This is a genomic window from Microbacterium ginsengisoli (assembly GCF_000956535.1).
Lineage (GTDB): Bacteria > Actinomycetota > Actinomycetes > Actinomycetales > Microbacteriaceae > Microbacterium > Microbacterium ginsengisoli.
The window spans coordinates 1-55,047 of record NZ_JYIY01000079.1 but is presented as its reverse complement, the minus strand read 5'-3'; the positions used below and the strand labels follow the sequence as shown (position 1 = coordinate 55,047).

The window sequence follows — 55,047 nt, the reverse complement described above, 5'->3', positions numbered from 1 at the left end:
TACGACGTGGTGGGGCGAGCGGATCTGCGTGCCGCGATCGCCGCGAACTACAGCGCCCGCGGCCTGCCGACGGTGGCCGATCAGATCATCGTGACGACGGGCGCGCAGAGCGCGATCGCGCTCCTCGCGACCGTTCTGGTCACGCGCGGCGACCGTGTCGTGTTCGAGACGCCGACCTATCCGCATGCGGCGGAGGCGTTCCGCCGCGCGGGCGGTCGGCTCGTCGGCATCCCGGTGTCGACGGGCGGCGGATGGGACCTCGACAGAGCTGGACAGGCCTTCGCCCGCACCGTGCCCGTGGCCGCATACCTGATGCCCGACTTCCAGAACCCGACCGGCCGATCGATGACGATCGTCGAGCGCGACGAGATCGCTCGCGCGGCGGTGCGGGCGGGCACCACCGTGGTCGTGGACGACACGACTGCAGACCTCTCTGTGGAGCCCTTCGACCGTGCACCGCTGTTCGGTCTCGACGTTCCCGGCCTCGACATCGTTCGCGTCGGGTCGCTCGGCAAGACCGTCTGGGGAGGGTTGCGCATCGGTTGGATCCGCGCGGAGACCTCGCTCATCCGCCGACTCATCGCCGCGCGATTCGCCGCCGAGCTCGGCACCCCCGACCTCGACCAGGCGATCGCCGCCCGGGTGATGGATCGGTACGACGAGGTGGTCGCCCAGCGGGCCCACGTGCTGCGTGCGGGTCGCGACACGGTCGTCGACGGCGTCGGGTCTCTGCTGCCGGAGTGGTCGGTACCCGATGTGAAGGGCGGAGTGGCGCTCTGGATCGACCTCGGTGCACCGCTGAGCGGCAACGTGGTGCTGGCGGCCCGTGCGCGCGGGATGCTTCTCTCGCCCGGCCCGCGATTCTCGGTGGACGGTGGACACGACACATATCTGCGCGTGCCGTTCACCGCCACCGTCGACGTGCTCGAGCGCGCGGTGGGCGTGCTCGCGGAGTGCTGGCGCGACGTGCGCGCGATGTCGCCGGTGATAGGCTTGGACCGACTCGATGCGGTGATCTGACCGCTCAGCCGGCACGCGCGACATCCGTCGCGAGAGCGCGGTCGCGGAAGCGGCCCATCTCGACGAACCCGGCGCCGGCCCGATAGCGCAGGGTCACCCAGAGGTCGTCGTGCCCGTCACGCACGCGGCGCACGTGCCCCGCAATCGTGCCGTCGGCACGCAGCACGCGCCAGAGGTCTGCCGCGGCGCGCGCGATGCCGTCATCCTGTCGTGGTGTCGTCGTCATGATGCCTCCGTGGTTCGAACATAGCTTCGACCACGGACATCGGCGCCGGGAACAGGGGAGACGAGGGTGCTGTTGTATGCGATGGCACCCTCGGGTGCGAGAGAGTGGAGAGATGATGCAGACATTCGTGTTGGCCGGCGGTTGCTTCTGGTGCCTCGACGCGGCATATCGCTCGCTGCGGGGCGTGAGCTCGGTCGTCTCCGGTTACACCGGCGGGCGGCGGCCCCATCCGACGTATGAGCAGGTGTGCACGGGAGCCACGGGACACGCCGAGGCTGTGGCCGTCACGTTCGACCCCGATGTGGTGCCCGCCGACGTGATCCTGGATGCGTTCTTCACGATGCACGACCCTCGTCAGCTCAATCGGCAGGGCAACGACATCGGCACGCAGTATCGCAGCGCGATGTTCCCCGCCGACGACGCGCAGCGCGAGCTGTTCGAGGCGGCTCGTGATCGGGCGTCGGAGTGGTGGGACGGCGGGATCGTCACGACGATCGAGCCGCTCGGGGAGTTCTACCCAGCGGAGGACTACCACCAGGACTTCTTCGCGAAGAACCCGACGCAGGGCTACTGCCTGGCGGTCGCCGTTCCGAAGGTGAACAAGGTACGCGCGCGCTTCGCGGAGTACGTCGAGGCCTGAACGCGGCTTCCTCCCCAGCGCACACAACGGGCGCGGTTCCCCCTGGCCTCGGGGTCAGGCGGATGCCGCGCCCGTCCCCGTATGAGGCTGGTCCCGGTCGCGACGTCCGGCGGGCACCCGGGCGTCGCGACCGGTGCGGGGACGGTCTCCGCACCGGGAAGGAGCACCTCATGTCTGAGCACATCACCGTCATCGGAAACGTGGCCGGCATCCCCGAACGCCGTACGGTCGCCGATGGCCTCACTGTCACCACGCTGCGGTTGGCGGCAACCGATCGGCGCTACGACCGACAGCGGCAGGCGTGGATCGACGGCGACACGAACTGGTACACGGTGTCGGCGTTCCGCGCGCTGGGAGATCATGCCCACGGGTCGCTGCAGAAGGGTGACCGCGTCATCGTCCACGGGCGGCTGCGCCTGCGGGAATGGGACAACGGCACGCGAAAGGGCGTGTCACCGGAGATCGAAGCCGATGCGATCGGCCACGACCTGCGCTGGGGTACGACCAGTTTCATGCGCGACCATGTCGCCGCGGCCGTCGAGGGCGCGCCGGATGACTCCGAGTCCTCCTGGGCCCTGCCGGGCGACGAGAGCGCCGGGGCTCCGAGCCGAGAGCCTGTCGGCGACAACGTCGCGACGCCGTTCTGAGTTCGGCCCCGGTTAGACTCCCGCTGTGACCCGGTTCCGCTCCTCCGTGCAACTGATCCCCGCCGGTTGCGCGGCGGGGGCGCTCGCTCTTCTCGCGGGGTGCACCTCCACACCGGCTCCATCTCCGACTCCGTCCGTCGCGGTGTCGTCGGCGACGCCGACGTCCACCCCGACGGCATCGGGACCAGTGGCGTTCGTCCCGGGCGGCACGGCTCAGCAGAACCTGCCGATCTTCGCCCAGACGGTGGCGAGCGTATGGAGCGGTCCGGATCAGGTTCACGGCAGGGCTTACATCGACGCGTTGGTCGCCGACGGCTTCTCGAAGGCCGACATGCAGGTCACGAACGATGAGACCACGATCGGACGCGCGGTCGAGAGCCTGCAGTTCTCCGTTCGTCTCGGCGACGAATGTCTGATCGGACAGGTGGGCCCGACTATCGCGAGTCCGGTGACAGAGGTCGCCCCGGGCCTCGTTTCCGGCGGCTGCCTGATCGGACAGACCCGTCCGATCAACTGGTAGCCCGTCAGCACCGTCCGACACGGCGACTCTCGCCCCCGTAGACTGGGGCGGCTATGGCTGAATACATCTACCAGATGGTCCGCGCCCGCAAGGCCGTCGGAGAGAAGCTCATTCTCGACGACGTCACGATGGCGTTCCTCCCCGGCGCGAAGATCGGCATGGTCGGTCCCAACGGTGCCGGCAAGTCGACGATCCTCAAGATCATGGCCGGTCTCGACCACCCCTCGAACGGCGACGCGAAGCTCAGCCCCGGGTTCACCGTCGGCATCCTCATGCAGGAGCCCGAGCTCGACGAGAGCAAGACGGTGCTCGAGAACATCCAGGACGGCATCGCCATCAAGGCGAAGCTCGACCGCTTCAACGAGATCTCCGCCCTCATGGCAGACCCCGACGCCGACTTCGACGCTCTGCTCGCCGAGATGGGCGTCCTGCAGGAGGAGATCGATGCGGCCGACGCGTGGGACCTCGACTCGCAGCTCGAGCAGGCGATGGATGCACTGCGCACCCCGCCCGGAGATGCGGCGATCGCTCCTCTCTCGGGCGGTGAGAAGCGACGCGTCGCGCTGACGAAGCTGCTACTGCAGAAGCCCGACCTGCTCCTGCTCGATGAGCCCACCAACCACCTCGACGCCGAGAGCGTGCTCTGGCTCGAGCAGCACCTGCAGAAGTACCCCGGTGCGGTGATCGCGATCACCCACGACCGGTACTTCCTCGACAACGTCGCAGAGTGGATCGCCGAAGTCGACCGCGGCCGGCTCATCGGCTACGAGGGCAACTACTCGACCTACCTCGAGAAGAAGGCCGAACGACTCGACGTGCAGGGCAAGAAGGATGCCAAGCTCGCCAAGCGCCTGGCCGAAGAGCTCGACTGGGTTCGCTCGAACGCGAAGGGCCGCCAGGCGAAGTCGAAGGCCCGCCTCGCCCGCTATGAGGAGATGGCCGCGGAGGCCGAGCGCACCCGCAAGCTCGACTTCGAGGAGATCCAGATCCCGCCGGGGCCGCGCCTGGGCAGTGTCGTGATCGAGGCGAAGAAGCTCCAGAAGGGCTTCGACGGCCGGTCGCTCATCGACGGGCTGAGCTTCAGTCTCCCGCCGAACGGCATCGTCGGCGTCATCGGCCCGAACGGCGTCGGAAAGACGACGCTGTTCAAGACGATCGTCGGTCTCGAGCCGCTCGACGGCGGAGATCTGAAGATCGGCGAGACGGTCAAGATCAGCTACGTCGACCAGTCCCGTGCGGGCATCGACCCGGAGAAGACGCTCTGGGAGGTCGTCTCCGACGGACTCGACATCATCACCGTCGGCAAGACCGAGATCCCGTCGCGCGCCTACGTCTCGAAGTTCGGTTTCAAGGGGCCGGACCAGCAGAAGAAGTCCGGCGTGCTCTCCGGTGGTGAGCGCAACCGCCTGAACCTCGCGCTCACCCTCAAGCAGGGCGGCAACCTGCTGCTGCTCGACGAGCCGACGAACGACCTCGACGTCGAGACGCTGCAGTCGCTCGAGAACGCACTGCTCGAGTTCCCGGGATGCGCCGTCGTGATCACCCACGACCGGTGGTTCCTCGACCGCATCGCGACGCACATCCTCGCCTACGAGGGCACCGATGAGGACCCAGACCGGTGGTACTGGTTCGAGGGCAACTTCGAGGCCTACGAGCAGAACAAGATCGAGCGGCTCGGCGCCGATGCGGCCAACCCCCACCGCTCCACCTACCGCAAGCTCACGCGTGACTGACGAGCCGTCCGGGGCCGCGCATCGGCGCGTCCACATCCCCATCCATCTGCGATGGGGAGACCTCGACGCGTACAACCACGTCAACAACACGGCGATGCTGAAGCTCCTCGAGGAGGCGCGCGTGCGCGCCTTCTGGCTGCCCGGCGACGGAGAGGACGCCCCTCCCACCGCGGTGCTGCCGGCGTCCGTCGACGACGGGGGGCCGATGACGCTCATCGCGCGGCAGGAGATCGAGTACCTGCTGCCCGTGCCCTACCAGCGCAACCCGCTCGACGTGCAGCTGTGGTTCGGCACGGTCGGCGGATCGAGCGTCGAGGTCTGCTACGAGGTGTTCAGCCCCGCGACGGGCGGGGAGCAGAAGCTGTACGCGAAGTCATCCGCGGTGATCGTGCTCGTCGACCCGGTGAGCGGGCGACCCGTGCGCCTGCCCGAGACCCTTCGTGCCGCGTGGGAGCCGTACGCAGGCCCCTCGATCAGCTACGCGCACCGTCGCTGACGGGAAGTCGCACCATGACCTCCTGCGCCGTCGAGGCGAGCAGGTCGCCGTCGCGGGTGTAGATGCGGCCGGTCGCCAGCCCCCGTCCGCCGCGGGCGTTCGGAGACTCCTGCGCGTAGAGCACCCAGTCGTCGACACGTCCGTCACGATGCCACCACATGGCGTGGTCGAGACTCGCGACCTTCATCCCCGGCGTCGCCCACGCGATGCCGTGCGCACGCAGGATCGACTCCTGGATGCTCAGGTCGCTGAGATACGCGAGCGCGGCCCGGTGCAGCAGCGGATCGTCGCCGATCGGCCGCCGCAGTCGCGCCCACACCGCCTGGTGGGGCACGTGCGCGCCGTCGACCCGCAGGTAGACGGGCCCCTCGACGTAACGCAGCTCGATGGGGCGATCGGTCAGGCGCAGCCCGCTGAACGATGTCACGCGCGTGAGCGCTGTCTCCTGGTCACCGAGCTCCTCGGGGGACGGCACGTTCCCGTCGAAGGACGCCGCGTGCTCGAGCCCGTCATCCGGCACCTGGAACGACGCGATCATCGAGAGGATCGGGGCGCCGCCCTGGTACGCCTGGGTGCGGCGGGTCGAGAACGACCGGCCGTCGTGGATGCGGTCGACCGAGAGCGTGATGTCCTGCGACGCGTCACCGGGCCGGAGGAAGTAGCCGTGCATCGAGTGGATGACACGGTCGTCCCCGACAGTGCGGGAGGCGGCGAGCATCGACTGCGCGAGCACCTGCCCGCCGAAGATGCGACCACTCGGCATGAAGTGCGACGACGCCGTGAAGATGTCCTCGGTCGTGCGCGCGCCCGTGTCGGTGAGGTCGAAGACCCCGAGCAGCCCCGCCACCGGGTCTTCACGCCACCGTGCGATCGCTTCGCTCTCGGACATGCCGCTCCTCCCGAGGCCTCCGCGGGCCGCTTGGTAGTTTAGAGCGGATGTCTCCCCGCCTCGTCTTCCCGGACGCCCATGCCGCGGCGGACGCCCTCACCTTCGCGCGTCGCGCGGCGACCCTCGACACCGACGCGGCCGTGCGTCTGCAGGCTGCCGGGGGACGCCTCGTGATGTCGACGGCGGTGCTGGCACCGCGCACCCTGCTCGACGCGGCCCCGACGGTGCTGGCCCTGCGCATCCTCCCGGTGGACGCCGAGTTGGAGTGTGACTTGGTGGTCGAGGCGACCGGGCTCGCCGCGGCATCCGTCGACACCGAGGTCTCACTGCCCGCGTCCGCCGTGCGCGCCGCGTGGGCGGGCATCGCGCCGCCCCAGGGCGGGTGGGAGCGGGTCGCATCCGTGTCTGCGTCAACGGTCGCGCGCATCGCCCAGGGCGGGATGACCGCCGTCGCCGAGGCGCTGCCCCAGAACCCGGGGGAGGACGTCGTACGCTCGACCCGCGCGACGATCTGGTCGGTCGGCGACGCCGAACTCGACGGAATGCCGCGGGGCGTCGCCTTCGCGGCCTTCGCCCTCGGTTTCATCGGGGGCGACGAACAGGCGGTGGTGTTCGAGGCGGACGGCTGGCGCCGGGTGAGCCTGACGCGCGGGCACGTGCTGCTGCGGGTTCCGCGGCGGCCGTCGATGACCGCCGTGCGCCGCACCGGTAGCTGACGGCTCGTCACACCGCGCGGGATGCCGCCCGCCCCGCGGCACGCCCCGAGAAGAGGCATCCACCGACGAACGTGCCCTCGAGCGCACGGTACCCGTGCACACCGCCGCCGCCGAACCCCGCAGCTTCACCCGCGGCGTAGAGGCCCGGGATCGGCGTCCCGTCCGCGCCCAGGGCGCGCGAGTCGAGATCGGTCTCGATGCCACCGAGGGACTTGCGGGTGAGCACGTGCAGCTTCACGGCGATGAGCGGACCCGACCGGGGATCGAGGATCGGGTGCGGCGTGGCGGTGCGGATGAGCCGGTCGCCGCGGAACGACCGCGCAGAGCGCAGCATCGCGACCTGCGCGTCCTTCGTGAACGGGTTCGCCAGCTCGCGGTCGCGCGCGATGACCTCCGCGCGTGCGGCCTCGGCATCCAGCGCGTCGCCGCCGGGCAGGGCCCGCATGCCGGCCAGCAGGTCGTCGAGGGTGTCGCGCACCACGAAGTCGGCGCCGTGGTCGAGGAAGGCCTGCACGGGTGCGGCGGCGCCCTTGCCGAGGCGCGACCGCACGAGCAGCCCGATGTCCTTGCCCGTCAGATCGGGGTTCTGCTCGCTCCCCGAGAGCGTGAATTCCTTCTCGATGATCTTCTGGGAGAGCACGAACCAGGAGTGATCGTGGCCGGTCGTGCGCAGGTGAGCGAGCGTGCCGAGCGTGTCGAAGCCCGGGAAGAGCGGCGTGGGGAGCCGGTGACCGGTCGCGTCGAGCCAGATCGACGAGGGACCGGGCAGGATGCGGATGCCGTGGCCCGGCCAGATCGGGTTCCAGTTCTGGATGCCCTCCACGTAGTGCCACATGCGGTCGCGGTTGATGAGGCGCGCCCCCGCGGCTCCGGCCGTGTCGATCATTCGTCCGTCGACGTAGGCGGGCACGCCCGTCACCATCGTCGACGGCGGCGTACCGAGCCGGTCGGGCCACATGCGACGCACCGCGTCGTGATTGCCGCCGATGCCGCCGGACGACACGATCGTCGCCGTCGCCCGCACCTCGAACGCGCCCGCGACCTCGCGGGTCGAGGCGACGCCGCGCGCGGCATCCGAATCGGTGAGGATGTCACCCCGCGCTCCGACCACCGCACCCGACTCGGTGATCAGCTCGGCGACGCGGCGGCGGGAAAGGATCGTCACCAGCCCGTCCGCCTCGGCGGCGAGCACCGCGCGCTCGAACGGGGCGACGACGCCGGGTCCCGTGCCCCACGTGATGTGGAAGCGGGGCACGGAATTGCCCGGGCCGAGCGCCGTGTAGCCGCCCCGCTCCGCCCAGCCGACCACGGGGAAGATGCGCACGCCGAGATCGTGCAGCCACGCGCGCTTCTCGCCGGCGGCGAAGTCGAGGTAGGCCTCCGCCCATCGCCGGGGCCACGCGTCGTCGTCGCGGTCGAAGCCCGCCGTGGCGAACCAGTCCTGTCGGGCGAGGTCCAGACTGTCGCGGATGCCCAGCCGTCGCTGTTCGGGCGAGTCGACGAGGAACAGGCCGCCGAACGACCACCACGCCTGACCGCCGAGGTTCGTGCGCGGCTCCTGGTCGACGATCACCACCCGCTTCCCGCGTCGCACCGCTTCGGCGGTGGCGACGAGTCCCGCGAGCCCCCATCCGATCACGAGGACATCGGCAGAGGGGGTCACGGGTGCGGTCATCACGACTCCTTCGTCGGTGCTCCGGGGGTAGGCTCGAACGTGTTCACCATCGCGAACGCGGCCCGTTGGAGATAGTCCCACAGTGTGGCCTCGAGCAGGGGCGGCAGGTCGAGATCGTCGACGCCGTCGCGCATGTGGGCCAGCCACCGGTCGCGGGCGTCCGCGTTCACGTGGAACGGCATGTGCCGCATCCGCAGGCGGGGGTGCCCGCGCTGCTCGCTGTAGGTCGAGGGTCCGCCCCAGTACTGCTCGAGGAACAGCAGCAGACGCTCCTTGGCGGGCTCCAGATCCTCCTCGGGGTACATCGGCCGCAGCACGTCGTCCTCGGCGACGCCGCGGTAGAACGTGTCGACGAGCCGGGCGAACGCCGGTCGTCCGCCCATCTGCTCGTACAGGGACGGGGCGTCGGGGGAGGGCTCGCTCATGGTGTCTCGTCCTTCTCGCCCGTGCTCTCGTCCTTCGGAGCGGGGCGCGTGCGCGGCTTCTTCTCGGCGGGGCGCCGTGTCGCGGGATCCGTCGGGGACGGCTTCGTGATCGGACCCTTCGGTTCCGGTGCCTCATCGGATGCCTCGGCGGCCGTGCGCTTCGCCTTCCAGACCGGTCGCTCGACCACCGGATTCGGCCGCGTGCGGGGAGGGTTGGCGCCGCGCACACGACCGGCGCCTTCGAGCCCCGACAGCATGATCGAGTTGAGCTGCGGGAGTCGGATGCCCATCTCGTCGACCGCGCGCTTGAGGCGCATCCTTAGCTCGCGCGCGACGTCGTCCTTCGCGTTCGACCGCGTCTTCATGACGAGCCGGATGACGAGTGCGTCGCCGGTGATCGACTCGAGACCCCAGATCTCCGGCTGCTCGATGATGCGGGTGCGCCACTTCGGATCCTTCGCGAGCGCGCGGGCCGCCTCGAGCATGTGCTTCTCGACCTCCGCGACGTCGGCGTCGACAGGGACGGCCAGGTCGATGATCACGCGGGACCAGCCCTGCGACATGTTGCCGATGCGCGTGATCTCGCCGTTGCGCACGTACCAGAGGGTGCCGTTCACGTCGCGCACGTGGGTGATGCGCACGCTCACGTACTCGACGACTCCGGTCGCCAGCCCGAGGTCGACGACGTCGCCGATGCCCACCTGATCCTCGGCGACGAGGAAGATGCCGTTGAGCACGTCCTTGACGATGTTCTGGGCGCCGAAACCGAGGCCGGCACCGAGTGCCGCGGTCAGCAGGGTGAGCGACCCGAGGGCCGTCGGCGCGAGGATGTTGACGATCAGCAGCGCGGCGACGATCACGACCGTGACGTTCACGATGTTCGACAGGATCGACCCGAGTGTGCGGGTGCGCTGCACGAGCCTCACGGCCGCGAGCGGCGATCTGTCGAGGGCCTGGGTGTCGTCGACGTGCGCCTTCTCCTTCGCGCCGTTGACGATGCGCGTGACGATCCGGCGGATCAGCCGTCGCAGCACCCACACCACCACGATCGAGACGACCACGACGATGACGACGGCGAGCAGGTTCCAGCCTGCGGCGATCAGCCAGGTCACGATGGCGGTGCCCAGCCCCGCCCAGTCGATGCCGCCCTCAGCGGCCGGAGTGTCGGCGAGATTCCACATCAGGTCCAGCCTAACGACGGATGCCCCGGCCGCACCTGGGTGGGTCGGGGCATCCGTCTGTCAGATCACTCCGCGTCGCGTGCCTGCACGCGCAGCGCCCGCTCGACACCCGCGAGGTTCTCGTTCACGAGGCGGCGCAGCGCCGCGGGCGCGTCGGCGTTCGCCGTGAGCCAGGCCTGCGTCGCGTCGCGCAGCGCGGCGTTCGCGAGCGGCGCCGGGTAGAGGCCCGCGATGAGGTACTCGGCGATCTTGTAGGTGCGCGAGCCCCAGATCGGCAGCAGGTTCTCGAAGTAGGGCGCGACGAACTCGTCGAGCAGGTCGCGACCCGCCGGGTGCACGAAGCCGAGCGCGGCGGAGCGCACGATCGTGTTCGGAAGGTCGGCCTTGCCGACGAGCGAGTCCCACGCGAGCTGCTTCGACGCCGCGTCGGGCAGTGCCGCCTTGGCCTGTGCGGCGAGCTCGGCACCCTTTGCGGTGTTGTCCGCGGCGAGTGCGTCGTCGATGTCGGCCGCGGTGACCAGCCCACCCGCGGCGAGCGAGACGAGGAGGGCCCACGAGAGGTCCGCATCGATCTCGAGGCCGTCGAGCGCGATCACGCCGTCGCGCAGCGCCCGCACGGTCTCGTGCTGGGTGCGGGTGGCCGCGGCGGAGGCGAACGCGGTGGTGAACTGCAGCTGGCTGTCGCTGCCGGCGGCAGCGCCCTGCGCGAGCTCCCACAGCGTGTCGGCGACCCGCACGCGGGTGGCCTCACGGGTCGCGGGGGCGACGTACGCGGTCGCCGCGAGCAGCAGCTGCGCCAGCGTCGTGCGGATCGTGGTCGACTCCGTCTCGGTGCCGATGTTGCCGAGCACGAGGTCGACGTAGTCGGATGCCGCGGCCTCCGCGTCGCGCGTCTGGTCCCAGGCCGCGCCCCACACGAGGGAGCGGGCGAGCGGGTCGCTGATGTCGGCGAGGTGGGCGATCGCGGTCTTCAGCGAGCGCTCGTCGAGGCGGATCTTCGCGTAGGCGAGGTCCTCGTCGTTGAGCAGCACGAGGTCGGGGCGCGCGCGACCGGCGAGCTGGGGCACCTCGGTGAGGTCGCCGTCCACGTCGAGCTCGACGTGGTGCACGCGCACGAGGGCGCCGCCCTTGTGCTGGTAGAAGCCCACACCCAGACGGTGGGGGCGGATGGTCGGGTAGTCGGCGGGGGCGGTCTGCGCGATCGCGAAGCGGGTGATCACTCCCGACTCGTCCTCCTCGATGACGGGACTGAGGGTGTTCACGCCCGCGGTCTCCAGCCACTTCTTCGACCATTCGGTCAGCTCGCGGCCGCTGGTGGCCTCGAGCTCGACCAGCAGGTCGCGCAGCTCCGTGTTCGACCACTGGTGCTTCCGGAAGTACGCGCCGACGCCCGCGAAGAACGCATCGATGCCCACCCAGGCGGCGAGCTGCTTGAGCACCGAGCCGCCCTTGGCGTACGTGATCCCGTCGAAGTTGACCTGCACGTCCTCGAGGTCCGTGATCTCGGCGAACACGGGGTGGGTCGAGGGCAGCTGGTCCTGACGGTAGGCCCAGGTCTTCTCCATGGCGTTGAACGTGGTCCAGGCCTCGGTCCACTCGGTGGCCTCGGCGGTCGCGATCGTCGAGGCCCACTCGGCGAACGACTCGTTCAGCCAGAGGTCGTTCCACCACTTCATCGTCACGAGGTCGCCGAACCACATGTGGGCGAGCTCGTGCAGGATCGTCACGACGCGACGCTCCTTGATGGCATCGGTCACCTTGGAGCGGAAGACGTAGGTCTCGGTGAACGTCACCGCGCCCGCGTTCTCCATCGCGCCCGCGTTGAACTCCGGCACGAACAGCTGGTCGTACTTCGCGAACGGGTAGGGGACGCCGAACTTCTCCTCGTAGTACGCGAAGCCCTGACGGGTCTTCTCGAAGACGTAGTCGGCGTCGAGGAATCCCCACAGGCTCTTACGGGCGTACACGCCGAGCGGGATGACGCGGCCGGAGGCGCTCGTCAGCTCGGAGAACGTCGACTCGTACGGTCCCGCGATGAGCGCCGTGATGTAGGAGGAGATGCGCGGGGTCGGCTCGAACGTCCAGGTGGCGGCGTCGCCGTCGACGACCGGCTCGGGGGTGGGGGAGTTCGAGATGACCTTCCACGCCGCCGGCGCGGTGACGGTGAACTGGAACGTCGCCTTGAGGTCGGGCTGCTCGAACGCCGCGAACACGCGGCGCGAGTCGGGCACCTCGAACTGGGAGTACAGGTACACCTCGCCGTCGACGGGGTCGACGAAGCGATGCAGTCCCTCGCCGGTGTTGGTGTAGAGCGCGTCGGCATCGACGACGAGGGTGTTCTCGGCCTCGAGCCCGTCGAGCTGGATGCGCGAGTCAGCGAACACGGTCGCGGCGTCGAGCGCGCGTCCGTTGAGGGTGACCGAGTGCACCGTGCGGGCGATGAGGTCGATGAAGGTGGATGCCCCGGCCGTGGCCGTGAACGTGACGGTCGTCGTCGAGCGGAACACCTCCGGCCCGGTGGTCAGGTCGAGCACGACCGCGTAGGCGGTGGTGTCGACGATCGCGCGGCGCTCCTGCGCTTCGATGCGGGTGAGGTTCTCTCCAGGCACGTCGGTTCTCCCGTGGGTCGAGGGGGACGTCGCTCCTGACGCGGGTGGCGCCGGCGACAACCCCTCCACCCTACGCCGCGGCACTGACGCGGACCGAGCGATGACCGGGATGGCGGTGCGAGGATGGACGCGTGAGCATCACCTCCGACGAGACATCCGTGCCCTTCGCCTCCGCCGCCGCCGGCGGCGGCGCCGCCCACATCGAGGAGCCGGTGGCCTATGACGGGATCCTGCTCGCGGGATTCGGCGGGCCCGAGGGCCAGGACGACGTCATTCCGTTCCTGCGCAACGTCACGCGCGGACGCGGCATCCCCGACGAGAGGCTGGAAGAGGTCGCTCATCACTACCGGCACTTCGATGGCATCAGTCCGATCAATGCGCAGAACCGCGCGTTGAAGGCGGCGCTCGAGGCGGAGCTCGCCGCGCGCGGCATCCGCCTGCCGGTCTACTGGGGCAACCGCAACTGGACGCCGTATCTCGATGACGCTGTCACCGCTGCCGCCGAGGCCGGCCACACGACGCTCATCGCGGTGGCGACGAGCGCATACAGCTCGTTCTCGAGCTGCCGTCAGTACCGCGAGGATTTCGCGCGCGTGCTCACCGAGACCGGCCTCGCGGGCACTGTGACGATCGACAAGGTGCGCCAGTTCTTCGACCACCCCGGCTTCGTCGCACCGTTCGTCGATGGGGTGCGGGAGGCGATCGCGGGCTTCCTCGCCGACGGGGTTGCCCCCGAGAAGATCCGGGTGCTCTTCTCGACCCACTCCGTGCCGACCGCGGATGCCGAGCGTTCGGGTCCGCGCGACGTCGACTTCGGCGAGGGTGGCGCGTACGCGGCGCAGCATCGCGCGGTGGCCGAGGTCGTCATGGCAGATGTCGCACACGCGATCCCGTCGGCACAGGCCGTCAGGTGGGAGCTCGTCTTCCAGTCGCGTTCCGGACCGCCCACCCAGCCGTGGCTCGAGCCCGACGTGTGCGATGTGATCGAGTCGCTGCCCGCGCAGGGGGTGGAGGCCGTCGCGATCGTGCCGCTCGGCTTCGTGAGCGATCACATGGAGGTCAAGTGGGACCTCGACACCGAGGCTCTGGATGCCGCGGCCGCGGCGGGCCTGCGCGCGGTGCGCACCCGCACGCCGGGTGTCGATCCGGCCTACGTCGCGGGACTCGTCGACCTGGTGGTCGAGCGTCTCGAGGGCACTGCCGCCGCCGACCGCCCGCACCGCACCGATCTCGGCCCCTGGTTCGACGTGTGCCGTCCGGCGTGCTGCGAGAACGTCCGCGCCGGATTCAAGCCCGCCGCGGCGGGCATCGCTCCCTAGGATCGTCCTCATGCGCATCCACATCGCGACCGACCACGCCGGCCTCGACTTCTCCGTCCAGCTTCAGCAGCACCTCCGCGACGCCGGCCACGACGTCGTCGACCACGGACCGATCAGCTACGACCCGGTCGACGACTACCCGGCGTTCTGCATCCGTGCGGCACAGGCGGTCGTGCGTGACCAGGCGGCGGGCGTCGACACGCTCGGCATCGTGTTCGGCGGGTCCGGCAACGGCGAGCAGATCGCTGCGAACAAGGTCGCCGGCATCCGTGCCGCCCTCGTGTGGAACACCGCGACCGCCGAGCTCGCGCGCGAGCACAACGATGCGAACGTGATCTCGATCGGTGCACGTCAGCACACCTACGACGAGGTCGTCTCGCTCATCGACACGTTCATCGCGACGCCGTTCTCGGGCGAGGAGCGCCACGTGCGCCGCATCGCGCAGATCGCCGACTTCGAGCGCGACGGGTCGCTGCTGCCCGATCCCCGCGCGGGCCAGGGCGTCGCCGACGTCGTCGCCGACGCGTCGAGCTCGTTCGACCCGGAAGCGGGCTGATCGGCCGATGCCCGAAGGACACTCCGTCCATCGCATCGCCCGGCAGTTCGCGGTGAACGTGGTCGGCCGGCGGGTGGCGGCATCCAGCCCCCAGGGCCGTTTCGCCGAAGGCGCCGCGCTGCTCGACGGACGGTTCGCGACCCGTGTGCGGGCCGTCGGGAAGCAGATGTTCCTCGAGTTCGACGACGCGGTATGGCTGCGGGTGCATCTGGGCATGTACGGCGCGTGGGACTTCGCGGGTCAGATCAGCGTCGACGCGACGATCGCCTCAGCGAACGGACGCATGGGTCAGACGAACCAGCGGGGCACCGACGAGCAGATCCTGGATGCCGCGGGCGAGAACTCCCTCACGTCGATCGGAGCGCCGCGGCGCAGCCGGGTGCGGATGTCCGAGCAGACCACGGGCCTGGCGGGGGAGGACGAATGGCCGCCGCCGGTGGTCGGGCAGGTGCGCCTGCGGCTGCTGACCGACGTCACCTGCGCCGATCTGCGTGGTCCGACGGCCTGCGAGGTGCTCTCCGCCGACGAGGTCGCGCAGGTGATCGCGAAGCTGGGACCGGACCCGCTCGTCGACGACGTGCACGAGGGCGAGGAGCGCTTCGTCGCGGCCGTGCGCCGCAAGCCGACGCCCATCGGTCTGCTGCTCATGGACCAGTCCATCGTCAGCGGCATCGGCAACGTGTATCGGGCCGAGCTGCTCTTCCGTGCCCGCCTCGACCCGCACACCCCCGGTCGCGACGTGCCCGAGGAGACGGTGCGCGAGATCTGGCGCGACTGGGTGCGGCTGCTGCGGGTGGGGGTCGAGACCGGCCAGATGATGACCATGGACGACCTCGATCCCGAGGCCTACCGGCTGGCGCTCGCGAACCGCGACGACCGGCACTGGGTGTACCACCGCACCGGGCTCCCGTGCCGGCGCTGCGGAACCTCGGTGGTGCTGGAGGAGATGGGCGCGCGCAAGCTGTACTGGTGTCCGGGCTGTCAGACGTAGGAGGACCGTGATGCGTCAGAATCCGAGTTTCGCGATGACGGATGTCGCCGAGCTTCGCCGTGTGATCGAGGCGAACCCGTGGGCGACCCTCGTCTCCCACACGCCCGACGGCCTCATCGCCTCCCATTACGCGGTTCTGCTCGACCCTGAGCGGGACGACCTCACGATCGTGGGGCATGTCGGCAAGCCCGACGATGCGATCCACGGCCTCGGCGACAGCGAGCTGCTCGTGGTCTTCCAGGGGCCGCACGGCTACATCTCGCCGGGCTGGTACGACGGCTCGCCCGCGGTTCCGACGTGGAACTTCACCGCCGTGCACCTCGCCGGCGTGCCCGAGATCCTGTCGGGTGAGGAGAACCTGCGGGTGCTCGACGGTCTCGTGCAGCGGTTCGAGGCCCCGCTGCCCGATCCGAAGCTCATGTGGGCGCCGCCGAACGATCCGGAGTTCGTGCGGCGGCTCGAGCGCGGCACGGTCGGCTTCCGCCTCACCCCGACGCGGGTGGTCGCCAAGCGCAAGCTGAGCCAGAACCGCCCGGTCGAGACCGTCGAGCACGTGATCGCCGAACTCGAGGGTGCGGGGCCGTACGCGAACCCCGCACTCGCGGCGGAGATGCGCCGGGCGAACGCGGCCCGGGTGCGTCCGTGACGGCGGTCGGCGCGACGGTCGGCACGATCCGGGGCGTGTGGATCGCGGGCCCGGGGGCCGAGCTGCTGCCGTTCACCGGCGCCGCCGACGTGCTGATCGAGGGCGGACTGATCGCCGACATCGCCCCGGCGGGCGTGCTCGCCCCGCGCGGCGAGACGATCGACGCCGACGGCGCCTGGCTCGTGCCGGGGCTGTGGGATCACCACGTGCACGTCGTGCAGTGGGCTCTCGCCGCCGAGCGCGTCGACCTCGAAGGCACCGCGTCCGCGGCGGAGGCGGCCGCGCGCATGGGCGCCTCGGCGCCGCTTCCCGATGGCGCGCGGGTGGGGTCCGGCTTCCGTGACGCGTTCTGGGCCGATCGGCCGACCCTCGCCCTGATCGATGCGGTGACCGGCGACATCCCGACGTACCTCATCAACGCCGACGTGCACAGCGTGTGGCTGAACTCCGCGGCGCTGCGGCAAGAGGGCTTCACGGCCGACGACGGGATGCTGCGCGAGGAGCCGGCGTTCGAGATCTCGCGCCGCCTCAACGCGGCCGGGGCCGCACGTGCCGACGCGCTCGTGCTGCGGGCAGCCCAGGCGGCGGCGCGGCGCGGCGTGGTCGGCTGGGTCGACCTCGACATGGCGTGGAACGCCGAGGCGTGGGAGCGCCGTACGCGGGCGGGCTTCGACGTGCTGCGCACGGAGTTCGGCGTCTACCCGCCGCAGCTCGACCGGGCGATCGCCGAGGGGCTCGCGACCGGAGACGCAGTGGATGCCGCTGGTCTCGCCCGCGTCGGATCCCTCAAGGTCATCACCGACGGCTCTCTCGGCACCCGCACCGCGGCCTGCTCGCATCCGTACCCCGGCGGCGACGACCGGGGACTCCTCACCGTCGAACCGGCCCAGCTGCAGGGCTGGATGTCGCGCGCGGCGGGAGCGGGTCTCGCGTGCGCGATCCACGCGATCGGCGACCGTGCGAACAGCCACGCCCTCGACGCGTTCGCGGCGACGGGCGCGTGGGGGTCGATCGAGCACGCCCAGCTCGTCGCCCACGCCGACATCCCGCGCTTCGCGCGGCTGGGGGTGACGGCGAGTGTGCAGCCGGTGCACGCGCTCGACGACCGCGACCTCACAGATGCGCTCTGGGCCGGCCAGACCGCCCAGCCCTACCCGCTGCAGGCGCTGGTAGCGGCCGGCGCCAACGTCACCTTCGGGTCGGATGCCCCGGTCTCGCCCCTCGACCCGTGGGCGGCGATCTCCGCCGCGGTGTTCCGGACCCGCGGCGACCGCGAGCCGTGGGAGGCGCCCGAGCGGGTGTCCGCAGAGGTCGCTCTTGCGGCATCCACGCATCGGGGCAGTGCGGACCCCGATGTCATCGCCCCCGGCGCCGTGGCCGATCTGGCGCTCGTCGCGTCGGATCCGCTCGCTGCGGGCGAGCGGGAGCTGCGCGAGATGCCGGTGGTCGCGACACTGCTCGGCGGGCGGCTCACCCACCTCGCCTGAGCGCGCGGGCGGTTCGCATCGGCGTTCGCGGTCCGACCGGCTACGGTCGAGGGGTGCAGGATCGCTCGTCACGCTTCATCCCCCACGTGCAGGGCCTCCGGGCGATCGCGGTGGCGCTGGTGGTGCTCTACCACTTCTGGCCCGCGCGCATCACCGGCGGGTACATCGGCGTCGACGTCTTCTTCGTGATCTCGGGGTTCCTGATCACCGGGCACCTCATGCGCGAGCTCGAGCAGACCGGCCGCGTGAAGCTCCGTGAGTTCTGGGCGCGGCGTGCGCGACGGCTCCTGCCGGCGGCTCTGCTCGTGCTGCTGTTCTGCGCGATCGTGGTGTCATCGCCCTACCTGACGCCCATCTCGTCGATCCAGCGCGAGGTGAAGGAGATCGTGGCCTCGACGTTCTACGTCGAGAACTGGTACCTCGCGGCGACCTCCGCGGACTACCTCAACCACACGAGCGACCCGACGACCGTGCAGCACTACTGGTCGCTGTCGCTCGAGGAGCAGTTCTACGTGCTGTGGCCGCTGCTCATCCTCCTCGCGGCGTGGATCGGCGTGAAGCTCCTCCGTGGCCGCACGCGCCGCGCACTCGTGCGCACCCGCCGCTCGGTGGTGTTGATGGTCGTGCTCGTCACGATCGCCTCGTTGATCTTTGGCATCGTTCTCACCCTCGCCGACCCGGCCCCGGCCTACTTCGTGACGTTCGGACGCATGTGGGAATTCGGGCTCGGTGCCCTCATCGCGCTCGTCCCCGCGCTGCAGGTACGTCAACCGGTCGTGAGCTTCGTGCTCGGCTGGGGCGGGGTGATCGCGCTCGGGTGGGCGGCGTTCCGCTTCGACGGCCAGACGCTGTTCCCCGGCTACGCCGCGCTCGTGCCGGCTCTCGGCGCGGCGGCGATCATCGCGGCATCCAACACTCGACGGTGGTGGTACCCGACGCGCATTCTCGGCGTCCGTCCGATGCGGTTCGTCGGAGACATCTCGTACTCGCTCTACCTCTGGCACTGGCCGCTCATCATCATCGCCCCGTCGGTTCCGTTCTGGGGGCTGTCCATCTACCACCGCCTCGCATTGCTGGCGATCTGCGTGATCCTCGCCTGGCTCACCAAGCGCTTCGTCGAGGACCCGGCGCGCCGGTGGAAGGTGCTGACGGTGCGTCGGGGCGCGTTCTCGCTGTGGACATCCCTCGCCGCCATGGTCGTCGTCGGCGCGGTCGCCGTCGGCGGGTGGGCCATCAACGCCCCCGCCTACAACCAGGGCGTCGCCGCTCTCGCCCAGCTGCGCGACAATCCGCCGTCGTGCTTCGGGGCGCAGTCGGTGCTGGATGCCTCGTGCTCCCCGACGGCGAACCTGGGCACGATCCTGCCGGCCCCGGGTTTCGCGGGCGCCGATGCGCCGTCGGATGCCTCGTGCTTCCTCGAGCTGACCGACTCGGTGCCGGTAGTGTGCAACTTCGGATCGACCGACCCGTCGGCGCCGCGGATCGCACTCGTCGGCGACAGTCACGCGTACCAGTTGCTGCCGACGTTCCAGAAGATCGCCGCGGAGAAGGGGTGGCATCTCGTCACCTACCTCAAGGGCGCCTGCCCGTGGAGCACGACCCCGCTGTCGACCCCGGGAGCGTTCGGCGACGCGTGCACGACGTGGCGCGAGGCGGTGACGAAGGATCTCGCATCGTCCTCGTTCGCAGTCGTCTACACGGCATCACTCGCGTCGACCCCGTACGCGAAGGGCAGCTACCCATCGGTGCACGCGGCCGCGGTCGCCGGCTACCAGCAGGCGTGGCAGAGCCTCACGTCCCGTGGCATCCCGGTCATCACCGCCGTCGACAACCCGGCGTGGGAGACCGACCCGAACAAGTGCCTGCGCACACGCGCCGAGAGCGCCTGCACGGGGGCGCGCTCCGACCTGCTGGATCCGAACGATCCGGTGCGGGACGCGGCATCCGGTCAGAACCTTGTCACCCTGCTCGACTTCACCGATGTGTACTGCACCGCGACGACCTGCTCGCCGGTGATCGGCGGGGCGAACGTCTACCGCGACCAGGACCATCTGACGGTCACGTGGGTCGACACCCTGCAGCCCGAATACGAGGCGGCACTCGAGAAGGCGATCGCGGCGAAGTCCTCGTAGAGTCGCGGCATGAGCATTGCCGCCGACGCCGCCGTCCTCGCGCTCCCGGAGCGCGCCCCTCACCTTGCAGAGACGGCGTTCGTCGCCTCAGGCGCACGGATCGTCGGGGCGGTGACTCTCGGTGACCGGGCCAGCGTCTGGTACAACGCGGTGCTGCGCGCGGACAGCGCCCCGATCACCGTCGGGGATCGCAGCAACCTGCAGGACAACGTGTCGGTGCACGTCGACGCGGGCTCCCCGGTCGTCATCGGTGAGGACGTCTCGGTCGGCCACAACGCCGTCGTGCACGGCTGCACGATCGAGAACGGCAGTCTCATCGGCATGGGCGCCGTCGTGCTGTCGGGAGCGGTGATCGGTGCCGGATCGCTCGTCGCCGGGGGAGCGCTGGTGCTCGGCGGAACGATCGTGCCACCCGGTTCGCTCGTCGCCGGCGTGCCGGCGAAGGTGCGACGCGAGCTCAGCGACGAGGAGAAGGTCGGGCTGCTGCGCAACGCCGCCGTCTACCTCGAGCACTCCCGCACGCACGCCGAAGCGACGCCGATCTGAGGCGGAGAGAACGGCCGGTCAGGCCACTGATGGAGGGGGTGACGGGAATCGAACCCGCGCAATCAGTTTGGAAGACTGAGACTCTACCATTGAGCTACACCCCCGCAGCGGCCGGAGCCGCAGCATCCACGAGTCTATACATGGATGCCACGGCCGCCGCGAATCGACAGGGTGTCGGCTAGACTTCCAGGGGCCTTCGGCGCACCTCCGCGTGCGCACCCGCCCGGGGCGTAGCTCAGCTTGGTAGAGCGCCCGCTTTGGGAGCGGGAAGTCGCAGGTTCAAATCCTGTCGCCCCGACACGTCGGCCCATCCCACGAGACTTCGGTCAGCGCGCCACGCGCACATCAGAGGAGAAATGTAAGGCATGGTCACCAGCACCGTCGAGCAGCTCACGCCCACTCGCGTGAAGCTCCACATCACGGTTTCGCCCGACGAGCTCAAGCCGTCGATCGCGCACGCGTACGAGCACATCGCGCAGGACGTGCAGATCCCCGGTTTCCGCAAGGGCAAGGTCCCGGCCCCGATCATCGACCAGCGCATCGGTCGCGGCGCCGTGCTCGAGCACGCCGTCAACGAGGGTATCGACGGCTTCTACCGTGAGGCCGTCAGCGCCCACGACGTGAAGGTCATCGGCCGTCCGAGCGCCGACATCGTCGAGCTCCCCGAGATCGCCGACTTCTCCGGCGACCTGAAGGTCGAGGTCGAGGTCGACGTGCGTCCCGACGTCGAGATCCCCGCCTACGAGGGCATCACCATCACTGTTGATGCCGTCGCCACCGACGAGTCGGCGATCGACGAGGAGCTGGACCGGCTGCGTTCGCGCTTCGGCACGCTCGTCACCGTCGAGCGTCCCGCCAAGACCGGCGACTTCGTCGAGCTCGACCTGATCGCCACGATCGACGGCGCGAAGATCGACGAGGCCAAGGGCGTCTCCTACGAGGTCGGCTCGGGCGAGCTGCTCGAGGGCATCGACGAGGCGATCGAGTCGCTCACCGCCGGTGAGGACACCACGTTCCGCTCGAAGCTCGTCGGCGGCGACCACGCCGGCGAGGAGGCCGAGGTCTCCGTCTCCGTCACCGCGGTCAAGGAGCGCGAGCTTCCCGAGGCCGACGACGACTTCGCGCAGATCGCGAGCGAGTTCGACACGATCGCCGAGCTGCGCGAGTCGCTGAAGGACCGTGTCGACCAGCAGTCGACCTTCTCGCAGGGCGCCGCCGCGCGCGACAAGCTCGTCGAGACGCTGCTCGAGCAGGTCGAGATCCCGGTGCCGCCCCAGCTCATCGAGGAGGAGGTGCACAACCACCTCGAGGGCGAAGGCCGTCTCGAGGACGACGTGCACCGCGCCGAGGTGACCGAGTCGAGCGAGCGCCAGTTCCGCACCCAGGTGCTGCTCGACAAGCTGGTCGAGCAGCAGGAGGTGCAGGTCTCGCAGGACGAGCTGACCCAGTACATCGTGCAGTCGGCCGCCCAGTACGGCATGGCCCCGCAGGACTTCATCGAGGCACTCCAGCAGGGTGGCCAGCTGCCGCTGATGATCGGTGAGGTCGCCCGCAACAAGGCTCTCGCCGTGGCTCTCGGCCGCGTCAACGTGGTCGACACCGACGGCAAGCCCGTCGATCTGTCGGGCTTCGTCGCCGTCGCCGATGAGGTCGCCGCCGAGGAGGACGTCGTCGCCGAGGCCGAGGAGATCGCCGACGCCGCCGCCGAGGTCGAGGAGGCTCCCAAGAAGAAGCCTGCCCGCAAGCCCGCGGCCAAGAAGACCGCCGAGTAAGCAGACACGATCGAGAGGGGCGGATGCCGCGGCATCCGCCCCTCTCGCGTACCCGGAGCATGCGCATGACAGACGACGACTGGCAGGCCCGCGTGGATGCGGTGTGGGACGACGCGACCCTGTCGGAGACCGACGTCATCGCGGCGATCGACGCCCTCGCGTCCGAGCGAGGGGCGGATGACCCCGTCGCACTGTTCGAGCGTGCCGGGGCGCGGGACTCCGCCGGGCTCGAAGAGGAGGCGGAGCCGCTCTACCGCGCCGCCCTCGCCGGCGGCCTCGATGAGGAGCGCCGCACGCGCGCAACGATCCAGTACGCGAGCACGATCCGCAACCTCGGTCGCGTCGACGAGGCGCTCGCCCTGCTCGAGGCCGAATACGCGCGCAGCGCGGGGACGCCTCTCCACGATGCCGCCGCGGCGTTCTATGCGCTCGCGCTCGCGTCCGCGGGACGGGAGCGGGCCGCGGCATCCATCGCCCTCCAGGCCCTCGCGCCGCACCTGCCGCGGTACACCCGGTCGGTCACCGGATACGCCCGCGAACTGGCCGATCCCACGCCCTGATCTGCCGACGGCGAACACGGGCGGGGCGCCGAAACGCCGCCGGTAGTGTCGTTCTCACGCAACCGAAACAGGAGCACTCATGGCTGAACCCCTTGTCGCACAAAGCGTCTTCGACAGGCTGTTGAAGGACCGCATCATCTGGCTCGGCTCAGAGGTGCGCGACGAGAACGCCAACGAAATCTGCGCCAAGATCCTGCTGCTCGCGGCCGAGGACTCGCAGAAGGACATCTACCTCTACATCAACTCTCCCGGCGGCTCGATCACGGCCGGCATGGCGATCTACGACACGATGCAGTTCGTGCCGAACGACATCGTCACCGTCGGCATCGGCATGGCCGCGTCGATGGGTCAGCTGCTGCTCACCGCCGGCACCAAGGGCAAGCGCTACATCACCCCGAACGCCCGTGTGCTGCTCCACCAGCCGCACGGCGGCTTCGGCGGCACCGCGAGCGACATCCAGACGCAGGCGCAGCTCATCCTCGACATGAAGAAGCGCCTCGCCGAGATCACCGCCAGCCAGACCGGCAAGACCGTCGAGCAGGTCAACGCCGACGGTGACCGCGACCGCTGGTTCACCGCGCAGGAGGCGCTGGAATACGGGTTCGTCGACCACATCCGCGAATCGGCGACCGACGTCGTCGGCGGCGGCGGCACCGAGAACTGACCACCGGCACACACTTTCAGGAGCAGTCGAATGAACACCCCCATGCATGGCGTGCCGCAGGGCTTCCCGATGCCGTCGAGCCGCTACATCCTTCCCCAGTTCGAAGAGCGCACAGCCTACGGCTTCAAGCGCCAGGACCCCTACAACAAGCTGTTCGAAGACCGCGTGATCTTCCTCGGCGTGCAGGTCGACGACGCGTCGGCCGATGACGTCATGGCCCAGCTCCTCGTGCTCGAGAGCCAGGACCCCGACCGCGACATCATCATGTACATCAACTCGCCCGGCGGCTCGTTCACGGCCATGACCGCGATCTACGACACCATGCAGTACGTGTCGCCGCAGATCCAGACGGTCGTGCTCGGCCAGGCCGCGTCCGCGGCGTCGGTGCTGCTCGCGGCCGGCACGCCCGGCAAGCGTCTCGCCCTGCCGAACGCCCGCATCCTGATGCACCAGCCCGCCGTCGGCGAGTCGGGGCACGGCCAGGCGTCCGACATCGAGATCCAGGCGGCCGAGATCCTGCGCATGCGCACCTGGCTCGAGGAGACCATGGCGCGCCACACCAACCGCACGATCGAAGAGGTGCACAAGGACATCGACCGCGACAAGATCCTCTCCGCGCAGGAGGCGCTCGAGTACGGACTGGTCGACCAGGTGCTCACGACCCGCAAGCGCGTGCCGGCTGCACTCACGAGCTGAGCGGATGCCGCGAACGCCCCGTACCTCCCCGGTGCGGGGCGTTCGTGCTCACAGCGGCGGCGCGCCGCGAACCGGGGGACAATACGCGACGATGTCGGCCTGCTCGGTTAGGCTCGAATCGCATCGTCGCGAGGCCGAACAGGAGGGGCACCATGGCACGCATCGGAGAGAGTTCCGACCTCTTCAAGTGCTCGTTCTGCGGGAAGAGCCAGAAGCAGGTGCAGCAGCTGATCGCCGGCCCCGGCGTCTACATCTGCGACGAGTGCGTCGAGCTCTGCAACGAGATCATCGAAGAGCGCATGGCCGAGCAGGGCTCGGGCGAGGTGGCCGAGTTCGACCTGCCGAAGCCCCGGGAGATCTTCGCGTTCCTCGAGGAGTACGTCGTCGGACAGGAGACCGCCAAACGCGCCCTGTCGGTCGCCGTCTACAACCATTACAAGCGCGTGCGCGCCCAGCAGTCGATCCTCCCCGCCGAGCAGAAGGCCGACGAGGTCGACATCGCGAAGAGCAACATCCTCATGCTCGGTCCGACGGGCTGCGGCAAGACCTATCTGGCGCAGACGCTCGCGAAGCGCCTGAACGTGCCGTTCGCCGTCGCCGATGCCACCGCGCTCACCGAGGCGGGCTACGTCGGCGAAGACGTCGAGAACATCCTCCTCAAGCTGCTGCAGGCCGCCGACTTCGACACGAAGCGCGCCGAGACCGGCATCATCTACATCGACGAGGTCGACAAGATCGCCCGCAAGGCCGAGAACCCGTCGATCACCCGCGATGTCTCGGGTGAGGGTGTGCAGCAGGCGCTGCTGAAGATCCTCGAGGGCACGGTCGCCTCGGTTCCGCCGCAGGGCGGGCGCAAGCATCCGCACCAGGAGTTCATCCAGATCGACACGACGAACGTGCTGTTCATCGTGGCGGGCGCGTTCGCGGGGCTCGAAGACATCATCTCCTCGCGCATCGGCAAGCACGGTGTGGGCTTCGGCGCCCCGCTGCAGCGTAAGGACGAGGCGCCCGACTACTTCAGCGAGGTGCTTCCCGAAGACCTCCACAAGTTCGGGCTCATCCCGGAGTTCATCGGCCGTCTTCCCGTGGTCGCCTCGGTGTCCCCGCTCGACCGCGACGCGCTCATTGAGATCCTCACCGAGCCGAAGAACGCACTCGTGAAGCAGTACCAGCGGATGTTCGCGCTCGACGACGTCGAGCTCGGATTCGAGCGCGACGCGCTCGAGGCGATCGCCGAGCTGGCCGTCTCGCGAAAGACGGGCGCCCGCGGACTTCGCGCGATCCTCGAGGACGTGCTCGGCCCGATCATGTTCGAGATCCCGTCGTCCGACGACGTGGCGAAGGTGATCGTCACCCGTGCGGCCGTCGAAGAGGGCGCGGCCCCCACGGTCGTGCTGCGGCAGAAGCGCAAGACAGCCTGAGCGCAGGACGGTGGGGCGGGACATCCACCCGTAGGCTGACCGCATGCGTCAGCTCATCGTCACCTCGTTCGTGTCCGTCGACGGCGTCGTCGAGGCCCCCGGCGGCGAAGCGGGCTACCGCAACGCCGGCTGGACCTTCTCGTCGGTGGCGTTCGACCCCGCTGCATACGAGCTCAAGGGCCGCGAGCAGGAGGAGGCCGGAGCGATGCTCCTCGGCCGTCGAAGCTACGAGGCGTTCGCTCCGGTCTGGCCGACGATGACACAGGAGTTCGCCGGGTACAACGCCATGCCGCGCTACGTCGTCTCGACGACCCTCGCTGACGGCGACGACCGATGGCCGGCCACGGTGCTGCGCTCGCTCGACGACGTCGCTGCGCTCAAGCAGGGGGACGGCGCCCCCATCATCGTGCACGGCAGCGCGACCCTCGTTGCCTCGCTCGAAGACGCCGACCTTGTCGACCGCTACCACCTGCTCGTGTTCCCGGTGCTGCTGGGTGCGGGCCTGCGACTCTTCAGCGGCTCTGACCGCGACCTCACCAAGCTCGCCCTGGTCGAGCACGAGGCCTACGGCAACGGCATCCAGAAGCAGGTCTTCGACGTCATCCGGTGAGTCCGCGCCGCGCGAGCAGCGGCGCCACCTCGGCGTCGCGCCCGCGGAAGTCGCGGTACGCCTCGAGCGGATCCTTCGAGCCGCCGACGCCGAGCAGCCTGCTGCGGAACCGGTCGCCGTTCTCCCTCGTGAGTCCGCCGTTCTCGGTGAACCACTCGACCGTGTCGGCGTCGAGCACCTCGCTCCAGATGTAGGAGTAGTAGCCGGCGCTGTAGCCGCCGGAGAACACGTGGGCGAAGTAGGTCGAGGAGTAGCGCGTCGGCACCAGCGGGTTGTCGAGACCGATCTCGGCGAGGGCAGCCCGTTCGAATGCGGCCACGTCGGTGACCGCTGCGGCCTCCGCGGCTGACAGCGAGTGCCAGGCTTGGTCCAGCCAGGCGGCCGCGAGGTATTCGCTGGTGGCGAAGCCCTCGTTGAACGCCTGCGACCCCGTGAGGCGTGAGACGACATCGGCAGGCAGCGGCTCTCCCGTCTCGTGATGACGCGCGTAGCGTGCGAGCACCTCGGGCCAGTAGATCCACATCTCATTGACCTGGCTCGGGAACTCGACGAAGTCACGATAGACGGCCGTGCCCGCGAACGACGGATAGGTGACGCGCGCGAGGAGGCCATGCAGAGCGTGCCCGAACTCGTGGAAGAGCGTCGTGACCTCGTCGAGCGTCAGCAGCGTCGGCCCGTCGGCCGGCTTCACGACGTTGAGGTTGTTGACCACGACCGGTCCGGTGCCGCGCAGCGCTGACTCGGTGACGATCGAGTTCATCCACGCGCCGCCGCGCTTGGTGTCGCGCGTGTAGAGATCGAAGAGGAACAGGCCGAACGGTGAGCCGTCGGCATCCGACACCTCGAACACCCGCACGTCGGGGTGGTAGCCCGCGAGATCGGTACGTTCGGCGAAGCCCAGACCGTAGAGAGCGGATGCCGCGGCGAACACGCCCTCGGTGAGTACCCGCTCCGCCTCGAACCACGGCCGCAGTGCGGCGGTGTCGAGGTCGAGCGTCGCGGCCCGCACCTTCTCGGTGTAGTACGCCCAGTCGTGGGCCTCGATCTCGAACGGAGCCGCCTCGGTCTCGTTCACGATCTGCTGCAGCGCGTCGGCCTCGGCACGGGCGTTGCGCGCGGCCGGAGCGGCGAGGCGGAACAGCATCTCCCGCACCGCCTCCGGGGAACCGGCGGTCTGGTCGGACGTCACGTAGGCCGCGTGCGACGGGTAGCCGAGCAGCTCGGCACGCTGCGCGCGCAGCCGCACGATCTCGAGGAGCACGTCGCGGTTGTCGTGCTCGCCGCCACGGATACCGCGCGACCGGGAGGCGGCCAGCAGACGCTCGCGGGTGCGGCGGGAGGTGAGCCGTGACAGGTACGGATGACCGGTGAACAGCGTCAGCGACACCAGATATCCATCGAGCCCGCGGTCGGCGGCGGCCCGGGCGGCGGCGGCGAGGTCACTGTCGGCGAGACCGGCGAGGTCTGCGGCATCCGTCACGTGCAGGGCGAGCTCGTTGGTGTCGGCCAGCAGATGGCGCTCGAACGTGGTCGTCAAGACCGACAGGCGGGCGTTGAGATCGCGGAGGGTCTGCTTGGCGTCGTCGTCGAGCCCCGCGCCGGCGTGCGACATCACCGTGTAGCGCCGTTCGACGAGGTAGCGCTGCTCCGGGGTGAGGTCGAGGTCGTCGCGGGCCTCGTAGAGTGCGGCTACCCGTGCGAAGAGCGCGGGATCGAGGGTGATCGCGTCGGAGTGCGCCGAGTTCAGCGGGGCGACGGTCTCCTCGATCTCCTGGATCTCCGGCGTGCCGTCGGCGGAGCTCACCGTGTAGAACGTGCGCGAGACGCGGCCGAGCAGGTCGCCGCTGCGCTCGAGGGCCTCGAGCGTGTTCTCGAAGGTCGGCGGCTCGGGGTTCGCGGTGATGGCGGCGACCTCGGCGCGCTGCTGCGCGAATCCCGCGTCGAATGCCGGCAGGTAGTCCGCGACGGCGATCGCGGCGTCGTCCGGCAGCTCGTACGGCAGCACGGAACGATCGAGAAGGGGATGGCGGGACGTCGTGCTCATCCCGCCAGCCTACGCCGCGGCATCGCGTCGATTCAGAGGGTCGACACGCCGCGGAACGTGTGTCCGGCGGCGATCGACGCGCCCGAGACGGCGGCCGCGGGTTCCGAGGAGAGGTAGGCGACGAGGGCGGCGATCTGCTCCGGAGTCGAGGGCCCGGGACCGACCGCGGGCACCGGGTGGTCGTCGTCGAACACGTTGCCGGGGTTGACGACGTTGACGGTGATGCCGGTGCCGGCCATGCTGTCGGCGAGGGCCTTCGCCGCGAGGATCAGGGCGGCGTTGCGCACCGAGGCGACCACGCTCGTGGAGGCGCGGGCGAGCTGCCCGGCGATGCCGATGATGCGGCCGGACCCGCGGGCGCGCATGTGGGGGAGTACCGCGTTCGCGAGTCGCAGGAAGACGAGCGATTTGGCATCGACCGCGGCCGCGACGGCCGCGGGGGAGAACGCGTCCGCCGGGTCGAGGGTCTGCGCCGCGGGCGCGGCGGTGACCACCAGGATGTCGATGCGCCCGTGCCGGGCGATCACCTCGTCGACGCCGGCGACGACGGATGCCTCATCCTGGCCGTCGATCGTGACATCGCCACCCGATCGGCCGGCGGTGACGACCACGGCGCCCTCCGCGGCGAGGGTCGTGGCGATGTGACGCCCGAGGTAGCCGGTGCCGCCGACGACGAGGGCCACGCGGTCGGTGATGCCGAGATCCATTCCTCGATCGTACGTCGCGTGGTGTGCCGAGCGCGCTGCCCGAGTGTCCGGATGCGTAGTTGCAAAGAGACATTTGCAAAGTAGTACGTGCAAAGGTATCTTTGCGATATGACGAACGAGATCCCGCTCCCGACGACCCGCGAACAGCGGGTGCTCGACGGCGGCGCACTTCGGGCCCTCGCTCACCCGTTGCGGGTCGAGATCTACGATCTGATCTCGCAATACGGCCCGCAGACGGCGAGCACCCTCGCGGCGATGACGGGGGAGTCCTCCGGCGCCACCAGCTATCACCTGCGCGCACTCGCGAAGCATGACCTCATTCGAGAGGTCGAAGGTCAGGGAACCGCGCGCGAGCGCTGGTGGGAACGGCCTCGCGGCGGCGTGCAGATCGGCAGCCCCGAGGCGGTGAAGACCCCCGCGGGCCGCGCGGCGACACAGGTCGTGCTGACGGAGTTCCTCAACCGGCGTCACCAGCAGCTCATGGACTATGTGGGGGCGAGCCTGCGCGAGAACGGCGTGTGGGACGACAGCGCGATGATCACGACGGCGACCATCCACCTCACGGCGGTGCAGGCGGCCGACGTGGTCGCCCAGCTCCAGGCCGTCATCGACGGCGCCGTCGACCGATACAAGGACCAGCGCGGCGAGGGCGTCGTGCCCGTGACGGTGCACGCCGATGTGTTCGCCCTCCCCGAGAAGGGACGATGAGATGACCCTCCTGACGGCTCCCCCCGAAGCCCGCACCACCACCCGCTCCGCCGATGAGCGGCTGCTGCGGGTGCTCGCCCGCCTGCTCGAACGAGCCGCCGACGACATCCACCGCCGCCGCGCCTGCGCCGATGAGCGGGCGGCGCGTCTCGACGCCTACGTCGCACAGCGCAGCACCGGCACCGCAGCGCGTCAGCTCGGACTGCTGCCGCGGTCATGACCACCACAGCGATCAGGCCGGCGGCACCGCCGCTCGGCCGCCCGTTCCGCACGCTCTGGACAGCCACCGCCTTCAGCAACATCGCCGACGGCGTCGGTCGCACCGCGGTGCCGCTCATCGCCACCACCCTGACATCCGACCCGTTCGTCATCGCGATCCTCGGCGCTCTCGCGTTCGTGCCGTGGCTCGTGTTCGGCATTCCTGCCGGCGTCATCGTCGACCGCTTCGATCGGCGGCGCATCATGGCCGTCGCCAACACGCTACGGCTCGGTGCCGCGGTGTGGCTCGGGGCCCTCGTGGCATCCGGCGCGATCTCGGTGTGGACGCTGCTGATCGGCACCCTTGCGTTCGGCATCGGCGAGACCCTGTTCGAGAACGCCGTCAACGCCGCCGTTCCTGCGATCGTCCCTCGCGAGCGGTTCGACAGCGCCAACGGCTGGCTACAGGCATCCCAGGTGACGATCGACAACTTCATCGCCACGCCCATCGGAGGTCTGCTGTTCGGCCTGTCCATCGCCCTGCCGCTCTGGGTGGGCGCGATCGGCTATCTGGTTCCGATCGCCCTGGCCCTGTTGCTGCCGTCGCTGGCCGTCTCGCGCCAGGTCGACGAGCAGACGGATGCCGCGGCATCCATGTCCGTTCACGGCGCGCGCCCCGCGCTGCGCTACCTCTGGCAGCACCACTACCTGCGCGCGGTCGTGCTGTTCACGTCGCTCGTGGGAGCGCTCCTGAGCTTCGCCCAGGCGCCCACGATCCTCTACTTCCTCGAGGTGCAGCACGTCACGCCCGCCGCGATCGGCTTCGTCACGGCGGGGATCGGGCTCGGCGCTCTCGTGGGGTCGTTCGTCGCGGCGCCTCTGGTGCGTCTCCTCGGCCGCGGCCCGGTGCTGCTTTTCGCGAATGTCGTCGTCGCGGTGTCCCTCGTCGCGGTGGGTCTCGCTCCCGACGTCGTCACCGCGATCGCGTCCTACGCGGTCATGGCGTTCGCGGTGTCGGTGTGGAACGTGCCGTGGGGAGCGCTGCGGCAGCACCTCATCCCCGCGCACCTGTTCGGTCGCGCGCTCGGCATCGTCCGCACCGTCACATGGGGCGTCTTCCCGGTGGCGACGCTGCTCGGCGGGCTCGTGGCGCGATCCGACCTCCGGCTGCCGTTCACGATCGCGGGCGCCCTCACGCTTATCGTCGCCCTCAGCGCCTCACGGCTGCTCGTGCGGGGAACACCGCGCGCCTACGCGGCGGCGGATCAGGCGAACTCGTCGTCGGCGTCGTGACGCACCACGGGTGAGCCCGCGGCATCCACCGTCACGATCACTCCCGTGTCGAGTTCGGCGATCGGCCGACGCTCGAGCCAGGTGAGTGTCCATCGCGGACGCGGCTGACCGAGGGGGTCGGCGGGCAGCGCTCTCTCCACCGAGGCGATCGCGTCGTGCAGCACGGCGGGCACGGCCGACGGGGGCGTGTCGCCCGCCGTCCACCGCGTGCCGAGCTGCATCAGGCGTCCGCCGTCTCGAGCTCGATCGACTCGACTGTCAGCGCGTCGCCCTCGACGTAGTCGATCTCGGCGATGCGGCCGACGGCGCGGAGGTCCCCCTCGGCGGATCGCAGGAGCGCGATCTGTGCGGGGGTCGCCGCGATGACGAGACGGGTGACCGGCGTCTTCTGCGAGGCCTTGGCCTCGGTCTTCGCGCGGCGCACGCCGATGAGGGCGTCACCGACGGTCGTGAGCACGCGGGGGTCGCCCTCGAGCCCCAGCGGGGCGGGCCACGCGGCGTGATGCACAGACCCCTCCTCAAACCACGACCAGGTCTCCTCCGCCGCGAACGACAGCACCGGCGCGAGCAGTCGCACGAGCGTCGACAGCGCCAGGCGCAGGGCGAGCGCAGCGGACGCCTGACCCACGTCGGTCTGGTCGTAGGCGCGCTCCTTGACGAGCTCGAGGTAGTCGTCGCAGAACGTCCAGAAGAACGACTCGGTCAGCTCGAGCGCCCGGGCGTGGTCGTAGCCCTCGAACGCGCGCGTCGCCTCGGCGACGACCGTGTCGAGGGTCGCGAGCATGCTGCGATCGAGGTCGTGCGTCACCGCGGCGCCCTCCGGCACCGGGAAGGTCAGCACGAACTTCGCCGCGTTGAGCAGCTTGATCGCGAGGCGACGGCCGATCTTCACCTGCGTCGGGTTCTGCGGGTCGAACGCGGCATCGGTGCCGAGGCGGCTCGAGGCGGCCCAGTAGCGCACGGCGTCGGAGCCGTGGGCGTCGAGGATGTCCGCGGGCGTGACGACGTTGCCCTTCGACTTCGACATCTTCTTGCGGTCGGGGTCGACGATGAAGCCGGAGATCGCGGCATCCGACCAGGGCGCCCGGCCGTCCTGCAAGACGCTCCGCAGCATCGTCGAGAAGAGCCAGGTGCGGATGATGTCCTGACCCTGCGGGCGCAGATCGAACGGGGCGACGAGGCCCCAGAGCTCCTCGTCGCGCTCCCAGCCGCCGGCGAGCTGCGGGGTGAGGGACGACGTCGCCCAGGTGTCGAAGATGTCCTGCTCGCCGTCGAAGCCGCCCGGCACGCCGCGCTGCGAGGGCTCGTAGCCCGCGGGCACGTCGATCGTCGGATCGACGGGCAGCTGACCGAGGTCGGGGGTGATCACGCGCGCGTAGTCGCGATCGCCGTTCTCATCGAGGCCGTACCAGACCGGAATCGGCACCCCGAAGAACCGCTGGCGCGAGACGAGCCAGTCGCCGGTGAGGCCGCCGACCCAGTTCTCGTAGCGCACGCGCATGAAATCGGGATGCCACGTCATGCCGCGTCCCCGCTCGATGAGCGCGTCGCGCAGGTCGGCGTTCTTCGCGCCGTTGCGCAGGTACCACTGCCGGGTCGAGACGATCTCGAGGGGGCGGTCGCCCTTCTCGAAGAACTTCACCGGGTGGGTGATCGGCTTCGGGTCGCCGATGATCTCACCCGATTCCTGCAGCAGCTCGACGATGCGCTTCTTCGCGCTGAACACGGTCTTGCCGGCGAGCTCCGCGAAAGCGGCCTGCGCGGCATCCGTCGACAGCGCCTCGGGGGCGTCGGCGACGATGCGGCCGTCCTTGCCTATGATCGTGCGGTTCGGAAGGTTGAGTTCGCGCCACCAGATGATGTCGGTCACGTCGCCGAAGGTGCAGACCATCGCGATGCCCGAGCCTTTGTCGATCTGCGCGAGCGGGTGCGCGAGCACCGGAACCTCGACCCCGAACACGGGCGTGGTCACGGTGGTGCCGAAGAACGGCTGGTAGCGCTCGTCATCGGGGTGGGCGACGAGGGCGACGCAGGCGGCGAGAAGCTCGGGGCGGGTCGTCTCGATGTGGATGTCGCCGCCGCCGTCGGTGCGATGGAAGGCGAGGCGATGGTAGGCGCCAGGCTGCTCGCGGTCCTCGAGCTCGGCCTGCGCGATCGCCGAGCGGAAGTCGACGTCCCAGAGCGTCGGGGCGAGGTCCTGGTAGGCCTCGCCGCGGGAGTAGTTCTGCAGGAACGCGAGCTGGTTCGTGCGGATCGTCTCGTCGGAGATCGTGCGGTAGGTCTGACGCCAGTCCACGCTGAGACCCAGCTGCCGGAACAGCGACTCGAAGGTCTTCTCGTCCTCGACGGTCAGCCGCTCGCACAGCTCGATGAAGTTGCGTCGGCTGATCGGGATCTGGTCGGCCGCCTTGCTCGACTTGTTGTCGCCGCCCTCGAACGGGGGCGTGAAGTCGGGGTCATAGGGCAGCGTCGGATCGCAGCGCACGCCGTAGTAGTTCTGCACGCGGCGCTCGGTCGGCAGGCCGTTGTCGTCCCATCCGATCGGGTAGAACACAGTCTTGCCGCGCATCCGCTCGAACCGCACCTTGAGGTCGGTGTGGGTGTAGCTGAAGACGTGTCCGATGTGCAGGCTGCCCGAGGCGGTCGGCGGGGGAGTGTCGACGGAGTAGACGCCCGCGCGTCCCTTCGTCTTGGCCGCGTCACGGTCGAACAGGTAGGTGCCCGCGGTCTCCCACGCGGCATCCCACTTCGCTTCGAGGCCCTCGAGTGCGGGCTTGTCGGGAACTTCGGCCATGGGGGACTCCTCGAGCGATATATGCGGCACTGTGTGAGCGTGCCTGAGTGTGGACGACCCGATGAGTCTACCGAGGGGCGGATGCCGCGGCACCGCGCACGCGCTCAGCCGAGCGTGGGCTCCCACGGGCCGGCGACGCGCACGGCCTCGTCGTCGCCCGGCCAGGCGGGCGCGGTCGCGCCGAGGATGACGAGGCCGTCGCCGTCGCTCGCGAACTGGAACGCGGTGCCGACGGGGATCGCCACGGAGACGCCCGGCACGAGCGCCACGACATCGCTCTGCCCGTCGATCGAACGCCAGAGACGTCCGGATCCCGCCTGCACGAACCACACCTCTGACACCGTGCGATGCCGGTGCGCGATCGTCACCGCGTCGGCAGCGAGGATGAACTGCGCGGTGCTCACCTCGGGCACGCGCGCGAGCACCCGCACCGCCGAACCGTCGGGCGCGGTGGCCGCCGGCGCCGAGGCCGGGTCGACGGGCGCGGGGAGGGACGCGGCATCCATGCGGTCAGTATCGCGCGCGGGGCGCGACAGTCGCGGAGAGCGCCGGTAGACTTGTGCGACCAGCGCCGATCCGGCCATCACCGGGGAGCTCGCGGAAGAACGGCTTCGGCCCACTAGACCCGCGCGGGGCAGGCCCGTCACAGCCGCAGTGAAAGAGGACGGATGCCGCGGCATCCGTCAATGCGGGGTGGTACCGCGGCCTCAGGGTCGTCCCGGCAGGAGCACACGAATCCTGTGAGAGAGACGATGACCTACCCCCGCCCGTCCGCTTTCGGACCCGCCGCCGACGTCGCCCCGAGCCCCCGCTTTCCCGAGATCGAGAGCGAGGTGCTCGACTTCTGGGCGCACGACGACACCTTCCGCGCGTCGATCGCCCAGCGCGAGGGCGCCGAGGAGTGGGTGTTCTACGACGGACCCCCGTTCGCGAACGGCCTGCCCCACTACGGACACCTGCTGACCGGCTACGCGAAGGACCTCTTCCCGCGCTTCCAGACGATGCGCGGCAAGAAGGTCGATCGGGTGTTCGGCTGGGACACGCACGGCCTTCCCGCCGAGCTCGAGGCGATGAAGCAGCTCGGCATCACCGAGAAGGACGAGATCGAGCGCATGGGCATCGCGACCTTCAACGCGAAGGCCCGCGCCTCGGTGCTCGAGTACACGCACGAGTGGGAGGACTACGTCACCCGGCAGGCGCGCTGGGTCGACTTCGAGAACGGCTACAAGACGCTCGACGCGACCTTCATGGAGTCGGTGCTGTGGGCCTTCGCGACCCTCTACGAGAAGGGTCTCGCGTACGAGGGCTACCGCGTGCTGCCGTACTGCTGGCGGGACGAGACGCCGCTGTCGGCACACGAGCTTCGCATGGACGACGACGTCTACAAGATGCGCCAGGACCCCTCGGTGACCGTCACGTTCCCGCTCGTCGGCACCAAGGCCGAGGCGCTCGGGCTCACCGGTGTGCGCGTGCTCGCGTGGACGACCACCCCCTGGACCCTCCCCACGAACCTCGCCCTCGCCGTCGGCCCGGACATCACCTATGTCGTGGTGCCCGGCGGGCCGGCGGGCGCCGCCGACATCCCGACTGCCGACGACGCCTCCTCCGCGACGGCGCACCGCTATCTGCTCGCCGCCGACCTTCTGGGCGGCTATGCGAAGGACCTGGGTTACGAGAACGCGGATGCCGCGCGCGAGGCCGTCGAGCGCACCGTGCTCGGCCACGAGCTCGCCGACGTGCACTACGACCGCCTGTTCGACTACTACGCCGACGAGGCGTTCGGCACCGGGAACGCGTGGCGCATCCTCGCGGACGACTACGTGTCGACGAGCGACGGCACGGGCGTGGTGCACCAGGCTCCCGCGTACGGCGAGGACGACAAGCGCATCGGGGATGCCGCCGGCATCCCGACGATCGTGAGCCTCGACGACGGCGGCCGCTTCCTGCCGCAGGTGACGGATGTCGCGGGCGAACTCTGGATGGACGCGAACCGTCCGCTTATCCGCCTGCTGAAGCAGGAGGGTCGCCTGCTGCGCGAGGCGAGCTACGAGCACTCTTACCCGCACTGCTGGCGGTGCCGCAACCCTCTCATCTACAAGGCCGTGTCGAGCTGGTTCATCCGCGTCACCGACATCAAGGACGACCTGATCGCCGGCAACGAGCAGATCACGTGGGTGCCGGGCAACGTGAAGCACGGCCAGTTCGGCAAGTGGCTCGAGGGCGCGCGCGACTGGTCCGTCAGCCGCAACCGGTACTGGGGTTCGCCGATCCCGGTGTGGAAGAGCGACGACCCCGCCTATCCGCGCGTCGACGTCTACGGGTCGCTCGCGGACCTGGAGCGTGACTTCGGCACGCTCCCGCGTGACGCGGAGGGCCAGGTCGACCTGCACCGGCCGTACATCGACGAGCTCACCCGCCCGAACCCCGACGACCCGACCGGCCGCAGCACGATGCGCCGCATCGAGGACGTGTTCGACGTCTGGTTCGACTCCGGCTCGATGCCCTACGCGCAGGTGCACTACCCGTTCGAGAACCGCGAGTGGTTCGACGCGCACGCTCCCGCCGACTTCATCGTCGAGTACATCGGGCAGACGCGCGGCTGGTTCTACGTCATGCACGTGCTCTCCACCGCGCTGTTCGGACGCCCCGCGTTCACGGGCGTGTCGTGCCACGGCATCGTGCTCGGCAACGACGGCCTGAAGATGTCGAAGTCGCTGCGCAACTATCCGGACGTCTCCGAGGTGTTCGACCGCGACGGCTCCGACGCGATGCGCTGGTTCCTCATGTCGAGCTCGGTGCTGCGCGGCGGCAACCTCGTCGTGACCGAGGAGGGCATTCGCGCGGGTGTGCGCGAGTTCCTGCTGCCGCTGTGGAACGCGTGGTACTTCTTCGCGACCTACGCGAACGCCGCCGGCGGGCCCGGGGGCCAGGCCTACACGGCGACATGGCGCACCGACTCGACGAACGTGCTCGACCGGTACATCCTCGCCCTGACCGGCGACCTGGTGCGGGACGTGGCATCCGATCTCGAGGGTCTGGACTCGACCACCGCGGCCTCTCGCCTGCGCGAGTTCGCCGAGGCGCTGACGAACTGGTACATCCGACGCTCGCGCGACCGGTTCTGGACCGGGGGCGACGTCTCCGATCCGACCAGCACGGAGGCGTTCGACACGCTCTACACGGTGCTTGAGACGCTCACGCGCGTGGCGGCGCCCCTGCTGCCGCTCGTCGCCGAGCGGGTGTGGCAGGGCCTCACCGGCGGACGCAGCGTGCACCTGACCGACTGGCCCGACGCGTCCGCGTTCGCCGCGGCGGCCGACATCCGCACCGCGATGGACACCGTGCGCGAGGTCTCGAGCGTCGCCAACGCCCTGCGCAAGCGCGAGGGCAAGCGCGTGCGCCTGCCGCTCCCACGCCTGACCGTGGTGGTGACGGATGCCGCGGCCCTCGCCCAGTTCGAGAGGATCCTGCAGGACGAGCTCAACGTGAAGGTGATCGAGCTCGTCGAGCTCGCCGCCGACACCCCCGCCGCCTTCGGCATCTCTCACCGCCTGACGGTGAACGCCCGCGCGGCCGGGCCTCGACTCGGCAAACAGGTGCAGCAGGCGATCCAGGCCGCCAAGGCGGGCGACTGGTCGGTGTCCGACGGCGTCGTCACTGCGGGCGGACTCTCGCTCGTCGAGGGCGAGTACGAACTCGCCGTCGAGACGTCGGGTCGTCCGGAGGGTGAGGCGCTCGCGGTGCTCGCGAGCGGCGGATTCGTGTTGCTCGACACCGCCACGACACCCGCGCTCGAGGCCGAAGGTCTCGCGCGCGACGTGATCCGTGCCGTGCAGGACACGCGCAAGGCCGCCGGCTTCGACGTCAGCGACCGCATCTCGCTCTCGCTGCGCTTCGACGACGACACGGACGCCGCCGCCGTCGCGGCCGCCTTCGCTCTCGCGGGCGTGGCCGACGAGACGCTCGCTGTCAGCGCGACCGTGAACGGACACGTGCTCGTCGGGTCGACGTTCGACGCCGCCGGCCACGGTGAGCACACCGGCTCGTTCGAGGCGGGCGCCTTCGCGAACGCGGGCGCCTTCCGCGTCGAGGTCGCACGCGCGGGGGTGACCGAGTGACCGCCCGCGACACCGCTCGCGCCGATGCGGTCTACGCAGCACTGCTGCAGCGGCAGGGGGAGCAGTGGGTACAGCCGCGCATCGAGCGCACGCGCCGCGTGCTCGAGTACCTCGATGACCCGCAGCGTACGTACCGCGTGGTGCATGTGACCGGCACGAACGGGAAGACGTCGACGAGCCGTATCGCAGAGAGCCTGCTGCGTTCGCTCGGTCTGCGCACCGGCCTGTTCACCAGCCCCCATCTCGAGCGGTTCACCGAGCGCATCATGATCGACGGTGAGCCGATCGCCGACGCGCATGTGGCGGATGCGTGGGAGGAGATCGCGCCGTTCGTCGACCTCGTCGACGCCGAGCTGCAGGCCGCGGGCGATGCACGGCTGACGTTCTTCGAGCTGCTCACCGTGCTCGCGTTCGTGGCCTTCGCGGATGCACCCGTCGACGTGGCGGTGATCGAGGTCGGGATGGGCGGGTCGTGGGATTCGACCAACACCGCCGACGGCGACGTGGCGGTGATCGCGCCGGTCGGTCTCGACCACGCCGATCGGCTCGGGAGCACCGTCGAGGCGATCGCGGAGGTCAAGGCCGGCATCATCAAGCCCGGCGCGGCCGTCGTGTCGGCGGCGCAGACCCCGGGCGTCGCCGCCGTGCTCCGCGCCGCCGCCGAGCGTCACGGCGCGACGATCTCGTTCGCCGACGAGGAGTTCGCCGTAACGGCGGCGAGTCTGGCGGTCGGCGGCCAGGTCGTCACGGTGCGCGGACTCGCCGGCACCTACGCCGACGAGTACCTGCCGCTCTACGGCGCCCATCAGGCCGCGAACGCCGCACTCGCGATCGCGGCCGTCGAATCGCTCGTCGGCGGCGGCACGCAGCCGTTGACCGGTGACGTGGTCGCCGAGGGGCTCGCGCAGGCGACCTCGCCGGGGCGGCTGCAGCTGATCGGCACGCACCCGACCGTCGTCGTCGATGCCGCCCACAACCCGCACGGTGCGCACGCACTCGCGGCGGGGCTGGCGGCATCCTTCGACTTCGACGAATGGGGACTCGTGCTCGGCGTGCTCGGCGACAAGGACGCATCCGGCATCGTCGGAGAGCTCGTGGATGTCGCGACCCACGTCTTCGCGACCGCGCCCGATTCCGACCGCGCCCGTGACGCCGACGCCGTCGCTGATGTGGTCGAGGCCGCAGGCCTGCCGGTGTCGGTGCATCCGGACCTCGCCGACGCGGCGGAGGCCGCCCGGTCGTGGGCGGCGGCGGGGGAGCGGCGCGCGGTCGTCATCGCGGGCTCCGTCGTGCTCGCGGGGGAGGCGATCGCGCTCGCGCGCGATGAGGACTGGATGGCCGGGTGGGAGCAGTGAGCCCGCGCGAGCGCCGACGCCGTGGCGCCGAGGAGTCGCTGGGCGCCGTCATCCTCGGATTCGAGTCGATCGTCGTGTTCCTCGGCGGTCTCGCCGTCTACGGGCTCAAGGGACTCCCCGACGGCGTCGACCCCTGGTGGGGCATCGTCGGGGGTGTCGTGGTCGCCGTCATCATGGTGCTGACCACCCTCGTGCTGCGCTACCGATGGGGGATCTGGCTCGGATGGGCGTTGCAGGTGATCGTGTTCCTGAGCGGCTTCCTCGCGTTCGGCCTGTTCATCGTCGGGGCCATTTTCGGGGCGATGTGGGGATATGCGACGATCAAGGGGGCCCAGCTCGATCGCCGTAACGCGCGGCTCGTCGAGGGCGCCGAGAACGGAGACTGAGAACCATGGCCACCGAAGAAACCCTCGTCCTCGTCAAGCCCGACGGCGTCGCCCGCGGCCTGACAGGAGCCATCCTCGCCCGCATCGAGGCGAAGGGATACTCGCTCGTCGATCTGCGACTCGTGGAGCCCGAACGGGGCCGGCTCGAGCAGCATTACGCCGAGCACGAGGGCAAGCCGTTCTATGAGCCGCTCGTCGAATTCATGATGTCGGGCCCGTCGGTCGCGATCCGCCTCGCGGGCAACCGCGTCATCGAAGGGTTCCGGTCCCTTGCGGGAACCACCGACCCCACGACGGCCGCTCCCGGGACGATCCGCGGCGACTTCGGCCGCGACTGGGGCGTCAAGGTGCAGCAGAACCTGGTACACGGCAGCGACAGCCCTGAGTCGGCGGCCCGCGAGTTGGAGATCTGGTTCGGCTGAGTCGTCCGGCGCGAGATGTGTCGATGCCCGCCTCCGTCAGGAGGCGGGCATCGACTTGCGGAGCGGGTGTCAGTGCAGCATCCGCGTGACCTCGTCCCACGACAGCGACAGCGCTGTGGGCACGGATCCGCGGTAGGCGCTGGGGTCCGCTCCGAGCGTGACAGCGGCCGGCTCGAGGTCGATGCGGTCGCCGCTCGAGCTGCGCACGGTGAGATCGAGGCGGTCACCACCCAGAGTGTTGTTCGCCTCGATGAGCTGCAGGATGCGGCGGAGCTCCGCATCAGAGACATCGGCGGCCGTCGATACGGCGCCGACGTTGAGCACCACCGTGAACCCGTCGGTGCTGCGGCTCGCCCACGCATCCGAGAGACCGAGGCCGGCACCTTCGAGCGCGGCGGGGATCTTCTGCTCGAACGACACGTCCGCCGTCGGGGCGCCGACGCACCCGGCGAGGCCGGTCACCAGTGCGACGGCGGTGGCGACGAGCGCGATCGTGCGGGGGAGCGCGTGTCGGGGGGACATGATCCTCATTCTGCTGCCGTGAACATCGAGTGGTCGACGACCGCGCCGGTGAGCGCGTCGAGTCCGGGCGGGGGAGCGCCGTGCTGGGCGGCGTACAGCTGCTCCCACGCGGCGATCGAGTCCCGGTAGTACTGGTTGTCGTGCGCGGCCAGGGGGTTCCCGGTGTCGGGCAGCGTGATGCGGTGCACGTTCGGAGGCACGGGCCCGGTGCCGTTGCCGTCGAGGCGCGGCACCAGGTCGCTCTCGTGCTGGAAGGAGTAGACCGGGATATCGGCGGGAACCGCGAACCCGTCAACAGGCGATCCGTTGGTGACGACCCCGATCGTGCGGTACGGGAATGTCGGATCGGCCGCGAGGTTCGCCGCCAGGATGCCTCCCTGGCTGAAGCCTGTCAGCACCACCTGATCGCCGGGCCGGATGCCGGCGTCCCTCATCGCCTCGAGCGCGGCTCGCTCATACGCGGATCTCAGCAGGGGGTTGTCGAGCATGAGCGCGATATTCGAGTCGCGATCGTTCATAGCCCCCTTGTCGCCGCTGAACTGCCAGTCCTGCGTGGAGGGAAGCGAGACCACCCAGTGCTCCGAACCGTCGGCCCCGACGACCCGCTTCACGTCGATCACCGTCGCATCGGCGCCCCCCATCAGATCCGTCGTGCCATTCACCGCGACGAGGTCGGCGAAGGTGTCGAGCCGGGTGACGCGCTGCGCGTCCTCCCATGCCTGACGGCGCGTCGGGTCGAGCGTGTCGGGGTCGAGCTCTTCGACGTCCGCGGACTTCTGGAGGAAGTTCTGTGCGGCTCCTCCGAGAAGCATCCCGACGAGTCCGCCGGCGGCGAGTCCGACGGCGGGCAGCATGCGGGCGACGACGTCTTTCAGTGCCGCCGCAGCCTCGGCGATGATCGGAATGAGGCGCTGGATGAGCGCGGAGAGCGCGTGGAGAGCCTCGAGGAGCTCGGTCACGAGCCGTCCGGTCGCGGCGACGAGATCTGCGGCGGCGCGCGCGAAATCCGTCACGCGGTGGGCGATCTCGAGCGGGTTGAGGGAGAACGAGAACAGCTGCTCGGCGAAGCGCGCAAGGCGGGTCAGCACCTCGCAGACGTAGGTTCGGGTCGCATCCACGATTCGGGAGGCGAGACGGAGGGATGCCGCTGTCGCCGCGGCCCACTCCGCGGCATCCCTCGTCACCGCCAGGAGGTCGTCGTGTCGTTCTCGCAACGCGCGCACGGTGCGGCCGTCGAGATCGGTGAGGGCGGTGCGGCCGCCGCGCAGTCGCGGCGCGAGTTCGGTCAGCGACGCAGCCGCGTCCTCCCACTGCGCGGCGACACCCGCGACCTGGGCGCTGTCACCGAGCAGCTGGTCGAACCAGTCCCGAAGCGGTTGCACGTAGGTGATCACGACGCCCGCGATGCCGGGGATCTCCGCGCACGCTGTTGCGCCCAGAGCGCTGCGCGGGAGGCCGCCGGCCCAGGCGCCGCCACGGATCTCTGCGGCGAGCGACGACGCGCTCATGGTTCCGTCCCGGTGAAGGTCGTCGTCGCGTCGTCTTCGACGCGGGCGAAGGCTGTGCCCGCGTGCGACGCCCCGTCGGCCATGCGGTCGCTGAGGGTGTGCGCCACGATCAGGAGGTCACGCGTATGGGACGCGAGAGCAGTGGTCGCGGGCACGAGGAGTCCCTGTGCGAGCGCACCGAACGCGATCGGCCCGAGCGGCGTCGCGGTGCGCGCCGCCGCCCGGTCCAGCTCGGCGGACGCCTCGCGCAGAAGGGTCTCCTGAGCCTGCAGCACGTCGCCGTCGAGGACGATGCGCTGATTCGCCGCGGTCACGAGGTCGCTCCGAGAGAGCGCGCGCCCTGCAGGTCCGTGGCGGAGTACGACTCGGCGAGGGCGGTGAGGGCGGCGTCGATGCGGGCGAGTGCGTCGGTGCGGTCTGCCAGCCGGGCACGCAATTGTCGTTGGGCGGCATCGAACGCCTGCTGGGCTTCGCCCGACCAGGAGCCTCGCAACGCCGTCGCGTCGCTCTCGAGTTGGGTGAGGGCGTCGTCGATTGCGCGACCCGCGCTCGTGATGCGGGCCGCCGCGGCGGCGAGCCGGGCTGGGGTGACGACGAGGCGGTCGAGCATGATCATCAGGCGCCCGAACCAGGTCCGTCACCGTGTACCGGACCGGTGCGCGTCACGGTGAGGGAGTCGACGTCCGCCACAGCGGCGAGCCGTTCGACGGCCCGCGCGGCCGCGAGACCCTGTGCCTGCGCGGCGGTCTCGGTGAGGAGGCGGGAGAGCGAGCGGGCGTCGACGTCGAGCGCGGCGTCCTGCACCTCGATGCGATCGATCGCCCCCGTCGCGCCGGCGGTCACGGACACCTCGCGTCCGGGTGAGGTCGCAGTGGCGCGCAGCGCGCGCAGGTCGCCTTCGGCGCGAGCCGCGGCATCCGCTGCCTGACGAGCCGCCGCGATCTGGGCGTCGATGGCGGCCAGGGCCGCATCCAGCGCGGTCATGCTGTCCGTCTCGTGCGACATCGCTGCCTCCTCGCGTCGCCCTCACGCTAGCGAGCGGAGGCGGACGCGCGGAGGCGCCTGTGGATAGGTCAGCCGAAGAAGGTGGCGAACACGTTGGGGATGGCGTCCAGACGCAGCTGGGCGAGAAGGATCACGACCGCGTAGCTGAGGATCGTGGCGAGCGGCACCCACACCATGAGACGCCCCGCACGCACCTGCGTGCGCTCCGTGACCGGAATGGCACCGATGCGCAGCACGTGCACGGTGACGGCGTAGAAGGTGGGGATCGTCATCGACCACGTCAGCATGCACCACGGGCACAGGGTGTGCAGCTGGAAGATGCTCTGGCTGATGAACCAGGTGACGAGCCCGAACGCGCTCGCGGTGCCGAACCAGAACACACCCCAGAACCAGCCGGGGAAGCGCACCCGGGCGAGCACGGCCACGCCCATGATCACCGGAGCCACCCAGCCCGCGAGGCCGAGGATCGGGTTGGGGAAGCCGAATGCACTGCCCTGCCACGAATCGAGGTTCGCCTTGCACTGGACGAGCACGCTGAAGTCGCAGGATGCCGCGGCTGCCGGGTTCGCGAGCAGGTGCAGCCGCTCGAGCGTGAGTTCGAAGGCGGCCGTCCAGCCGACCACGCCGGCGACGATCAGCCAGATTCCGAAAGCGGGTGTGCGCGGTGCGGATGCATGGTCGGGCATGCCCGGATTCTCGCGGTGCGCAGCAGGCCCGCGCCGGCGCAGCGACCGTGAGAATAGGAGGCTCGACGCGCCGCGGCATCCACCCGTCGCGCAGACGACACGGAAGATGAGATAATGAATCGGATGCCGCGGCGGCCGCGCCGCTCGCGACATCGATGCAGACTTCGGGCGATGACCGCCCTCGCAGGACGAGCCTCGAGCCTCCTGCACACCGAGTGAGTTTGCGGCAGCGCCGGGTGCGCCGCCGCCAGAGATGAGATCGCCGGGCGACGCGCGGTGTCGCCGGGCTGGGAGACAAGCCTGTGATGGCCGATGATGCCGACATCCCCTCGAACCCCGCTGACGTTGCTGACGCCGTGACGGATGCCACGACCCCCGCGATCGCCGACCCTTTCACCGTGCAGCTTGCGGCTGACGTTCTTGCTTCCGATCAGGTGGGGGAATCGGCGGCGACCGGGGCTGTGAGCGATGACGGCGCCCCGGAGCCGGGCTCTGCCGATGCCACCGCCGATGTTGCGACCACGGAGACCGAGGCAGCTGAGCCGGACGCCGAGCCGGAGCCGGACGCCGAGCCTGAGCCGATCGCCGAGCCGGAGCCTGTCGCGGAGCCGGAGGGTCCGCTCACCGCGGTCGGGCTCGGCTTGCTGCCCGAGACCTTCGTGTCGACCGTCTCGACAGCTCTCCACTTCTACGCGCCGCCCGTCGCACTGCTGCCGCTGCTCGACGACATCGACGAGTCGCCCGCCCCGGCGGACGTCGTCCAGCCGGGCACCAGCACCAGCCGTCGCCGCAATCGTCGCCGCGGCACGGGTGGCGAGGCCACCGAGGAGCGTGAGTACACCCGCCCGGCTCGCGCCGTCGAGCTGATCACCGAGCCGCAGCGCATCAAGGGCTCCACGCGTCTCGAGGCGAAGAAGCAGCGTCGGCGCGACGGTCGTGAGGCCGGCCGTCGCCGTCCGGTCGTCACCGAGGCCGAGTTCCTCGCGCGCCGTGAGGCCGTCGACCGCGTGATGGTGGTGCGCTCGAAGAACGGGCGCATCCAGATCGCCGTCCTTGAGGACGACGTGCTCGTCGAGCACTATGTCGCCCGCAACCAGGACGCCTCGCTCATCGGCAACGTCTATCTCGGTCGCGTGCAGAACGTGCTTCCGAGCATGGAGGCCGCGTTCGTCGACATCGGCCGGGGCCGCAATGCTGTGCTCTACTCCGGTGAGGTCGACTGGGATGGCGTCGAGACCGGCAACCAGCCGCGTCGCATCGAGCTTGCCCTCAAGAGCGGCGACCGTGTGCTCGTGCAGGTCACGAAGGACCCGGTCGGCCACAAGGGCGCCCGGCTCACGAGCCAGATCTCACTCCCTGGTCGCTACCTGGTGTACGTGCCGGGTGGAGCGATGAACGGCATCTCGCGCAAGCTCCCCGACACCGAGCGCGCCCGTCTGAAGAAGATCCTCAAGGAGGTGCTGCCGGAGTCGTCGGGTGTGATCGTGCGCACCGCTGCCGAGGGCGCCACCGAGGAGCAGCTCACCCGCGATGTGCAGCGTCTGACCTCGCAGTGGGAGCACATCAGCGCCCAGACGCAGGCGGGTCAGGCGCCGGCGCTGCTGCACTCCGAGCCCGACCTCCTCGTCAAGATCGTGCGTGACGTCTTCAATGAGGACTTCACGAAGATGCTCATCCAGGGCGACGAGGCCCAGCAGACCATCGAGAGCTACCTGCGTGCGGTGGCGCCCGACCTTCTCGAGCGCGTCGAGCGCTACGAGGGCGAGCGCGACCCGTTCGACACGTTCCGAGTGACCGAGCAGATCGAGAAGGCGCTCGAGCGAAAGGTGTGGCTTCCCTCGGGCGGTTCGCTCGTCATCGACCGCACCGAGGCCATGACGGTCGTCGACGTCAACACGGGCAAGTTCGTCGGCTCGGGCGGGAACCTCGAGGAGACCGTCACGAAGAACAATCTCGAGGCGGCCGAGGAGATCGTGCGTCAGCTGCGACTGCGCGACATCGGCGGCATCATCGTCGTCGACTTCATCGACATGGTGCTCGAGTCGAACCGCGATCTCGTGCTGCGGCGCCTCATCGAGTGCCTCTCGCGCGACCGGACGAAGCACCAGGTCGCCGAGGTCACGTCCCTCGGGCTCGTGCAGATGACCCGCAAGAAGCTGGGGCTCGGCCTGCTCGAGACCTTCAGCGAGGCGTGCGAGATCTGCGCCGGGCGCGGCGTCATCGTGCACCACGACCCGGTTGTGAAGCACCGCACGGCGGCACCCGCCACGAACGGCGGCACGCGGCGCAATCGCGGCGGCCAGGGGCAGAACGGAGTGAACGCCGCGGCTGCTCCGCAGCAGCCGGCTCCGGCGGGTGGGGGCACCCACGTGATCACCGAGGGTGCGAAGTCGGCACTCGCGAAGATCGCGGCCTCAACCATCGCGCCCGTGCTGACCGATTCGGGTGTACCGCTGGAGATCGAGCTGCCGTCGGCGGATAGCGCAGAGCAGCCCGAGCGTCCCAAGCGTCGTCGCAAGCGCTCCGACGGGGGATCCTCGAAGAGCGAAGCGGACATCCTCCTCGACTCGGTGCTCAACGCCCTGCCGGAGCCGAAGGCCCCCGGTCAGGGTCGCGCACGCCGGCGGGTGACGACGGCGACGCTCACGACGACGCCGGCGGTCGGCGACCAGCCGCAGGGCTAGGCGCGGTCCCGGGCGCGCACGCGCAGACCGGACGCGATGAGCCGGCGCACGAGCGTGTGCCCGTCGACGGCCGTCGCGCCGGCGGCGACGAGGCGCTCGTGCGCTTCGGCGGGGACGTCGTAGTGGTCCAGATCGAACGCGCGGGCCGGAAGGTCGTTCGCACGGGCGAACGTGTGCAGCTCGTCGAGGCTGTGATCGCTGACGAGATGCGACCACAGGCGCCCGTGTGCGGGCCAGCGGGGGTCGTCGATCAGGATCACTCCGGAAGTCTACGAGCGGATGCCGCGACACGGCCCCGTCTCGCTTTGCCGGAGGGCGCGGCATCCGGTAAAGTATCCCTTTGGTGCGTCATGCGCTGCACCCCGGGAGCGGCGCGAGGACTCGATGTCCGGTGGCACCGTGACTTTCCCGCCCTTCACGGGCGATACGGATGGACAACACGGAGCAGTCAGCTCCCTGAAGAAACAGGTGTGAAGTGGTTTACGCAGTTGTGCGCGCCGGCGGCCGCCAGGAGAAGGTCCAGGTCGGCTCGATCGTCGTTCTCGACCGCCTTCAGGCGCAGGTCGGCGAGAAGGTCGAGCTCGCCGCGGTGCTCCTGGTCGACGGCGACGCCGTGACCACTGACGCCGACAAGCTCGCGAAGGTGTCGGTCACGGCCGAGGTGCTCGGCAACGAGCGCGGCCCGAAGATCGTGATCCAGAAGTTCAAGAACAAGACCGGCTACAAGAAGCGCCAGGGCCACCGTCAGGACCTCACGCGCGTCAAGGTCACCGGCATCAAGTAAGCAGCCAGGGGAGACGTTCAGATGGCACACAAAAAGGGCGCAAGCTCCACCCGCAACGGTCGTGACTCGAACGCGCAGCGCCTCGGCGTGAAGCGCTTCGGCGGCCAGGTCGTCAACGCCGGCGAGATCATCGTCCGCCAGCGCGGCACGCACTTCCACCCCGGCGTGAACGTCGGCCGTGGCGGCGACGACACGCTGTTCGCGCTGTCGGCCGGTGCCGTCGAGTTCGGCACCAAGGGCGGCCGCAAGGTCGTCAACATCGTCGCTTCCGCGGAGTGATCCGGGTCGACGCATAAGACTCGGCGAGGGGCGGGCTTCGGCTCGCCCCTCGCCTCATTTCCGGCCCATATCGAGAGGATGCCGCCATGGTCACGTTCGTGGACACCGTGACGCTCCATCTGCGCGCCGGCAAGGGCGGCAACGGCTGTGTGTCGGTACGTCGTGAGAAGTTCAAGCCGCTCGCCGGTCCCGACGGAGGCAACGGCGGCGACGGCGGTGACATCGTGCTCGTCGCCGACCCGCAGACCACGACCCTGCTGTCCTACCACCACTCACCGCACCGGTCCGCCGGCAACGGCGGGTTCGGGATGGGTGACAACCGGTCGGGCGCCGAGGGCGACGACGTCGAGCTGCCGGTTCCGGTGGGCACCGTCGTCACCACGGAGGACGGCGAGCTCATCGCCGATCTGATCGAGCCCGGCATGCGGCTCGTGGTCGCCCCCGGCGGCCGCGGCGGTCTCGGCAATGCGGCGCTCGCCAACCCGAAGCGCAAGGCCCCGGGCTTCGCGCTTCTCGGCACGCCCGGCTGGGAGGGCGATGTCCGGCTCGAGCTGAAGACCGTCGCCGACGTGGCGCTCGTGGGCTTCCCCTCGGCGGGGAAGTCGAGCCTGATCGCGGCGGTGTCGGCGGCCCGCCCGAAGATCGCCGACTATCCGTTCACGACGCTGCACCCCAATCTGGGCGTCGTGCAGGCGGGAGACATCCGCTACACGATCGCGGATGTCCCGGGGCTCATCGAGGGTGCCAGTGATGGCCGTGGCCTCGGCCTTGAGTTCCTTCGCCACGTGGAGCGCTGCGCGGCGCTCGTGCACGTGCTCGACTGCGCCACGCTCGAGCCGGGGCGTGACCCGCTGAGCGATCTCGATGTCATCCTCGCCGAGCTGGGTGCTTATCCGGTACCCGAAGGGCAGGTGCCGCTCCTCGAGCGACCGCAGCTCATCGCGCTCAACAAGGTGGACGTGCCCGAGGCGGAGGAACTCGCCGAGTTCGTCCGCGGTGACCTCGAGCAGCGCGGCTATCGGGTGTTCGAGATCTCCACGGTCAGCCGCGAGGGGCTGCGCGAGCTCACGTTCGCGATGGCGGAGATCGTCGCCGAGCAGCGGAAGGTCGCGGCATCCGCGCCCGCTCCGGTGCGCGTGATCATCCGCCCGCAGGGCGCGGTGGCCGATTTCACCGTGCGTGTCGAGGGCGGCACCTATGGCGACATCTACCGCATCCTCGGCGAGAAGCCGGTGCGGTGGGTGCAGCAGACCGACTTCCAGAACGACGAGGCCGTGGGCTTCCTCGCCGACCGGCTGGCGAAGCTCGGTGTCGAGGACGAGCTGTTCCGCGTCGGCGCGACACCCGGTGCGACCGTCGTCATCGGTCCGGGGGACGGCATCGTCTTCGACTGGCAGCCTGCTCTCACCTCGGCGGCCGAGCTCATGACCGCGCCGCGAGGCACAGACCCGCGCCTGGATGATCGCACGCGTCGCACGACGCGCGAGCGCCGTGAGCAGTATCACGAGCTGATGGATGCGAAGGCGGCCGCGCGCGCGGAGTCCGCGTACGAGTTCGACGAGGACGACGAGTGACCGTCACCTCACGCGCCGAGCTTCGCGGCGCGACTCGCGTGGTCGTGAAGGTCGGATCCTCCTCGATCAGCGGCGAGAACGCCCACAAGATCGAGCCGATCGTCGCCGCCCTGGCGGAAGCGTACGGGCGGGGCACCGAGGTGGTCCTGGTCTCCTCCGGGGCCATCGCCACCGGCATGCCGTATCTGCGTCTCGACGAGCGACCGACAGACCTTGCCACCCAGCAGGCGGCGGCGGCCGTCGGACAGAACGTGCTGATCTATCGCTACCAGGCGGCCCTTCGCCCGTTCGCCATCGTCGCAGGGCAGGTGCTGCTCACTGCCGGCGACTTGGAGAACGCGACCCATCGGTCGAACGCGCGGCGTGCGATGGAGCGCCTGCTGCGCCTGCGCATCCTTCCGATCGTGAACGAGAACGACACGGTCGCGACCCACGAGATCCGCTTCGGCGACAACGACCGGCTCGCAGCGCTCGTCGCGCGGCTCGTCGGCGCGGACGCGCTCGTGCTGTTGAGCGACATCGAGTGCCTGTACACCCGCCCGCCCGGTGAGCCCGGGGCGACGCCGATCGACACCGTCGCGTTCGGAGACGATCTCGCCGGTTACGAGTTCGGCTCGGTCGTCGTCAACAGCGTCGGCACCGGGGGAGCGGCGACCAAGGTCTCGGCCGCCACGCTCGCCGCGGCCGCGGGAGTGGGCGTACTCGTGACCAGCGCAGATCTCATCGGCGAGGCGCTCGGGGGTGAGCACGTCGGCACATGGTTCGTGCCGGATGACCAGGCGCCGCGGCATCCGCTCACGGGACCGGTGAGCACCGGCGCGGATACACTGGCGGGATGACCCTGGTGCGCACCACCGCTCGCGAGCGGATGGTTCTGGCTCGCGACGCATCGCGTCAGATCGGCCTGCTCGGTGACGACAAGAAGGCATCGTTACTGCGTGCGATCGCCGACGCGATCGAGGCGGATGCCGCGGCGATCGTCGCGGCCAACGCCGACGATCTCGCGCGGGGCGAGCGGGACGGGCTCGCGCCCGGTCTGCTCGACCGTCTGCGCCTCGATGAGGCCCGCGTGGGCGCCCTCGCCGGTGCCGTGCGCGATGCCGCGGCTCTCCCCGATCCGGTGGGACGCGTGCTCGATGAGCGCGTGATCGCGGGTGGGGTGACGCTCACCAAGGTGTCCGTCCCGCTGGGCGTGGTCGGCTCGATCTATGAGGCTCGTCCCAATGTGACCGTCGACATCGCGGCGCTCGCGCTGCGGTCGGGCAACGCCGTGGTTCTCCGAGGGGGCACGGCGGCCGCGGCGAGCAACGCAGAGCTGGTGCGCGTCATGCGGGAGGCTCTCGCCGCAGAGGGTGTCGACCCCGAGGCGATCCAGACTCTCGACGACGAAGGCCGCGACGGCGCCCGCGAGCTCATGCACGCTCGTGGTCTGATCGACGTGCTGGTCCCGCGGGGGAGTGCGCAGCTCATCGAGACCGTCGTGACAGAGTCCACGGTGCCGGTCATCGAGACGGGGGCAGGTGTCGTGCACATCTTCCTCGACGAGACGGCGCGCGCGGATTGGGCGGCGGATATCGCGGTCAACGCGAAGGCGCAGCGCCCGAGCGTCTGCAACTCGGTTGAGACGATCCTCGTGCACCGCGATGCGGCGGAGCGTCTGATCCCGGATGTCGCGGCCGCCCTCGCTGCGGCGGGTGTCACGATCCATGGCGACGAGACCGTCGGCGCCCTGGCACCCGGCGTCGTGCCCGCGACCGAGGCGGACTGGGCGACGGAATACCTGACCCTGGATGTGGCTATGAAGGTCGTCGACGACCTCGACGACGCGCTCGCGCACATCCGCACCTATTCGACCCACCACACGGAGTCGATCCTCACGGCCGACGAGGCCAATGCCGAACGGTTCCTCGCGGAGGTCGACTCGGCCGTCGTGATGGTGAATGCCTCGACCCGGTTCACCGACGGTGGCGAGTTCGGCTTCGGCGCCGAGGTGGGCATCTCCACACAGAAGCTGCACGCCCGCGGACCGATGGGCCTTCCCGAACTCACCAGCACGAAGTGGCTCGCCCGGGGCGCCGGGCAGGTGCGTGCCTGACGGCATAGACTGAGCGGGCGCGCGCCCCCACCCGAACGGAGTACCCATGACCTTCGCGACCATCCTCGTGTCCGCGGCCGAAGAGAGCCACGGCAACGTGATGCTCGAGACGATCGTGTTCCCGATCATCGCCATCTCGGTGTTCGCTCTCCTCGGGCTCGTCACGCTCTCGTACCGCCACACGGCGAACCGTCACGCGCACAAGGCGGAGGCCTATGCGAAGTCGCACGCCAAGGAGCTCGAGCAGGCGGGTCACGGCCACTAAGGCCCTGCATGACGGCTGCAGCACGGACGCCGCGCATCGGCGTCATGGGCGGCACGTTCGACCCGATCCATCACGGACACCTGGTCGCCGCGTCGGAGGTGGCGGCATCCTTCGATCTCGATGAGGTCGTGTTCGTTCCCACCGGCACGCCCTGGCAGAAGTCCCGGGTGACGGAGAGCGAGCACCGCTATCTGATGACGGTGATCGCGACGGCCGCGAACCCGCAGTTCCGCGTGAGCCGCGTCGATATCGATCGCGACGGTCCCACCTACACGGTCGACACGCTGCGGGACATCCAGTCGCACTACCCGGGTGCCGACCTCTTCTTCATCACGGGAGCTGACGCCATAGCGCAGATTCTCAGTTGGAAGGACAATGATGGGCTGTGGGATCTCGCCCACTTCGTCGCGGTGTCGCGCCCCGGTCATGTGCTCAGCGCCGACGGCCTGCCGCCCCGTGGCGTGAGTCTGCTCGAGGTTCCCGCCCTCGCGATCTCCTCCACGGACTGCCGGGCGCGCGTAGAACGCGGACAACCGGTGTGGTACCTCGTTCCCGACGGGGTCGTCCAGTACATTGCGAAACATCACCTCTATCGGAGCAAGGCATGAGTTCCCCTGATCAGTCCGGCACGCCGCCGCTGACGCGTCGTCAGCTGCGCGACCTGCGCAACACCGGTTCGACCCCGGTGGTCGACGAGGCGACCGCAGAGGCGGTCGAGACACCGGATGTCGCCACACCCGCTGCCGCCCCTGTCGCTGCTGTTCCTCTCGCCCGGCCGGCGGAGCCCGTCGACCTGCGCCCGGCGCCCGGTCCCGCCGCTTCCGTCGACCTCGGTGTGTCCCCGCTCACCCGCCGGCAGGCCCGCGAGCAGGAGCGGATCCGTACGGCGTCGATTCCGGTGGTCTCACCCGAGCCGGCATCACCCGCCGTGGTGAGCGATGCATCCCCCGTTCCGGTGTTCGCCGCCGATGCGTCGGCGACGCCCGTCGAGGTCGCTGAAGAGTCCCTCTCGGCCGTGCTCGTCGAGGAGGTGCCCATCGCACCTCCGCGCGAGGAGTCACAGGTGACGGTGAATCCGTCGCTCGGCGAGGGGCTCTTCGACAAGCTGCGGCCTGCTTCCGTGCCGTCGGCGTCTTTCGATGATCTGTTGATCGCCGGCGGGGAGTCGAGTGGATCGACGTCGACATCCAATGCCCTCATCGTCAATCAGAACCCTCTCCTGACGGGCTCACTCGTCGCGCCCATCACGGGCACGGGCGAGGTGCTGATCACCGGCACGTTCGAGCTGCCCGAGGGATTCGGCTCGCGTGGGCACGTTGAAGGCGCGGCCGATGGCCACGAGGTCGACGCTGTGCTCATCGACGGCGAACTGCCGGCCGCGTCGTCGCCGACACCGATCTCCGCGAGTGCGGCCATCAGCACGGTGAAGAACGGTTCTGGCGAGATCATCCGTCCGCCGGCGCCCGAGAAGGGCAACCGTCTTCTGCTCGTGCTCTCGATCACGGCCGGTGCGCTGGCGCTGGCGCTCGTCGTCGCCCTCGTTGCAGCCTTCGCGACCGGGGCCCTCTCGTGACGGCGTCTGCATCAACGATCGACGCCCTGCAGGTCGCCGCTGCCGCCGCCGACTCCAAGGGCGGAGAAGATCTGGTCGCGCTCGACGTGTCGGAGCCGCTGCCGCTTGTCGATGCCTTCCTGCTCGTCACGGGACGCAATGAGCGCAACGTGGCGGCGATCGCCGACGAGGTGGAGGAGCGACTGCTCGAAGCCGGCATCAAGCGCCTGCGGCGCGAGGGCCGCGAGGAATCCCGGTGGATCCTGCTCGACTTCGGAGACATCGTCGTGCACGTCTTCCACGAGGAGGAGCGCATGTTCTACGGCCTCGAACGTCTGTGGAAGGACTGCCCGGTGCTGTCGGTAGCGGTGCCCGCGGCATCCGCTGAATGAGCCGCCTCGATTCGGTGTCCTTGCCGTCGATGTAGTAAGCTCATCGAGTTGCCCCGCGAGGGGTGACACCCAGAAATGGGCCTGTGGCGCAGCTGGTAGCGCACCTGCATGGCATGCAGGGGGTCAGGGGTTCGAGTCCCCTCAGGTCCACCGATCGGACGCCCGATCGGACATGCGAGAGTATGTCTGATCGGGCGTTTTGTGTCGGCTTTCGGTGTCGATATGTCCGCGCTTCGCGCTCGCGCCCCGCCGGCGTCGCGCCCTAGGTGTGATGTCCAGGGACGTTGTTTCGGTAACACGGTCCGGAGTAGCTGAGTAGCGAAGGCCTCCGGTTGTGAAGTGGAGCTGTCTAGTTCAACCGCTTCACGAACGCAGGAGGCCTTCGTGTCCCACGCTAACGCTGCCCTCACTCCGCGCGCCCGACTCCGCCTGGCGCGGCTGATCGTCGAGGACGGCTGGACGCCGTCGGTCGCGGCTGAGATATTCATGGTCTCGGTGGTCACCGCCCGGAAGTGGTCAGCCCGGTTTCGAGCCGAAGGCCCGGCCGGGATGGCCGATCGCTCGAGCCGTCCGCGCTCGATGCCGGCGAAGACGTCGACGGAGGTCGTCAAGCAGATCGTGAAGGTCCGGTGGCGCCGCCGTCTCGGCCCGGTCCAGATCGCCGGCGAGCTCGGCCTGGCCCCGTCGACCGTTCACGCGGTCCTGGTGCGTTGTCGCATCAGCCGACTCTCGACGATCGACCGGGTCACCGGTGAGCCGATCCGGCGTTACGAGCACGACCATCCCGGGTCGCTGATCCATGTCGATGTCACGAAGTTCGGGCGCATCCCGGACGGCGGCGGACACCGCTTCGTCGGCCGTCAGCAGGGCGCGAGGAACAAGCTCGAGACCCCGGGCCTGCCTCGCGGCTCGGACCGCAAACCCAGGACCGGCACCGGGTTCTTCCACACCGTCATCGACGACCACTCCCGCCTCGCTTACGTCGAGGAGCATGACGACGAGCGAGCCGAGACCGCCGTCGGCGTCCTGCGGCGAGCGGTCGCGTTCTTCGCCGATCACGGCGTCACCGTCGAGCGCGTGCTGTCGGACAACGGGTCCTGCTATCGATCCTTCGCCTGGCGCGACGCCTGCAGCACACTCGGCATCGTCCACAAACGGACGCGTCCTTATCGACCGCAGACCAATGGCAAGATCGAGCGCTTCCACCGAACTCTTGCCGATGGCTGGGCCTACGCGAGGTTCTATTCCTCAGAGACCGAGCGCCGCGAGGCCCTGCCCGGCTGGCTGCACTTCTACAATCACCACCGGCACCACTCCGCCATCGGAGCCCCACCCATCAGCAGGATCGGAAACAACCTGCCTGGACATCACACCTAGGCCGTGTTGATCAAGAGGTTTCGCTCCCGGCTGGGTGAGTCTTAAGCGGTGACGCGACAGGAGATCTCTGACGAGGTGTGGGCCGTGATGGAGCCGTTGATGCCGACGGCGTCCGGGAGGTC

Annotated in this window: 56 protein-coding genes and 3 tRNA genes (1 of these 59 only partly in view); 40 read left to right on the top strand and 19 right to left on the bottom strand. The window is 69.8% G+C overall.

Annotated elements, in window-relative coordinates; translation table 11 throughout:
• Nucleotides 1-1,020 carry the 3' portion of a MocR-like transcription factor YczR gene (yczR, locus tag RR49_RS12350; protein WP_045248398.1) on the top strand. It extends 414 nt beyond the left edge of the window, so 1,020 of the gene's 1,434 nt are visible here — the last part of the coding sequence; its start codon lies off the left edge, out of view; it ends in the stop codon at nt 1,018-1,020.
• A gap of 4 nt (nt 1,021-1,024) precedes the next feature.
• Here the strand turns inward: yczR and RR49_RS12345 are convergent, their stop codons facing one another.
• Nucleotides 1,025-1,246, bottom strand: a complete 222-nt coding sequence (locus RR49_RS12345) for a hypothetical protein (protein ID WP_045248397.1) — start codon at nt 1,244-1,246, stop codon at nt 1,025-1,027.
• A 115-nt stretch (nt 1,247-1,361) separates the two neighbouring features.
• On the opposite strand from RR49_RS12345, the gene msrA reads away from it, so the two are divergent.
• The 5 genes from msrA to RR49_RS12320 all read left to right on the top strand — a co-directional run bounded on the left by msrA (nt 1,362) and on the right by RR49_RS12320 (nt 5,282).
• Entirely contained in the window at nt 1,362-1,886 is a 525-nt protein-coding gene (gene msrA / locus RR49_RS12340; RefSeq protein WP_045248551.1) for a peptide-methionine (S)-S-oxide reductase MsrA, read from the top strand.
• 170 nt (nt 1,887-2,056) lie between these two features.
• Nucleotides 2,057-2,533: a single-stranded DNA-binding protein gene (ssb, locus tag RR49_RS12335; protein ID WP_045248396.1), complete on the top strand. Its 477-nt coding sequence runs from the start codon at nt 2,057-2,059 to the stop codon at nt 2,531-2,533.
• 25 nt (nt 2,534-2,558) lie between these two features.
• Nucleotides 2,559-3,053 carry a DUF6993 domain-containing protein gene (locus RR49_RS16135; protein ID WP_245610987.1) on the top strand — a complete coding sequence of 165 codons (495 nt, stop codon included), beginning with the start codon at nt 2,559-2,561 and terminating at the stop codon, nt 3,051-3,053.
• Between the two features lie 53 nt (nt 3,054-3,106).
• Entirely contained in the window at nt 3,107-4,786 is a 1,680-nt protein-coding gene (gene ettA, locus RR49_RS12325; RefSeq protein ID WP_045248395.1) for an energy-dependent translational throttle protein EttA, read from the top strand.
• Nucleotides 4,779-5,282: an acyl-CoA thioesterase gene (locus RR49_RS12320; protein ID WP_045248394.1), complete on the top strand. Its 504-nt coding sequence runs from the start codon at nt 4,779-4,781 to the stop codon at nt 5,280-5,282. The genes ettA and RR49_RS12320 overlap by 8 nt, the downstream gene beginning before the upstream one ends.
• Here the strand turns inward: RR49_RS12320 and RR49_RS12315 are convergent.
• Nucleotides 5,260-6,171: an acyl-CoA thioesterase gene (locus RR49_RS12315; protein WP_045248393.1), complete on the bottom strand. Its 912-nt coding sequence runs from the start codon at nt 6,169-6,171 to the stop codon at nt 5,260-5,262. The genes RR49_RS12320 and RR49_RS12315 overlap by 23 nt on opposite strands.
• A gap of 47 nt (nt 6,172-6,218) precedes the next feature.
• Here RR49_RS12315 and RR49_RS12310 point away from each other — a divergent pair, with 47 nt between their 5' ends.
• A complete protein-coding gene (locus tag RR49_RS12310; protein WP_045248392.1) occupies nt 6,219-6,887 on the top strand; it encodes a DUF8185 domain-containing protein in 669 nt (222 codons plus the stop codon).
• A 7-nt stretch (nt 6,888-6,894) separates the two neighbouring features.
• Here RR49_RS12310 and RR49_RS12305 read toward each other — a convergent pair whose 3' ends face one another.
• From RR49_RS12305 to pepN, 4 genes are all read right to left on the bottom strand, one after another.
• Nucleotides 6,895-8,562 carry an FAD-binding dehydrogenase gene (locus RR49_RS12305; protein ID WP_045248391.1) on the bottom strand — a complete coding sequence of 556 codons (1,668 nt, stop codon included), beginning with the start codon at nt 8,560-8,562 and terminating at the stop codon, nt 6,895-6,897.
• Nucleotides 8,562-8,987: a globin gene (locus RR49_RS12300; protein ID WP_045248390.1), complete on the bottom strand. Its 426-nt coding sequence runs from the start codon at nt 8,985-8,987 to the stop codon at nt 8,562-8,564. The genes RR49_RS12305 and RR49_RS12300 overlap by 1 nt, the downstream gene beginning before the upstream one ends.
• Nucleotides 8,984-10,168 (bottom strand): mechanosensitive ion channel family protein, encoded by a 1,185-nt coding sequence (locus RR49_RS12295; protein ID WP_045248389.1) that lies wholly within the window; start codon nt 10,166-10,168, stop codon nt 8,984-8,986. Before RR49_RS12295 ends, RR49_RS12300 begins: the two co-directional genes overlap by 4 nt.
• Nucleotides 10,169-10,233: 65 nt before the next feature.
• On the bottom strand, nt 10,234-12,777 hold the full coding sequence (pepN, locus tag RR49_RS12290; RefSeq protein ID WP_045248388.1) for an aminopeptidase N: 2,544 nt from the start codon (nt 12,775-12,777) through the stop codon (nt 10,234-10,236).
• A gap of 137 nt (nt 12,778-12,914) precedes the next feature.
• On the opposite strand from pepN, the gene RR49_RS12285 reads away from it, so the two are divergent.
• From RR49_RS12285 to RR49_RS12255, 7 genes are read left to right on the top strand one after another with little or no spacing between them, the layout of a single operon-like run.
• Nucleotides 12,915-14,096 (top strand): ferrochelatase, encoded by a 1,182-nt coding sequence (locus tag RR49_RS12285; RefSeq protein WP_157013199.1) that lies wholly within the window; start codon nt 12,915-12,917, stop codon nt 14,094-14,096.
• Between the two features lie 10 nt (nt 14,097-14,106).
• Nucleotides 14,107-14,652 (top strand): ribose-5-phosphate isomerase, encoded by a 546-nt coding sequence (locus tag RR49_RS12280; RefSeq protein WP_045248386.1) that lies wholly within the window; start codon nt 14,107-14,109, stop codon nt 14,650-14,652.
• A gap of 7 nt (nt 14,653-14,659) precedes the next feature.
• Nucleotides 14,660-15,643 carry an Fpg/Nei family DNA glycosylase gene (locus RR49_RS12275; RefSeq protein ID WP_045248385.1) on the top strand — a complete coding sequence of 328 codons (984 nt, stop codon included), beginning with the start codon at nt 14,660-14,662 and terminating at the stop codon, nt 15,641-15,643.
• Between the two features lie 10 nt (nt 15,644-15,653).
• The gene (locus tag RR49_RS12270; RefSeq protein ID WP_045248384.1) at nt 15,654-16,289 is read left to right on the top strand and encodes an FMN-binding negative transcriptional regulator; all 636 of its coding nucleotides are present in this window, start codon (nt 15,654-15,656) and stop codon (nt 16,287-16,289) included.
• Nucleotides 16,286-17,776 carry an amidohydrolase gene (locus RR49_RS12265; RefSeq protein WP_048808849.1) on the top strand — a complete coding sequence of 497 codons (1,491 nt, stop codon included), beginning with the start codon at nt 16,286-16,288 and terminating at the stop codon, nt 17,774-17,776. Before RR49_RS12270 ends, RR49_RS12265 begins: the two co-directional genes overlap by 4 nt.
• Before the next feature lie 53 nt (nt 17,777-17,829).
• The gene (locus RR49_RS12260) at nt 17,830-19,908 is read left to right on the top strand and encodes an acyltransferase family protein (RefSeq protein WP_048808848.1); all 2,079 of its coding nucleotides are present in this window, start codon (nt 17,830-17,832) and stop codon (nt 19,906-19,908) included.
• A gap of 9 nt (nt 19,909-19,917) precedes the next feature.
• Complete coding sequence (locus RR49_RS12255; RefSeq protein WP_045248383.1) at nt 19,918-20,454, top strand: gamma carbonic anhydrase family protein; 537 nt, start codon at nt 19,918-19,920, stop codon at nt 20,452-20,454.
• Nucleotides 20,455-20,484: 30 nt separating this feature from the next.
• Here RR49_RS12255 and RR49_RS12250 read toward each other — a convergent pair.
• Nucleotides 20,485-20,558: transfer RNA gene (locus RR49_RS12250), tRNA-Gly, on the bottom strand.
• A gap of 120 nt (nt 20,559-20,678) precedes the next feature.
• Here RR49_RS12250 and RR49_RS12245 point away from each other — a divergent pair.
• From RR49_RS12245 to RR49_RS12215, 7 genes are all read left to right on the top strand, one after another.
• A tRNA-Pro gene (locus RR49_RS12245) sits at nt 20,679-20,752 on the top strand.
• Nucleotides 20,753-20,819: 67 nt separating this feature from the next.
• Complete coding sequence (tig, locus tag RR49_RS12240) at nt 20,820-22,226, top strand: trigger factor (protein ID WP_045248382.1); 1,407 nt, start codon at nt 20,820-20,822, stop codon at nt 22,224-22,226.
• Nucleotides 22,227-22,291: 65 nt separating this feature from the next.
• Entirely contained in the window at nt 22,292-22,786 is a 495-nt protein-coding gene (locus RR49_RS12235) for a tetratricopeptide repeat protein (protein ID WP_045248547.1), read from the top strand.
• A 79-nt stretch (nt 22,787-22,865) separates the two neighbouring features.
• Nucleotides 22,866-23,450 carry an ATP-dependent Clp protease proteolytic subunit gene (locus RR49_RS12230; protein WP_045248381.1) on the top strand — a complete coding sequence of 195 codons (585 nt, stop codon included), beginning with the start codon at nt 22,866-22,868 and terminating at the stop codon, nt 23,448-23,450.
• A gap of 30 nt (nt 23,451-23,480) precedes the next feature.
• Nucleotides 23,481-24,146, top strand: coding sequence for an ATP-dependent Clp protease proteolytic subunit (locus RR49_RS12225; RefSeq protein ID WP_045248380.1), 666 nt, complete (start codon nt 23,481-23,483; stop codon nt 24,144-24,146).
• Nucleotides 24,147-24,298: 152 nt separating this feature from the next.
• Entirely contained in the window at nt 24,299-25,567 is a 1,269-nt protein-coding gene (gene clpX / locus RR49_RS12220) for an ATP-dependent Clp protease ATP-binding subunit ClpX (RefSeq protein ID WP_045248379.1), read from the top strand.
• 43 nt (nt 25,568-25,610) lie between these two features.
• Nucleotides 25,611-26,177 (top strand): dihydrofolate reductase family protein, encoded by a 567-nt coding sequence (locus tag RR49_RS12215; protein ID WP_045248378.1) that lies wholly within the window; start codon nt 25,611-25,613, stop codon nt 26,175-26,177.
• Here the strand turns inward: RR49_RS12215 and RR49_RS12210 are convergent.
• Nucleotides 26,167-28,221 (bottom strand): M3 family metallopeptidase, encoded by a 2,055-nt coding sequence (locus RR49_RS12210; RefSeq protein WP_045248377.1) that lies wholly within the window; start codon nt 28,219-28,221, stop codon nt 26,167-26,169. The genes RR49_RS12215 and RR49_RS12210 overlap by 11 nt on opposite strands.
• A 32-nt stretch (nt 28,222-28,253) precedes the next feature.
• On the bottom strand, nt 28,254-28,928 hold the full coding sequence (locus RR49_RS12205) for an SDR family NAD(P)-dependent oxidoreductase (protein ID WP_045248376.1): 675 nt from the start codon (nt 28,926-28,928) through the stop codon (nt 28,254-28,256).
• A 108-nt stretch (nt 28,929-29,036) separates the two neighbouring features.
• On the opposite strand from RR49_RS12205, the gene RR49_RS12200 reads away from it, so the two are divergent.
• The 3 genes from RR49_RS12200 to RR49_RS12190 are packed head-to-tail and all read left to right on the top strand — an operon-like array spanning nt 29,037 to nt 31,127.
• A complete protein-coding gene (locus RR49_RS12200; RefSeq protein WP_045248375.1) occupies nt 29,037-29,636 on the top strand; it encodes a winged helix-turn-helix domain-containing protein in 600 nt (199 codons plus the stop codon).
• 1 nt (nt 29,637) lies between these two features.
• Nucleotides 29,638-29,856, top strand: a complete 219-nt coding sequence (locus RR49_RS12195; RefSeq protein ID WP_045248374.1) for a hypothetical protein — start codon at nt 29,638-29,640, stop codon at nt 29,854-29,856.
• Nucleotides 29,853-31,127: an MFS transporter gene (locus RR49_RS12190; protein ID WP_045248373.1), complete on the top strand. Its 1,275-nt coding sequence runs from the start codon at nt 29,853-29,855 to the stop codon at nt 31,125-31,127. Before RR49_RS12195 ends, RR49_RS12190 begins: the two co-directional genes overlap by 4 nt.
• Here the strand turns inward: RR49_RS12190 and RR49_RS12185 are convergent.
• The 3 genes from RR49_RS12185 to RR49_RS12175 form a co-directional block, all read right to left on the bottom strand.
• A complete protein-coding gene (locus RR49_RS12185) occupies nt 31,100-31,348 on the bottom strand; it encodes a hypothetical protein (protein ID WP_045248372.1) in 249 nt (82 codons plus the stop codon). The genes RR49_RS12190 and RR49_RS12185 overlap by 28 nt on opposite strands.
• A complete protein-coding gene (valS, locus tag RR49_RS12180; RefSeq protein WP_045248371.1) occupies nt 31,348-33,921 on the bottom strand; it encodes a valine--tRNA ligase in 2,574 nt (857 codons plus the stop codon). Before valS ends, RR49_RS12185 begins: the two co-directional genes overlap by 1 nt.
• 104 nt (nt 33,922-34,025) lie before the next feature.
• Nucleotides 34,026-34,427, bottom strand: a complete 402-nt coding sequence (locus RR49_RS12175; RefSeq protein WP_052672052.1) for a cupin domain-containing protein — start codon at nt 34,425-34,427, stop codon at nt 34,026-34,028.
• A 246-nt stretch (nt 34,428-34,673) separates the two neighbouring features.
• Here RR49_RS12175 and ileS point away from each other — a divergent pair, with 246 nt between their 5' ends.
• The 4 genes from ileS to ndk are packed head-to-tail and all read left to right on the top strand — an operon-like array spanning nt 34,674 to nt 40,202.
• On the top strand, nt 34,674-38,039 hold the full coding sequence (gene ileS, locus RR49_RS12170; protein ID WP_045248370.1) for an isoleucine--tRNA ligase: 3,366 nt from the start codon (nt 34,674-34,676) through the stop codon (nt 38,037-38,039).
• On the top strand, nt 38,036-39,394 hold the full coding sequence (locus tag RR49_RS12165; RefSeq protein ID WP_045248369.1) for a bifunctional folylpolyglutamate synthase/dihydrofolate synthase: 1,359 nt from the start codon (nt 38,036-38,038) through the stop codon (nt 39,392-39,394). The genes ileS and RR49_RS12165 overlap by 4 nt, the downstream gene beginning before the upstream one ends.
• Nucleotides 39,382-39,780, top strand: a complete 399-nt coding sequence (locus RR49_RS12160; RefSeq protein ID WP_045248368.1) for a DUF4233 domain-containing protein — start codon at nt 39,382-39,384, stop codon at nt 39,778-39,780. The genes RR49_RS12165 and RR49_RS12160 overlap by 13 nt, the downstream gene beginning before the upstream one ends.
• 5 nt (nt 39,781-39,785) lie before the next feature.
• Nucleotides 39,786-40,202 (top strand): nucleoside-diphosphate kinase, encoded by a 417-nt coding sequence (gene ndk, locus RR49_RS12155; protein WP_045248367.1) that lies wholly within the window; start codon nt 39,786-39,788, stop codon nt 40,200-40,202.
• 69 nt (nt 40,203-40,271) lie between these two features.
• Here ndk and RR49_RS12150 read toward each other — a convergent pair whose 3' ends face one another.
• The 6 genes from RR49_RS12150 to RR49_RS12125 form a co-directional block, all read right to left on the bottom strand.
• The gene (locus RR49_RS12150; protein ID WP_045248366.1) at nt 40,272-40,724 is read right to left on the bottom strand and encodes a hypothetical protein; all 453 of its coding nucleotides are present in this window, start codon (nt 40,722-40,724) and stop codon (nt 40,272-40,274) included.
• A gap of 5 nt (nt 40,725-40,729) precedes the next feature.
• Nucleotides 40,730-42,232: a lipase family protein gene (locus RR49_RS12145; RefSeq protein WP_048808846.1), complete on the bottom strand. Its 1,503-nt coding sequence runs from the start codon at nt 42,230-42,232 to the stop codon at nt 40,730-40,732.
• Entirely contained in the window at nt 42,229-42,546 is a 318-nt protein-coding gene (locus tag RR49_RS12140) for a hypothetical protein (protein ID WP_045248365.1), read from the bottom strand. The genes RR49_RS12145 and RR49_RS12140 overlap by 4 nt, the downstream gene beginning before the upstream one ends.
• Complete coding sequence (locus RR49_RS12135; protein WP_211255165.1) at nt 42,543-42,842, bottom strand: WXG100 family type VII secretion target; 300 nt, start codon at nt 42,840-42,842, stop codon at nt 42,543-42,545. The genes RR49_RS12140 and RR49_RS12135 overlap by 4 nt, the downstream gene beginning before the upstream one ends.
• Nucleotides 42,843-42,847: 5 nt before the next feature.
• On the bottom strand, nt 42,848-43,237 hold the full coding sequence (locus tag RR49_RS12130) for a YbaB/EbfC family nucleoid-associated protein (RefSeq protein WP_045248364.1): 390 nt from the start codon (nt 43,235-43,237) through the stop codon (nt 42,848-42,850).
• Nucleotides 43,238-43,305: 68 nt separating this feature from the next.
• Nucleotides 43,306-43,923: a vitamin K epoxide reductase family protein gene (locus RR49_RS12125; RefSeq protein ID WP_045248363.1), complete on the bottom strand. Its 618-nt coding sequence runs from the start codon at nt 43,921-43,923 to the stop codon at nt 43,306-43,308.
• 305 nt (nt 43,924-44,228) lie between these two features.
• Here RR49_RS12125 and RR49_RS12120 point away from each other — a divergent pair, with 305 nt between their 5' ends.
• Complete coding sequence (locus RR49_RS12120) at nt 44,229-46,607, top strand: Rne/Rng family ribonuclease (RefSeq protein WP_045248362.1); 2,379 nt, start codon at nt 44,229-44,231, stop codon at nt 46,605-46,607.
• Here the strand turns inward: RR49_RS12120 and RR49_RS12115 are convergent.
• Complete coding sequence (locus RR49_RS12115; protein WP_045248361.1) at nt 46,604-46,867, bottom strand: DUF4031 domain-containing protein; 264 nt, start codon at nt 46,865-46,867, stop codon at nt 46,604-46,606. The two genes, RR49_RS12120 and RR49_RS12115, sit on opposite strands and share 4 nt — an antisense overlap.
• A gap of 215 nt (nt 46,868-47,082) precedes the next feature.
• Here RR49_RS12115 and rplU point away from each other — a divergent pair, with 215 nt between their 5' ends.
• From rplU to RR49_RS12060, 11 genes are all read left to right on the top strand, one after another.
• Nucleotides 47,083-47,391: a 50S ribosomal protein L21 gene (gene rplU / locus RR49_RS12110; protein WP_045248360.1), complete on the top strand. Its 309-nt coding sequence runs from the start codon at nt 47,083-47,085 to the stop codon at nt 47,389-47,391.
• Between the two features lie 21 nt (nt 47,392-47,412).
• A complete protein-coding gene (gene rpmA, locus RR49_RS12105) occupies nt 47,413-47,670 on the top strand; it encodes a 50S ribosomal protein L27 (protein WP_045248359.1) in 258 nt (85 codons plus the stop codon).
• An 86-nt stretch (nt 47,671-47,756) separates the two neighbouring features.
• Nucleotides 47,757-49,244, top strand: coding sequence for a GTPase ObgE (gene obgE, locus RR49_RS12100; protein ID WP_045248358.1), 1,488 nt, complete (start codon nt 47,757-47,759; stop codon nt 49,242-49,244).
• A complete protein-coding gene (gene proB / locus RR49_RS12095) occupies nt 49,241-50,083 on the top strand; it encodes a glutamate 5-kinase (protein ID WP_045248357.1) in 843 nt (280 codons plus the stop codon). Before obgE ends, proB begins: the two co-directional genes overlap by 4 nt.
• The gene (locus RR49_RS12090; protein WP_045248356.1) at nt 50,080-51,339 is read left to right on the top strand and encodes a glutamate-5-semialdehyde dehydrogenase; all 1,260 of its coding nucleotides are present in this window, start codon (nt 50,080-50,082) and stop codon (nt 51,337-51,339) included. The genes proB and RR49_RS12090 overlap by 4 nt, the downstream gene beginning before the upstream one ends.
• Nucleotides 51,340-51,385: 46 nt before the next feature.
• Nucleotides 51,386-51,604 (top strand): hypothetical protein, encoded by a 219-nt coding sequence (locus RR49_RS12085; RefSeq protein ID WP_045248355.1) that lies wholly within the window; start codon nt 51,386-51,388, stop codon nt 51,602-51,604.
• An 8-nt stretch (nt 51,605-51,612) separates the two neighbouring features.
• Entirely contained in the window at nt 51,613-52,212 is a 600-nt protein-coding gene (gene nadD, locus RR49_RS12080; RefSeq protein WP_045248354.1) for a nicotinate-nucleotide adenylyltransferase, read from the top strand.
• A complete protein-coding gene (locus RR49_RS12075; RefSeq protein WP_045248353.1) occupies nt 52,209-53,177 on the top strand; it encodes a hypothetical protein in 969 nt (322 codons plus the stop codon). The genes nadD and RR49_RS12075 overlap by 4 nt, the downstream gene beginning before the upstream one ends.
• Nucleotides 53,174-53,548 carry a ribosome silencing factor gene (rsfS, locus tag RR49_RS12070; protein ID WP_045248352.1) on the top strand — a complete coding sequence of 125 codons (375 nt, stop codon included), beginning with the start codon at nt 53,174-53,176 and terminating at the stop codon, nt 53,546-53,548. Before RR49_RS12075 ends, rsfS begins: the two co-directional genes overlap by 4 nt.
• 77 nt (nt 53,549-53,625) lie before the next feature.
• Nucleotides 53,626-53,698, top strand: a tRNA-Ala gene (locus RR49_RS12065).
• Nucleotides 53,699-53,932: 234 nt separating this feature from the next.
• On the top strand, nt 53,933-54,925 hold the full coding sequence (locus RR49_RS12060; protein WP_048808844.1) for an IS481 family transposase: 993 nt from the start codon (nt 53,933-53,935) through the stop codon (nt 54,923-54,925).
• The last annotated feature ends 122 nt before the right edge of the window (nt 54,926-55,047 follow it).

Excerpts from the sequence above, each read along its gene's own strand:
- ettA (WP_045248395.1), top strand. The coding sequence starts at position 3,107 with ATGGCTGAATACATCTACCAGATGGTCCGCGCCCGCAAGGCCGTCGGA.
- ssb (WP_045248396.1), top strand. The coding sequence starts at position 2,057 with ATGTCTGAGCACATCACCGTCATCGGAAACGTGGCCGGCATCCCCGAA.
- RR49_RS12135 (WP_211255165.1), bottom strand. The coding sequence starts at position 42,842 with ATGCTCGACCGCCTCGTCGTCACCCCAGCCCGGCTCGCCGCCGCGGCG.
- RR49_RS12145 (WP_048808846.1), bottom strand. The coding sequence starts at position 42,232 with ATGAGCGCGTCGTCGCTCGCCGCAGAGATCCGTGGCGGCGCCTGGGCC.
- msrA (WP_045248551.1), top strand. The coding sequence starts at position 1,362 with ATGCAGACATTCGTGTTGGCCGGCGGTTGCTTCTGGTGCCTCGACGCG.
- RR49_RS12090 (WP_045248356.1), top strand. The coding sequence starts at position 50,080 with ATGACCCTGGTGCGCACCACCGCTCGCGAGCGGATGGTTCTGGCTCGC.
- RR49_RS12085 (WP_045248355.1), top strand. The coding sequence starts at position 51,386 with ATGACCTTCGCGACCATCCTCGTGTCCGCGGCCGAAGAGAGCCACGGC.
- RR49_RS12210 (WP_045248377.1), bottom strand. The coding sequence starts at position 28,221 with ATGAGCACGACGTCCCGCCATCCCCTTCTCGATCGTTCCGTGCTGCCG.
- RR49_RS12175 (WP_052672052.1), bottom strand. The coding sequence starts at position 34,427 with ATGGATGCCGCGTCCCTCCCCGCGCCCGTCGACCCGGCCTCGGCGCCG.
- RR49_RS12345 (WP_045248397.1), bottom strand. The coding sequence starts at position 1,246 with ATGACGACGACACCACGACAGGATGACGGCATCGCGCGCGCCGCGGCA.
- RR49_RS12120 (WP_045248362.1), top strand. The coding sequence starts at position 44,229 with ATGGCCGATGATGCCGACATCCCCTCGAACCCCGCTGACGTTGCTGAC.
- RR49_RS12205 (WP_045248376.1), bottom strand. The coding sequence starts at position 28,928 with ATGGATCTCGGCATCACCGACCGCGTGGCCCTCGTCGTCGGCGGCACC.
- ileS (WP_045248370.1), top strand. The coding sequence starts at position 34,674 with ATGACCTACCCCCGCCCGTCCGCTTTCGGACCCGCCGCCGACGTCGCC.
- valS (WP_045248371.1), bottom strand. The coding sequence starts at position 33,921 with ATGGCCGAAGTTCCCGACAAGCCCGCACTCGAGGGCCTCGAAGCGAAG.
- RR49_RS12315 (WP_045248393.1), bottom strand. The coding sequence starts at position 6,171 with ATGTCCGAGAGCGAAGCGATCGCACGGTGGCGTGAAGACCCGGTGGCG.
- RR49_RS12200 (WP_045248375.1), top strand. The coding sequence starts at position 29,037 with ATGACGAACGAGATCCCGCTCCCGACGACCCGCGAACAGCGGGTGCTC.
- RR49_RS12280 (WP_045248386.1), top strand. The coding sequence starts at position 14,107 with ATGCGCATCCACATCGCGACCGACCACGCCGGCCTCGACTTCTCCGTC.
- RR49_RS12310 (WP_045248392.1), top strand. The coding sequence starts at position 6,219 with ATGTCTCCCCGCCTCGTCTTCCCGGACGCCCATGCCGCGGCGGACGCC.
- tig (WP_045248382.1), top strand. The coding sequence starts at position 20,820 with ATGGTCACCAGCACCGTCGAGCAGCTCACGCCCACTCGCGTGAAGCTC.
- rpmA (WP_045248359.1), top strand. The coding sequence starts at position 47,413 with ATGGCACACAAAAAGGGCGCAAGCTCCACCCGCAACGGTCGTGACTCG.
- clpX (WP_045248379.1), top strand. The coding sequence starts at position 24,299 with ATGGCACGCATCGGAGAGAGTTCCGACCTCTTCAAGTGCTCGTTCTGC.
- nadD (WP_045248354.1), top strand. The coding sequence starts at position 51,613 with ATGACGGCTGCAGCACGGACGCCGCGCATCGGCGTCATGGGCGGCACG.
- RR49_RS12190 (WP_045248373.1), top strand. The coding sequence starts at position 29,853 with ATGACCACCACAGCGATCAGGCCGGCGGCACCGCCGCTCGGCCGCCCG.
- RR49_RS12225 (WP_045248380.1), top strand. The coding sequence starts at position 23,481 with ATGAACACCCCCATGCATGGCGTGCCGCAGGGCTTCCCGATGCCGTCG.
- RR49_RS12075 (WP_045248353.1), top strand. The coding sequence starts at position 52,209 with ATGAGTTCCCCTGATCAGTCCGGCACGCCGCCGCTGACGCGTCGTCAG.
- RR49_RS12185 (WP_045248372.1), bottom strand. The coding sequence starts at position 31,348 with ATGCAGCTCGGCACGCGGTGGACGGCGGGCGACACGCCCCCGTCGGCC.
- RR49_RS12230 (WP_045248381.1), top strand. The coding sequence starts at position 22,866 with ATGGCTGAACCCCTTGTCGCACAAAGCGTCTTCGACAGGCTGTTGAAG.
- RR49_RS12275 (WP_045248385.1), top strand. The coding sequence starts at position 14,660 with ATGCCCGAAGGACACTCCGTCCATCGCATCGCCCGGCAGTTCGCGGTG.
- obgE (WP_045248358.1), top strand. The coding sequence starts at position 47,757 with ATGGTCACGTTCGTGGACACCGTGACGCTCCATCTGCGCGCCGGCAAG.
- RR49_RS12150 (WP_045248366.1), bottom strand. The coding sequence starts at position 40,724 with ATGTCCCCCCGACACGCGCTCCCCCGCACGATCGCGCTCGTCGCCACC.
- ndk (WP_045248367.1), top strand. The coding sequence starts at position 39,786 with ATGGCCACCGAAGAAACCCTCGTCCTCGTCAAGCCCGACGGCGTCGCC.
- RR49_RS12195 (WP_045248374.1), top strand. The coding sequence starts at position 29,638 with ATGACCCTCCTGACGGCTCCCCCCGAAGCCCGCACCACCACCCGCTCC.
- RR49_RS12215 (WP_045248378.1), top strand. The coding sequence starts at position 25,611 with ATGCGTCAGCTCATCGTCACCTCGTTCGTGTCCGTCGACGGCGTCGTC.
- RR49_RS12130 (WP_045248364.1), bottom strand. The coding sequence starts at position 43,237 with ATGTCGCACGAGACGGACAGCATGACCGCGCTGGATGCGGCCCTGGCC.
- RR49_RS12300 (WP_045248390.1), bottom strand. The coding sequence starts at position 8,987 with ATGAGCGAGCCCTCCCCCGACGCCCCGTCCCTGTACGAGCAGATGGGC.
- RR49_RS12270 (WP_045248384.1), top strand. The coding sequence starts at position 15,654 with ATGCGTCAGAATCCGAGTTTCGCGATGACGGATGTCGCCGAGCTTCGC.
- RR49_RS12295 (WP_045248389.1), bottom strand. The coding sequence starts at position 10,168 with ATGTGGAATCTCGCCGACACTCCGGCCGCTGAGGGCGGCATCGACTGG.
- RR49_RS12255 (WP_045248383.1), top strand. The coding sequence starts at position 19,918 with ATGAGCATTGCCGCCGACGCCGCCGTCCTCGCGCTCCCGGAGCGCGCC.
- RR49_RS12125 (WP_045248363.1), bottom strand. The coding sequence starts at position 43,923 with ATGCCCGACCATGCATCCGCACCGCGCACACCCGCTTTCGGAATCTGG.
- RR49_RS12305 (WP_045248391.1), bottom strand. The coding sequence starts at position 8,562 with ATGACCGCACCCGTGACCCCCTCTGCCGATGTCCTCGTGATCGGATGG.
- RR49_RS12235 (WP_045248547.1), top strand. The coding sequence starts at position 22,292 with ATGACAGACGACGACTGGCAGGCCCGCGTGGATGCGGTGTGGGACGAC.